Origin of the sequence: Vibrio sp. D431a (genome assembly GCF_030248655.1) — a bacterium.
GTDB classification, from domain to species: domain Bacteria; phylum Pseudomonadota; class Gammaproteobacteria; order Enterobacterales; family Vibrionaceae; genus Vibrio; species Vibrio alginolyticus.
Genome location: NZ_JAHGAP010000015.1, coordinates 286710 through 344380, shown reverse-complemented (window position 1 = coordinate 344380; position 57671 = coordinate 286710). Strand labels below are relative to the sequence as shown.

General features: G+C 43.9%; 56 protein-coding genes and 1 riboswitch (1 of these 57 only partly in view). Of the genes, 33 read left to right on the top strand and 23 right to left on the bottom strand.

The features are described from left to right. The 3 genes from secD to KJB35_RS14580 form a co-directional block, all read right to left on the bottom strand. Positions 1-1738: the 5' portion of a protein translocase subunit SecD gene (secD, locus tag KJB35_RS14590; protein ID WP_213907779.1), read on the bottom strand. The gene continues 101 nt to the left of window position 1, outside the view; 1738 of the gene's 1839 nt are visible here — the first part of the coding sequence; its start codon is at positions 1736-1738; its stop codon lies off the left edge, out of view. A gap of 164 nt (positions 1739-1902) precedes the next feature. After that, positions 1903-2382 carry a hypothetical protein gene (locus KJB35_RS14585; RefSeq protein WP_213907778.1) on the bottom strand — a complete coding sequence of 160 codons (480 nt, stop codon included), beginning with the start codon at positions 2380-2382 and terminating at the stop codon, positions 1903-1905. 168 nt (positions 2383-2550) lie between these two features. After that, positions 2551-3219: an SH3 domain-containing protein gene (locus tag KJB35_RS14580; RefSeq protein ID WP_213901431.1), complete on the bottom strand. Its 669-nt coding sequence runs from the start codon at positions 3217-3219 to the stop codon at positions 2551-2553. Between the two features lie 103 nt (positions 3220-3322). Between KJB35_RS14580 and KJB35_RS14575 the strand changes: the two genes are divergently transcribed. Continuing rightward, positions 3323-3871: a hypothetical protein gene (locus KJB35_RS14575; RefSeq protein ID WP_017635183.1), complete on the top strand. Its 549-nt coding sequence runs from the start codon at positions 3323-3325 to the stop codon at positions 3869-3871. 526 nt (positions 3872-4397) lie between these two features. On the opposite strand, the gene KJB35_RS14570 is transcribed toward KJB35_RS14575, so the two are convergent. Continuing rightward, positions 4398-5021 (bottom strand): class I SAM-dependent methyltransferase, encoded by a 624-nt coding sequence (locus tag KJB35_RS14570; protein ID WP_017635182.1) that lies wholly within the window; start codon positions 5019-5021, stop codon positions 4398-4400. A 5-nt stretch (positions 5022-5026) separates the two neighbouring features. Next, positions 5027-5482, bottom strand: a complete 456-nt coding sequence (locus KJB35_RS14565) for an Lrp/AsnC family transcriptional regulator (RefSeq protein WP_005373581.1) — start codon at positions 5480-5482, stop codon at positions 5027-5029. Between the two features lie 148 nt (positions 5483-5630). On the opposite strand from KJB35_RS14565, the gene KJB35_RS14560 reads away from it, so the two are divergent. Then, complete coding sequence (locus KJB35_RS14560; protein WP_064354860.1) at positions 5631-6557, top strand: DMT family transporter; 927 nt, start codon at positions 5631-5633, stop codon at positions 6555-6557. A 94-nt stretch (positions 6558-6651) separates the two neighbouring features. Next, positions 6652-7314 (top strand): flagellar brake protein, encoded by a 663-nt coding sequence (locus KJB35_RS14555; RefSeq protein WP_054576118.1) that lies wholly within the window; start codon positions 6652-6654, stop codon positions 7312-7314. A 2-nt stretch (positions 7315-7316) separates the two neighbouring features. Here KJB35_RS14555 and KJB35_RS14550 read toward each other — a convergent pair whose 3' ends face one another. The 8 genes from KJB35_RS14550 to KJB35_RS14515 form a co-directional block, all read right to left on the bottom strand. Continuing rightward, entirely contained in the window at positions 7317-8354 is a 1038-nt protein-coding gene (locus KJB35_RS14550) for a DUF2955 domain-containing protein (RefSeq protein WP_017635179.1), read from the bottom strand. 12 nt (positions 8355-8366) lie between these two features. Beyond that, positions 8367-9425 carry an HlyD family secretion protein gene (locus KJB35_RS14545; RefSeq protein ID WP_213907776.1) on the bottom strand — a complete coding sequence of 353 codons (1059 nt, stop codon included), beginning with the start codon at positions 9423-9425 and terminating at the stop codon, positions 8367-8369. Positions 9426-9460: 35 nt separating this feature from the next. Next, the gene (gene slyA / locus KJB35_RS14540) at positions 9461-9916 is read right to left on the bottom strand and encodes a transcriptional regulator SlyA (RefSeq protein ID WP_005373589.1); all 456 of its coding nucleotides are present in this window, start codon (positions 9914-9916) and stop codon (positions 9461-9463) included. A gap of 295 nt (positions 9917-10211) precedes the next feature. Beyond that, the gene (luxQ, locus tag KJB35_RS14535) at positions 10212-12788 is read right to left on the bottom strand and encodes a quorum-sensing autoinducer 2 sensor kinase/phosphatase LuxQ (protein WP_017635176.1); all 2577 of its coding nucleotides are present in this window, start codon (positions 12786-12788) and stop codon (positions 10212-10214) included. Then, entirely contained in the window at positions 12788-13885 is a 1098-nt protein-coding gene (locus tag KJB35_RS14530) for an autoinducer 2-binding periplasmic protein LuxP (RefSeq protein ID WP_213907774.1), read from the bottom strand. Before KJB35_RS14530 ends, luxQ begins: the two co-directional genes overlap by 1 nt. Before the next feature lie 330 nt (positions 13886-14215). Next, entirely contained in the window at positions 14216-14533 is a 318-nt protein-coding gene (locus KJB35_RS14525) for a GIY-YIG nuclease family protein (RefSeq protein WP_053304534.1), read from the bottom strand. After that, positions 14530-15180 (bottom strand): YceH family protein, encoded by a 651-nt coding sequence (locus KJB35_RS14520; RefSeq protein WP_054576121.1) that lies wholly within the window; start codon positions 15178-15180, stop codon positions 14530-14532. The genes KJB35_RS14525 and KJB35_RS14520 overlap by 4 nt, the downstream gene beginning before the upstream one ends. Positions 15181-15345: 165 nt before the next feature. Further along, positions 15346-15570 carry a hypothetical protein gene (locus KJB35_RS14515; protein ID WP_005385630.1) on the bottom strand — a complete coding sequence of 75 codons (225 nt, stop codon included), beginning with the start codon at positions 15568-15570 and terminating at the stop codon, positions 15346-15348. 220 nt (positions 15571-15790) lie between these two features. On the opposite strand from KJB35_RS14515, the gene KJB35_RS14510 reads away from it, so the two are divergent. Together KJB35_RS14510 and KJB35_RS14505 are read left to right on the top strand one after the other, a co-directional pair. After that, positions 15791-16105, top strand: coding sequence for a DUF496 family protein (locus KJB35_RS14510; RefSeq protein WP_005373603.1), 315 nt, complete (start codon positions 15791-15793; stop codon positions 16103-16105). Between the two features lie 121 nt (positions 16106-16226). Next, the gene (locus tag KJB35_RS14505; protein ID WP_054576122.1) at positions 16227-17570 is read left to right on the top strand and encodes an MATE family efflux transporter; all 1344 of its coding nucleotides are present in this window, start codon (positions 16227-16229) and stop codon (positions 17568-17570) included. 68 nt (positions 17571-17638) lie between these two features. Here the strand turns inward: KJB35_RS14505 and KJB35_RS14500 are convergent, their stop codons facing one another. Then, positions 17639-20266: an ATP-binding protein gene (locus tag KJB35_RS14500; protein WP_213907773.1), complete on the bottom strand. Its 2628-nt coding sequence runs from the start codon at positions 20264-20266 to the stop codon at positions 17639-17641. A gap of 615 nt (positions 20267-20881) precedes the next feature. On the opposite strand from KJB35_RS14500, the gene KJB35_RS14495 reads away from it, so the two are divergent. After that, positions 20882-22315, top strand: a complete 1434-nt coding sequence (locus KJB35_RS14495; RefSeq protein ID WP_017635170.1) for a glyceraldehyde-3-phosphate dehydrogenase — start codon at positions 20882-20884, stop codon at positions 22313-22315. Between the two features lie 240 nt (positions 22316-22555). After that, positions 22556-22777: a hypothetical protein gene (locus KJB35_RS14490; RefSeq protein ID WP_005373607.1), complete on the top strand. Its 222-nt coding sequence runs from the start codon at positions 22556-22558 to the stop codon at positions 22775-22777. 142 nt (positions 22778-22919) lie between these two features. Here KJB35_RS14490 and KJB35_RS14485 read toward each other — a convergent pair whose 3' ends face one another. The 3 genes from KJB35_RS14485 to KJB35_RS14475 all read right to left on the bottom strand — a co-directional run bounded on the left by KJB35_RS14485 (position 22920) and on the right by KJB35_RS14475 (position 25054). Then, a complete protein-coding gene (locus tag KJB35_RS14485) occupies positions 22920-23534 on the bottom strand; it encodes a LysE family translocator (RefSeq protein ID WP_005373611.1) in 615 nt (204 codons plus the stop codon). Between the two features lie 109 nt (positions 23535-23643). Further along, positions 23644-24558, bottom strand: coding sequence for a LysR family transcriptional regulator (locus tag KJB35_RS14480; protein ID WP_238975695.1), 915 nt, complete (start codon positions 24556-24558; stop codon positions 23644-23646). A 40-nt stretch (positions 24559-24598) separates the two neighbouring features. Next, positions 24599-25054 carry an Lrp/AsnC family transcriptional regulator gene (locus KJB35_RS14475; RefSeq protein ID WP_005373615.1) on the bottom strand — a complete coding sequence of 152 codons (456 nt, stop codon included), beginning with the start codon at positions 25052-25054 and terminating at the stop codon, positions 24599-24601. Between the two features lie 327 nt (positions 25055-25381). On the opposite strand from KJB35_RS14475, the gene yjeH reads away from it, so the two are divergent. Continuing rightward, positions 25382-26644 carry an L-methionine/branched-chain amino acid transporter gene (yjeH, locus tag KJB35_RS14470; RefSeq protein WP_017819874.1) on the top strand — a complete coding sequence of 421 codons (1263 nt, stop codon included), beginning with the start codon at positions 25382-25384 and terminating at the stop codon, positions 26642-26644. On the opposite strand, the gene KJB35_RS14465 is transcribed toward yjeH, so the two are convergent. After that, positions 26645-28090: a PLP-dependent aminotransferase family protein gene (locus KJB35_RS14465; RefSeq protein ID WP_234499181.1), complete on the bottom strand. Its 1446-nt coding sequence runs from the start codon at positions 28088-28090 to the stop codon at positions 26645-26647. 100 nt (positions 28091-28190) lie between these two features. On the opposite strand from KJB35_RS14465, the gene KJB35_RS14460 reads away from it, so the two are divergent. Then, the gene (locus tag KJB35_RS14460) at positions 28191-28847 is read left to right on the top strand and encodes a pyridoxamine 5'-phosphate oxidase family protein (RefSeq protein ID WP_005373620.1); all 657 of its coding nucleotides are present in this window, start codon (positions 28191-28193) and stop codon (positions 28845-28847) included. Here KJB35_RS14460 and KJB35_RS14455 read toward each other — a convergent pair. Next, positions 28828-30150, bottom strand: coding sequence for an ATP-binding protein (locus tag KJB35_RS14455; RefSeq protein ID WP_017819871.1), 1323 nt, complete (start codon positions 30148-30150; stop codon positions 28828-28830). The two genes, KJB35_RS14460 and KJB35_RS14455, sit on opposite strands and share 20 nt — an antisense overlap. 3 nt (positions 30151-30153) lie before the next feature. Continuing rightward, complete coding sequence (locus KJB35_RS14450) at positions 30154-30846, bottom strand: response regulator transcription factor (protein ID WP_005373624.1); 693 nt, start codon at positions 30844-30846, stop codon at positions 30154-30156. A gap of 366 nt (positions 30847-31212) precedes the next feature. On the opposite strand from KJB35_RS14450, the gene KJB35_RS14445 reads away from it, so the two are divergent. Together KJB35_RS14445 and KJB35_RS14440 are read left to right on the top strand one after the other, a co-directional pair. Then, a complete protein-coding gene (locus tag KJB35_RS14445) occupies positions 31213-32754 on the top strand; it encodes a hypothetical protein (RefSeq protein WP_262593117.1) in 1542 nt (513 codons plus the stop codon). A 12-nt stretch (positions 32755-32766) separates the two neighbouring features. Then, the gene (locus KJB35_RS14440; protein ID WP_186585458.1) at positions 32767-33456 is read left to right on the top strand and encodes a hypothetical protein; all 690 of its coding nucleotides are present in this window, start codon (positions 32767-32769) and stop codon (positions 33454-33456) included. 86 nt (positions 33457-33542) lie between these two features. Here the strand turns inward: KJB35_RS14440 and KJB35_RS14435 are convergent, their stop codons facing one another. Next, a complete protein-coding gene (locus KJB35_RS14435; RefSeq protein ID WP_005373633.1) occupies positions 33543-34544 on the bottom strand; it encodes an AraC family transcriptional regulator in 1002 nt (333 codons plus the stop codon). A gap of 107 nt (positions 34545-34651) precedes the next feature. Here KJB35_RS14435 and KJB35_RS14430 point away from each other — a divergent pair, with 107 nt between their 5' ends. The 14 genes from KJB35_RS14430 to KJB35_RS14365 all read left to right on the top strand — a co-directional run bounded on the left by KJB35_RS14430 (position 34652) and on the right by KJB35_RS14365 (position 49312). Next, positions 34652-34978, top strand: a complete 327-nt coding sequence (locus KJB35_RS14430; RefSeq protein ID WP_017635162.1) for an MFS transporter — start codon at positions 34652-34654, stop codon at positions 34976-34978. Continuing rightward, positions 34978-36201, top strand: a complete 1224-nt coding sequence (locus KJB35_RS14425; RefSeq protein WP_213907770.1) for an HlyD family secretion protein — start codon at positions 34978-34980, stop codon at positions 36199-36201. The genes KJB35_RS14430 and KJB35_RS14425 overlap by 1 nt, the downstream gene beginning before the upstream one ends. Positions 36202-36302: 101 nt before the next feature. Further along, on the top strand, positions 36303-37625 hold the full coding sequence (locus KJB35_RS14420; RefSeq protein WP_186585460.1) for an AarF/ABC1/UbiB kinase family protein: 1323 nt from the start codon (positions 36303-36305) through the stop codon (positions 37623-37625). 112 nt (positions 37626-37737) lie between these two features. After that, on the top strand, positions 37738-39084 hold the full coding sequence (locus KJB35_RS14415) for a magnesium transporter (protein WP_186585461.1): 1347 nt from the start codon (positions 37738-37740) through the stop codon (positions 39082-39084). Between the two features lie 804 nt (positions 39085-39888). Then, entirely contained in the window at positions 39889-41127 is a 1239-nt protein-coding gene (codB, locus tag KJB35_RS14410) for a cytosine permease (protein ID WP_047101164.1), read from the top strand. Positions 41128-41136: 9 nt separating this feature from the next. Beyond that, positions 41137-42414, top strand: coding sequence for a cytosine deaminase (locus KJB35_RS14405; RefSeq protein WP_025767946.1), 1278 nt, complete (start codon positions 41137-41139; stop codon positions 42412-42414). Between the two features lie 248 nt (positions 42415-42662). Then, positions 42663-43301, top strand: coding sequence for an HD domain-containing protein (locus KJB35_RS14400; protein ID WP_115386528.1), 639 nt, complete (start codon positions 42663-42665; stop codon positions 43299-43301). Beyond that, the gene (locus KJB35_RS14395; protein WP_213907769.1) at positions 43302-44060 is read left to right on the top strand and encodes a helix-turn-helix transcriptional regulator; all 759 of its coding nucleotides are present in this window, start codon (positions 43302-43304) and stop codon (positions 44058-44060) included. 146 nt (positions 44061-44206) lie between these two features. Next, a complete protein-coding gene (locus KJB35_RS14390) occupies positions 44207-46060 on the top strand; it encodes an MFS transporter (protein WP_213907767.1) in 1854 nt (617 codons plus the stop codon). Between the two features lie 117 nt (positions 46061-46177). Next, a complete protein-coding gene (locus KJB35_RS14385) occupies positions 46178-46795 on the top strand; it encodes a hypothetical protein (protein WP_005373653.1) in 618 nt (205 codons plus the stop codon). A 104-nt stretch (positions 46796-46899) separates the two neighbouring features. After that, positions 46900-47040, top strand: a riboswitch (FMN riboswitch). A gap of 113 nt (positions 47041-47153) precedes the next feature. Then, positions 47154-47810: a 3,4-dihydroxy-2-butanone-4-phosphate synthase gene (ribB, locus tag KJB35_RS14380; RefSeq protein ID WP_005373655.1), complete on the top strand. Its 657-nt coding sequence runs from the start codon at positions 47154-47156 to the stop codon at positions 47808-47810. 104 nt (positions 47811-47914) lie between these two features. Next, complete coding sequence (locus KJB35_RS14375) at positions 47915-48460, top strand: glutathione peroxidase (RefSeq protein WP_033906358.1); 546 nt, start codon at positions 47915-47917, stop codon at positions 48458-48460. A gap of 10 nt (positions 48461-48470) precedes the next feature. Continuing rightward, a complete protein-coding gene (locus tag KJB35_RS14370) occupies positions 48471-48914 on the top strand; it encodes a DUF3429 domain-containing protein (protein WP_017819861.1) in 444 nt (147 codons plus the stop codon). A 152-nt stretch (positions 48915-49066) separates the two neighbouring features. Further along, a complete protein-coding gene (locus KJB35_RS14365; RefSeq protein WP_005373664.1) occupies positions 49067-49312 on the top strand; it encodes a hypothetical protein in 246 nt (81 codons plus the stop codon). Positions 49313-49382: 70 nt separating this feature from the next. Here the strand turns inward: KJB35_RS14365 and KJB35_RS14360 are convergent, their stop codons facing one another. Next, positions 49383-49982, bottom strand: coding sequence for a thiol:disulfide interchange protein DsbA/DsbL (locus tag KJB35_RS14360; RefSeq protein WP_171344212.1), 600 nt, complete (start codon positions 49980-49982; stop codon positions 49383-49385). An 83-nt stretch (positions 49983-50065) separates the two neighbouring features. Beyond that, a complete protein-coding gene (locus KJB35_RS14355; RefSeq protein WP_005373669.1) occupies positions 50066-50446 on the bottom strand; it encodes a hypothetical protein in 381 nt (126 codons plus the stop codon). A 278-nt stretch (positions 50447-50724) separates the two neighbouring features. On the opposite strand from KJB35_RS14355, the gene KJB35_RS14350 reads away from it, so the two are divergent. The 8 genes from KJB35_RS14350 (at position 50725) to KJB35_RS14315 (ending at position 57625) form a co-directional block, all read left to right on the top strand. After that, positions 50725-51021, top strand: a complete 297-nt coding sequence (locus KJB35_RS14350) for an isoamylase early set domain-containing protein (protein WP_017635151.1) — start codon at positions 50725-50727, stop codon at positions 51019-51021. A 213-nt stretch (positions 51022-51234) separates the two neighbouring features. Further along, positions 51235-51948 (top strand): response regulator, encoded by a 714-nt coding sequence (locus tag KJB35_RS14345; RefSeq protein ID WP_005373673.1) that lies wholly within the window; start codon positions 51235-51237, stop codon positions 51946-51948. Next, entirely contained in the window at positions 51948-53246 is a 1299-nt protein-coding gene (locus KJB35_RS14340) for an ATP-binding protein (RefSeq protein ID WP_005373675.1), read from the top strand. Before KJB35_RS14345 ends, KJB35_RS14340 begins: the two co-directional genes overlap by 1 nt. Before the next feature lie 119 nt (positions 53247-53365). Further along, on the top strand, positions 53366-53758 hold the full coding sequence (locus KJB35_RS14335) for a glycine zipper family protein (RefSeq protein WP_137282780.1): 393 nt from the start codon (positions 53366-53368) through the stop codon (positions 53756-53758). Between the two features lie 127 nt (positions 53759-53885). Next, entirely contained in the window at positions 53886-54242 is a 357-nt protein-coding gene (locus KJB35_RS14330) for a diacylglycerol kinase (RefSeq protein WP_017635149.1), read from the top strand. 21 nt (positions 54243-54263) lie between these two features. Continuing rightward, on the top strand, positions 54264-55919 hold the full coding sequence (locus KJB35_RS14325; protein WP_171344213.1) for a phosphoethanolamine transferase: 1656 nt from the start codon (positions 54264-54266) through the stop codon (positions 55917-55919). 123 nt (positions 55920-56042) lie between these two features. Further along, complete coding sequence (locus tag KJB35_RS14320; protein ID WP_213907766.1) at positions 56043-56975, top strand: Gfo/Idh/MocA family protein; 933 nt, start codon at positions 56043-56045, stop codon at positions 56973-56975. A 218-nt stretch (positions 56976-57193) separates the two neighbouring features. Further along, complete coding sequence (locus KJB35_RS14315; RefSeq protein ID WP_005373685.1) at positions 57194-57625, top strand: YccF domain-containing protein; 432 nt, start codon at positions 57194-57196, stop codon at positions 57623-57625. Positions 57626-57671 lie beyond the last annotated feature (46 nt).

Here is a 57671-nt window from a genome sequence, read left to right as displayed (position 1 = left end):
CGAGTGTTAAGGCAAAGCCTTGGATTGGGCCATTACCGATGGCGTACAAAATCACGGCGGTGATCATGGTAGTAATGTTGGCATCAAGGATGGTCGAGAATGCGCTTTCAAAGCCAAGATCAATCGCTTGAGCGAAGCTGCGGCCTTCACGCATTTTGTCCTTAATACGTTCAAAGATAATAACGTTGGTGTCTACTGCCATACCGACGGTTAACACTAAACCGGCAATACCTGGAAGCGTTAGAACCGCTCCTGGTAACAAGGCGATTAAGCCAAGTAAACAAAGCATGTTGGCACAAAGCGCCACATTTGCTACCCAACCTAAGCGGCGGTACCAAAGTGCCATAAAGGTCAGTGTTAGTCCCATACCTAAAGCCAGTGCTGCAAAACCGTTTTCAATGTTTTCTGCACCCAGAGAAGCACCGATTGTTCGCTCTTCCACAATAGTAACTGGCGCGGTCAGTGACCCCGCGCGAAGCAATAGCGCCAACTGCTGCGCATCGTCCATGCTACCTGCCCCAGTAATACGGAACTGGCTACCAAGTTGAGATTGAATAGTTGCGACGCTGATAACGCGCTCACTACGCTCGGTTACACCGCGATCGTTTGTCTTGTACTCTCGGTAAACGGTCGCCATTGGCTTGCCGATGTGAGTTGCTGAGAAGTCGCTCATTTTCTTACCACCAGCGTGGTCAAGAGAAATATTGACTTCTGACATGCCCATTTTGTCGACACCAGCACGAGCGTTCACGATGTGCTCGCCCGTTAGAACTGGTCGTTTTGACAAAATCACAGTACGACCATCATTATCTTGAAGAACAAGATCTTGGCTGCTGTGTGCTTGGCTCGCATCTTTCACTTCATAAAACGCCAAGCTTGCTGTTGCACCAATAACGTTTTTCGCTTGAGCAGGATCTTGTACACCAGGGAGTTCAATTCGAATGCTCTCTTTACCTTGGCGTTGCACTAGTGCTTCTGTGATACCAAGTTCTTCAATACGACCACGCATGATCTTCAGGTTTTGTTGAAGAGTCGACGATTGAAATTCTTGGATATTTTGTTCACTCGGTTCAAGCACAAAGCCACGAGATGAACTTTTTGAAATCCAGCCCGGGTAGTTTTGACGCAAGAACTTGTTCACTTCCGACAATGCTTGCTCGCTGTCACTGTTTACCGTAATTCGGTTGCCGCTCTCTGCTCGAACTTGCACACCACGAACACGTTGATCACGTAGGTTCGCTTTGATTTCATCAATCAACGCATCACGTTGTTCTTCAAACGCTTTATTCACATCAACATTCAACAAGAACTGAACGCCACCACGAAGGTCAAGACCGAGCTTTATTGGGCTAAAGCCCATCTCATTTAACCATTCTGGCGCAACCGATACGTATGAGAAAGTGATGCTGTCGTCTTTATTTAGCTCTTTGTTTAACAACGCACGAGCTTTACTTTGCGCATCTTCACCATCGAATACAATGGTTGTTTTGCCGTCTTTTTCGATGATTTTGTCGGCTGAAATATGGTTGGTTTTTAGCAGTTGATTCAGATGAACAACCGACATTTCGCTGTTGTTTTGATCCGCAAACGTCAACTGGATAGAAGGCTGTTCACCAAACCAAGTTGGTATAGCACTTAGGGTTAAAATAATGACTGTCGTGATTAATACGACATATTTCCAAGCTGAGTAGTGATTCATCAGCTTTCTGTTCTTTTGCTGCTTTGGTGTTTTTTTCATGTAAACATCATCCCTTCACAATGAAGTGAAGCTTTTAATAACAAGGCTTAACACACGACAGATGCTCCCAGAATAAATTCAGGGTATGAAATGCTCAGAACGCTCACGTCCTGTCGAATACAATCGTCGTGCTAAGAGTGCACAATGGTGCAAATAGATGGTGTTTAGGCAGAAAACTGACTATTGAGTGCGACGTACATGGCATTGGTCTCTTTCCAACCAGAAATGCGATGATCGCTTGTGAAATGATAAAATGTGGACTGGTTGTGACGCCAGTTAATGTCCATCAAGCTGTATGCGTAACCCGCATCAGCGTAAAACGGAGTAGTGAGATCGCCGACAAAATCTACGTGCTCGTCATCAAGCCCTTCCCGTAAGTAAGACGTCCAGCGCTGAGAGTTAAACAAAGCAACGGAATCGAGACTTGCATGGCCTTCAGATACTGGAGATTGAGAGCTTTCTTCTGAAACTTCAGAAAAATCGACGGAAGAGTTTGGCGACACACTTACGGCTACAAAAGGTTGTAGCTTAGAAAAGTGCGGTACGTGAGCCTTGTGGTCGATTTGCGCCGCAGATACATGCACTGGTAGCAATACAATTGCAAATAGCAGCAAAATCAACTTTCTAAGGTAAATCCAAGGCATAGGAACTCACTAAAAACACAAAGAGCCAAGTTAGGTCACTTGACTCGTTGATAGTATTCCTATTGATTATGGTTCACAACTAAAAAGTTATAAATCTCTGATTTCAGGTTTGCATCGTTATTGCATTTATCAAAACGTCTTTAGAAAACTAGTGTAATTGGTGGTGAGTTATCGATAAAAAATATCGCCCTTATCAACATCTAAGTAGATCTTGTTCTCTTGCTCCAAACCGCCACAATAGATGAAGTAAACGTTGCGCTTTTTGAACGTCACAGAACGCACCCAACCCCCGAGCTCCTCAAAATCACTCGGATCACAGGTTTCATCGTCTAACAATTGCTGTGTTTTCTTACGGAAAATATCCAAGTGAACTTTTAAATCATCCGACTTCTGTAGGTATTCATCCAATATCTCTAAGCGCTCTTGCTCTTTAATAACTGGCTCTGCATCCGATAACCCTTCAGCATTCAACCATTCGGCTTTTTCTTCTCCACCCTCTTCATAGACAAGATAGCCGGAGATTCGGTACCACCCATCTACTTTTTCTAACACCGATACTTTTTCTCCCTTATAGAGCGTATCGACAACTAAAGCATTAAGGTTAGGCTTGTTGTAAACATTGACACGACGCTCAATAACGTAGTACTCGGTAACTTCCGGGGGAACGGCTTCTAAATCCAGAATCGGTTTGGATGTTTCTTTTTGCAGTGACGATTGCTCGACTTGTGTAGCCTTTGGTGCTTCAGGTTCATCTTTCTGCATAAAGAAGAAATAGTATCCAGCCCCCGCTCCGCCGAGCAACAGCATGACAATCAATGCGACGAGAATTTTCTTCATGCCCTTTTCCTTTTCATTCTTTATTCTTATCCCACCAGCAGCACGCATGTCGTAGAAATTTGGGTATATACTCAAAAGAGCAGGTCAACTAACGCGAGCAATAATGATCAACAGACTCAATTGGATACTACTATTTCTTCTGTTCCCGATAACGGGGCACGCCAATATTCAATGTAACCCATCGTCGTGGAATGACAATCTTACCCAGTTCAATCGTTTAGAGTCCAATTACAATCAGCATGTTGAGGTATTCAATACACTTTTGACCGAACATAAACAGCGTCAGTTATTGTCCGAAACCTTTTCACTGCATGAGCTCGTGCTACTTTGGCGTGCCAAGTCGAACCAAAATGTGTTCAAAGCGCAATTAAAAGCATCGATTCAATACAAAGAAGAGCTCACAACTAAAGCGAATCAGCTGCTTAAATTGAGCACACAATCCCAATGGTCAGCAAATGGGTGGGAGATACTGGCCCAGAAGTGCCGCGAGTCAAACAAAACAGCCAATCAAATAACTGCGGAATGGTATAACACCAACGCTTTGGAACTTGCTGAAGATTACAAGCGCCTCTCTTCACAATATCAAACTCTGTCACAAGTCTATGATAAAGAAGCTCGAGCGCTTCAATACGCTCAAGATGTTTCGAAGTAAAAACAGAGCCAGTTTTGAATAGACGATGTTGGTTTTTCACTCCAATATTGGACGTTATTCGTGCTTTTTATCTTTCCTTAGTCGTGAATGATATCAAATGTAAATAATGGGATTGTTCCCTTTGACAAACTTGACTAAACCATGACCAAGACAATCAATTTATAGAGACATACGTCACATTAATGCTTTACTTATGGACATTTTTTGGTTAGTTTAGCCATTAATAAAATTTAATAAAAAGTCACATTTGGCTGGAGATGATGCTACAAACATGGTTATCAATCGATTAAGTAACAGGGAATGTCCTAATGCTACCAAAGCCAAGTTTTTGTCAGTAGTTAGGCACGTAAAAGAGTTCGGTTCAATCAGTGATTTGGATCTTTGTAAAATCTTCGGAGAAACAATATGGAGTGATGGGAGGGAATACCATTCAGCCGCGTTCTCATTCAAGGTTGATAGATACACAGGTAACTGTGAAATCTCACAATACAAAAACCAATAAGGCTTAAGAATTTATAAAGCGGAGTCAGGAAACGGACCCCGCTTTTTTGATCATGGCAATCGTAAAGTCGTGCTCGGAGTACCCCTCAATCAATCGTGTATTCGGACACAGCAACCGACAATAGCGAAAGACACCTTCTTTATTGTGCGACGCTAACATTTTCATGCTGGGTAGTTTGGATTCATCCAACAAGTTAAACACACAACCTTTCTCTGTCGCTCGGTACATTTTATCAATCATTTCAATGGTATGATTTGGGTTGGTGGATTGATAGTTCAATGATCCGGAAGCAAAAACAAAGTCGCAACGAGGCAATACCAACGTTGAAAAGTCGCCACATATAAACTTACTTTGCGTACGAAAATCTCGTTTTCTGGCTTCAGAGATAAACTGTTTTTGCTGATCAATGCCAATATAGCTTTGAGGAAGCCCCCCCGTAAGTTCGATAAACGCTAACAAGTCTCCGTAGCCGCACCCAATATCTAAAATACTTGAACCGTCTAACGTTAACCCTCGGCACAACGCCTCAAAACGGCTGATCTGACTATACTTATCTGCCCATCCCAGAGTTCGGGCTCTGTCTTTACCAAACTGTCTATATCGCTTTCGATGATAGTGGGCAATCTTAAGTCTATCGAAAAATTTCATCTTTCTTATGCATAAATCGGCAAACTGCCATTTCCTTTCACTTGTCTAATCGCCAGGTGGGTATGAATATCTTTCACATTTTCTAATCGCTGTAACTTTCTAGTAAATGTTTCATAACCAGCGAGATCTTTACTGACCACCTCTAACAGGTAATCATAGGCCCCTGATACGACATGGCATGAGATCACTTCATCCATCTCAACAACGGCATGTTCAAACTCATCAATCGAAGAAGCTTGGTGGTTATTTAAACTCACTTCAACAAATACAGTCATCGCGATGCCTACAGTGTCTCTGGACACAATAGCTCGATAACCACTTATTACACCTTCCTGCTCCAAACGCTTAATGCGTCTTGCACAAGGTGATGCCGATAGCCCTACTTGGTCAGCAAGTTCTGCCGTTGTCAGAGTGGCATCCTTCTGCATTAGGTTGATAAGTTGCCTGTCAATTTTATCCATTTATTCTTCTGTGCCTTTAATCACTAATAATTAACATTTATACGCAATTTATCACCAACATCAAGCCTAATTACGTCAAACTTTGCCTCCCTTTGGCAAGAGTTTTATTCAACAATTAACACATCATTTACAAATGGATATGTCGATAATGATCTTGGGATACGCAGCTATATTAACGACCTTACTGCTTTGGTCTGGTTTCTTTATTTCTTTAAAAGGGGGCGCAATTTCTGCCTTGCAGCCAGCCGATATCGCGTTAGTTCGCTTTCTAATCCCAAGTATAATTTTATTACCATTTGTGATTAAGCATAAACAGTCGCTACGCGTAGTGCCTAAACGCTACCTGGTTGGTGTTGTGGTTGGAAGCGGCCTTCCCTATCTTCTGGTCGTCGGAACGGCTATGCATTTCGCTCCCGTGGCGCACGGCAGTGCATTAGTACCTGGCACTTTGCCATTGTTTGTTTCTGCTATCGCGGTACTTTGTTATCAACAGTCGCTGAGTGCTCACCGCTTAATCGGGCTTTCTACGGTGTTGTTAGGGATTTTCGTATTCCTTCTTTCTAATAGCGGCGCAGAGTACAACTGGTCTCAGTTGCAAGGGCATATCCTGTTTCTAACTGGCAGCATCATGTGGGCTGCTTTCACCATCAGCGCTCGTGTCGCTAATCTTAATGCACACGTCTGTGCAGGATTCGTTGCAATCGCGTCTTTGGCTCTACTCATCATCGCCGTTGGTTTCGGGTGGGTAGACAGTTATTTGGTGGTAACACCGTTCAGCCAGTGGCCATGGAAGGAGTTATTTGGCCACGCGATGCTACAAGGTGTTGGCGCAGGTTTAATCGCTTCTTTCACTTTCATTTATGCAATTAGGATCATCGGTGCCGAAGCCAGCGCAGCTTTTGGTTCATTAACTCCAGTCGTCGCGACACTTCTTGCCGTTCCAATTTTTGGTGAACAACCAGATTCTCTCACTTGGTTAGCGCTGATGTTGGTCACATGCGGCAGTATTGTGGCAAGCCAAATCTTTATGAAAGGTGGAATGAGCCAAACTTATCGCCCACCACTTCACAGATAGCGATGATTTTACAAAAACTTATGCCTTACTATCTTGAATAACAAAATGGCGTTTTGATAGCCTCAGCTTAACTAAAAATTAAAACGCCAATGTGATGCCAGCCACTCATACTAAAGATGAACTGCATAGGTTTCTCAAACCGGGAATGAAACTTTCTACTAATTTCGAATTTGGGCCTAAGGATCAATATACGTATTCCACCACTTATCTTGGGATGAAAGAAAATGCTTATTTGATTCTTGATATACCAATGCGTTTGCTTGAAGAGCAAGTGATGAGAAAACTCCCCAACGCCGATATCATCGTGCGTGGAGTATCAGATACGGAGTTAGGCCATGTCATTGCGTTTAAGTCCAGCGTGCTGACGACGACCGTTCGACCATCCCCCCTTTTGTTTATCCGCATTCCAGGAACATTTGCAACCAAACCAGTTCGGGAACATGAGCGTTACAAGTTGCAAATGGACTGTAACGTTATTCATGCAGGGAATGTCTACGACGGTAGCCTTATCGATTTTTCTCTAGCAGGTGTTGGTATATCAACCTTGATTGAGCCCGAATTCAACGTGGGTGAGAGTGTTACCATCGAATGCCCGTTAAGCCACTATATCGGAGAAGAAAATCGATGTGTCATTGCCAACATTAAGAAATTGGTGAAGGGATGGGTAGTTGGAATTAAGTTTGCCAGTCCCATTGCGATGACTCACGAACTAAAAACAGAGTTACTGGAGCAATCCTTTCTAACCAGTAACGTCTGAACTTACTGCTCGCTAAAGCGCGTCGCCTCAAAGCTGTTGAGTATTCTGTGAACCGTATAGGTCACAAGCAGCGTCGCAACAATAGCAAACAAAATACTGCTCACGCGATACAGCGCACTGAACATTAAGTCACCATCCGGAGTAAGATATTGGCCGAACAAAATGCCTAATGTGGTTAAGCCGCCAAATCCGGCTCCCGAACCGCTAGACTCTTTCACGTGCATATAGCTGAACATCATAGCCCCAATCCAAAGCAATGGGACGATAAACAATAAGGTATCCGACCAATCGTATAATACAAGTTGTCCGACGATACCAAAGGTCACCCCCATCAAGGTCCCCATTGCTCTTTTTCGCGCATACCCTAAAGCACCGTTCCAATGCATAGGAAACAATAAAAGCAAGGTTGTCGCCTGAGCAGACATAGAGTCACTGAGGTCAAATAGCTGGAATACAAGGAAAGACATTGTAGCGATACTCGCCCCCATAAGGGCTTCATGACGCATGCGATGACTCTGTTTAGGCTGCGACGGTTTCGCTGGTGGCTGACGAGGTTCCGCATCGGGAATCAAAAATGTCACCACATAAGCAACGATCACTGAAATAACATTCGCTTGCAGATTGCTAAATATTAGGTCATTTAAGTCAGTGGTTGGATAACTCGCAAAATGCAGCATGATGCTTAAGCTCAGTACGCTGTTCGCTCCAAATAAGAATAAGCTCCCTTTTGACATACAGGCGAATTTATACAGAAACAACCCGAATGCAATGATTGTCATCATGCCAGGGTGCCCACCAAATAACCCACCAAGAACACCAACTTCTAATCCACACACAACCGCTGAAAAAATCAGTTGTCGTGCGGCATGTAGACTCATGACTGGCACCATTCCAAGTAACAGCATCGGGGTTACAGTAAAGAATACGCCATAGTTCCAACCAAATACTTTACATAAAGTGAAACCAATGGTCGCACCAGTTGCAATGCGCAAACACTGACGGAAGTCGTTTTCCGACATGGGGTGGTCCCATAACTTCATATCGCCTCCTCGTTAATAAATATAATGAAGAAGACTCAAGAATTGGATCTGGCACCTCGCTAACCAACCAGATAATGAGTTTTCTGGCAACAACTGCACGGTTGCTCGTGCCCCTGCTGGAAATGCGCGCTGCTGAGGTTCATCGATAGCTAAATGTAAACGTAAGCGCTGCGCGTCTCTCACCCAACGGTTTGAGTCAGTTGGTGTTGCTAAGCGACCGTCCGCATCGAATTGACCCGAGCTGACCCCGGCATCCACACTCGTAATACGAGCTTCAAATACATCACCAGGTAAGCTATCAAAAGCCACTAACGCACGGCTGTTCTGATTAAAGTGTCGTAAACTCTTTTCACGAAAGTCGGCAATGATATCCACGTCATCGGAGACTAAAGCGACAAGAGGTGTACCAGCTGCCGCATAGGCCCCCGTCTCCAGCTGCAAGTTAGCGACAACGCCATCATGTTCCGCCGAGACTTGAGTGTAAGACAGATTAAGCTCCGCTTGTTTTAGCTGGTTTTGCGCTACGCGGATATTCACATTCGTCGCGCCTAAATCACCGCGGTTTACTTCCAACTCTTTTAAACGAGCACGTGCGGCCAGTAAGTTCGCTTTAGCTGCCGTTGCACTGCTCTGTGCGTCATCGCGCTGTTGTTGCGAAGTACCATTACGGTGAAACAGGGTATTAAGACGTTTTGCTTCGCGAACTTTTTGTTCCGCCACGATTTTGCTCGCTTCAACGTCTGCTTTTGCCGCAGCAATAGAAGCATCAAGTTGTTCGTTGTTTTGAATCACACGCTCAAGGTTAAGTTGAGCCTTTTCTACGGCGAGCTGATAAGGCTGGGGATCAATCTGAAATAGTAGATCGCCTTGGCTTATTTCTTGGTTGTTGGCAACATAAAGATGTGTAATCTGCCCACTCACACGGGGGGCCACTTTAGTTACCACACGCGTTGCCATTGCCTGAGGCGTCAACGGCATGACGAGATCTGCAACTAGAAAATAGGCAAAGACAAGGACAAACGCGACGCAAGAATATTTGATCCAACGTGCGAATTTTTGATCTGGAGTCATAGGCGTTTACTTCTCTTTTTATTCGGTTTTCTGACTTATTCGCTAAGTGAATCAAGCGCATTGTGAGCAATCTGATCAAGAATCAATGAAAGCTGCTGAAGTTCCTGGTCGTTGATGTCCGTTAGGAGCTTGCTTCGAACTTGAAGAATCCGAGCCTCCATTTGCTTTAGTAGGGTTTTCCCCTCTTCTGTGAGGCTAACAATACGTGCTCGCTTATCGTGTTCACAGCAATGGCGAGTGATCAGAGATTGCTCTTCTAATAATTTTAATGTTCGCATCAACGACGCTAACTCGATCTCAAGCGCTTCAGCCAAATGCTTCTGACTGATGTTGTCACCCATTCGATAAAGCTTCCATAACGCAGTCCAACGCGGATACGTCAGGTTTAAAGGCTCTAACTCGCGATCTGCAACCATTTTCCACAAACGAGCAACACGAGATAATTTTTCAGCCAGAGAAAGGTCTCGCAAACTGTTGATGTCTTGAATCATAAGATCTACTCAATTACTTAGCGTGCTAAGCAATATAAAATAGTTAGCACGCTAAGTAAATATCTTTTTGTGATTGAAATCACGCTGGGTGTGTCAGTGAAGGGGCAGAAATCTAAGTAACACAACACTATGTTTGAATTTGAAATGCAGCGATGTACACAACAAACGTCGAGACCAATAAAGTCTGATTTGTATAAGAGTAAAAGGGTCAGATACAAAAAAGCACAACCCACAGTCATGGTGTTGTGCTTTTCAGATAATGAATAATTGGGTTATCCCGTAGTGAGCCAATTATTCATGTTCGCTCGACTAAGAACCGCTGCTTAAAATCCACAAATGCTTCATGGAGCGCATTTTCTTTAATCGGCTTGAGAAGCACGTAATTCGCACCCGATTCCATAAAGGCGTCACTGGTTTCTTTCGCGGTGTCAGCAGTACACGCATAAATTGGCGTGCCTAGTTTTAGCTTTTGTCGGATCTCTTTGGTCGTTTCAATTCCACCAAGATGCGGAAGTTGGTTGTCCATCAGTATCAAATCGTAAGTATGATCTTTTAAGAATTCCATTGCTTCTAACCCATCTTTCGCCCAATCAACCTGCATTTTGTACTTGTTACAAAACGCTTTTAGAATGAATGCGTTAGTATGGTTATCCTCTACCAACAACACTTTGAGACTCTCTGCAAATAGTTCACCTGGCTTAACTCGCAAACTCGAATCAAGAGGGGTGAGTACTCGCTCACGATCTTTCACTGGCATTGTAATGACAAAAGTCGTTCCTAAGCCTTTCTGACTGCGGACTTGAACATCACCTTCCAGCATGTCGACAAGGCTCTTCACAATGGTCAGCCCTAAGCCACTGCCACCGTATTCTCGAGTCGTTGTTGCTTCTTCTTGAACAAAAGGTTCGAACATTTGGTCGAGTTTGTCAGACTCGATGCCGATACCTGTATCCGTAATTTCCACGACCAGCACGCTATTGTCAGCGCCATAGAACTGCTCCAGTTCCGCATGCAAGCGCACGCTACCCGAGGGCGTAAACTTTACTGAGTTACTGACTAGGTTGAATAAAATTTGGTTCAGACGAACTTGGTCAGTAAAAATTTCAACATTGGGATCTATTTTGTTTTCAATGACAAGGTTGACGCCTTTACTTTCACAAATAGGACGATAAATGTTTTCTAACGTTCGAATTGTATCAGTGAAAGAAAACGGGTGCTTTTGGATATTAAACTTACCCTGCTCAATCTTCGAAAAGTCCAAAATATCATTCAAAACAGCAAGTAAGTGCTCACCACTATGCCGAAGTACGTCAATTTGGTTATTCTGCTCTTCTGTTTCCACAGAGTCTTTTAGCAATTGAGCAACCCCTAAAATTCCATTGATTGGCGTTCGGATCTCATGGCTCATTTTAGCCAGAAAGTCGGCACGGGCTTGAGCAGATTTTTCTGCTTCTTTGCGCGCCAAGTTACTCTGTTTTTCCGCCTCAATAAGCGTGGTTATATCCTGACCTTGAACAATAATACCGCTAATATCTCCATCAACTCGAATCGGCGATAAGTTCCAGCGATATACTTTGTCTCCAATTGGCACATTAACGCCTGTCAACGTAGCTCCCTGAGCCGCCATGCGAAGGTGTGGCATCAACTTTTCTTTGAAACCTTTGAACACTGGGTGCATGGTTTCAACATCGTTTTCCATGACTAACTCTTTGCGTGCTGCCGGATTGATTTGGACAAGTACACCCGATTCAGACCACACCATAATAGGTGATAACGCAAAGTTAAACAGGTCGCGGAAAGAGCGCTTTTGTGCTTCAAGCTCTTCAAAAGTGTTTTCTAGTGTCGAACCAATATGATCGAATTCCTCAATATCTGACCCCTCAAAACGCTCAAATCCTTTTTCTTCACGAGCCGAGCGGGTATATGCCATCAGGGATCCTAACTCTTCAACTACTCGATTCTCGATCCATTCTTTAGTCATTAGCGCAATCATAACCATACCGATAACTGAGGCTAGCATTGCTAGCAGGTGTTGGATTTGCAATGTCACCACGCTCTGATTGTCTTGCACAGTAAGCAAGCACAAGTCAGTCTCGGCGGCATTTACCTCAATAGGGGTTTTGATGATCAATAATTGGTCAAGCTTGTGCTGGGACTCTCGTCGTTTGAGTACGTCAAATATTTGATAAGCCTCATCTCCTACTAATGAGCTTGCCAATGGTGTGTTGTTAGCGACCAACACAACATTGTCGACGTTGCCTTCATTTTTTAACCTTTCCATCAACCCAAAGTTATTATCTAAAACAACAACATTGTAAGAGTACCCCATCACTTCACCGGTTTTAGGTTGTAAAACGGGTACGCGACGAAGTAACAGATGGCGAGTTCCCATCGGGGTCTGTGAGGGTAGATAATACCAGTTGTTGCTAAAGGTCACCTGACTGGCAAGTCGGCTAAGTATCAGATTGTTGATGCCATAGAAATGCGCGTTGCCATCGTCCCAAATAATACCTTGATGATCGGTTAGGAAACGAAACTCTGGTGTATGGGAAGGATCACTCTGGTCAATACTCATGAAAAAGTAATTGAGTGCCTCTTCATCACGTTCTGTATAAAAATCCAATACAACATCACTTTTCGAATTGCTGTTGTGATGAATCTGAATCGCTGCAAAATGGCTATCAAAAATGTTCAGGATCAGGGCAGAGGTCTGCTGCTTGGTTCGGTCGACTTCCTGCCAAATAATCTGCTTCGAGAAGTAATAACTCTGAACAAAGATGCCTAGAATGATCGGAGCAAGTACGAGAATAATTATTTTGGTAATAAGCGTCGACAGTGAGCGACGCTTTCTTGTTTTTGATGTAGTTGTCATCAATTATCTGAGTATCTAAATGCACGTTTTCTTAATGCTTCAATTCTTTCTGGAGAGTCCGATTTGGTAACGACTTCAAAATCACCAGAGTAAACGATGGGAACTGGCTTTCCTTCTAAATCCCACTTAATGGCCTCAGCCATTGCAATACCTGTATCATCGTTCATACGCATAACGGTAACGTCTAACTCCCCTTTAGAAAGCGCCTCTAACTCTGCTGAACCGCCGCCCCAACCATTGATCATGACATCATCACGACCTAACTCTTTAAGAGCGTCAACAGCACCTAATGCTACATCGGTAGAACACGCGTAAATGAAGTCAACGTCCGGATACTTCTCCAAACTGGCTTTTGCAGCTTCATACCCAGATTGCTTTGTTGCTTTGGTGTAGTAAGCAGATTGTAGTTCAAATTGATTATCGCGGTTCACTTGGTTGATAAAAGTGTTGCCTCTGATGTCACTAATGTAGCCCTCTGAGAAGTAGAGAACACTATAGTGGCTATGTTTAGGGAAACGCTTGCCAAACTCAACGGCCAATTCACGACTTCCTTCTGCGTGGTCGAAACCAACATAAAGAAACGGCTGATGATGTTCCCAATCCCTAACAGGTGTGGTGATATTTTGTAAAATTAACTTGGTTTTCTTTGAATCTAAGACATGCTCAACAAACTTACGATGTCTTGTGGTATCTAGAGTAAAGATCAAGTAATCGGAGTTGCTTTTCAGCGCCTCCATTAAAGACAAACTTTGCTGCTTTATATCTGCATTAGGACGAGTAAACACTTGATTTAGTTGATAGTCGATATCAAGCTTATCTAGGCGTTTTTCAAACGCATCGATGTTTCGAATCCAATAATCAGAGATCTGCTGCCCTGGATAAACAACAGAAATTTTCAGTGGACGCTTTTTGTCTTTTGCTACGGGTACAGGGGTTTCTCTTACCACTTCAGCCAACGCACTAGTTAGCTGCTTCTGTTGTGGAAACTGGTCTAAAAATTCTTGATATGCCCAATACCCATTAAGAACTTGGGTGGCCTGCACATTCGGCGCAAAAGCGGCCATTGAAATCAGGGAGAATACTAACGCTTTTTTCATCTACTGCTCTTTTAGCTTTTTTATGAGCCTAATTCAGCTCTATTCATTACCTAGCCGAGTCATCCTATACTCTTGTAATCTACCTTCCTCTTAGTGCCTGTTTCAATAGTAAATTGGTTCTTGGTCTGAGTGGATGCAAATAAAGTAGATTGAGTCGCTTCCTTTGTCTCGATGACGTAGAGACATTTCGCGCTTTTCATACTCAGGACCTGTAAACAGAACACCAGCCCATTATGCGTCAGTTTATTCCTACATGGTACTCCAAAAACAAAAAGAAACCGCCAATGTGACATAGGCGGTTTCCGTGTATCTTTGCGTAGCAAGGGCTTATCAGAGTGCCACTATCTCTAACATCATTTGTTGATGTTCGTCGACGACAATATTTGCTTTTGACATAACGAGCAGCTCTTTTTTCGCTTTAGTTAGTTGCTTAATATAGTACTCTGCTCGCATGGCAAGCGTCTTTGACTCAAAATCCGATGACCATTCCAATACCAAAGGGCCTTTTCCCTTCAAAGCTTTCGCTCCTTTTCCGGTTTGGTGCTGATTGAATCTTCGTTCAACATCATTGGTAACACCACAATACAACGCGTTGCGGTTATTTCGTATCAGGTAGACACTCCAACGCTGCGTTGTATTTTCCATCATGAAAGCAGTGACTCAACCTTAGCTTTTAATTCATCCAGCTCTTCTTTCAGCTGAGCGACTTCGAGCTCTAGCTGACTTACTCGATCGGAGCTCGAGATTGCAGCAGACACAGGCGCTGCAAGTTCGGACGCATCAACATCACCACAGAACAAATGCATATAACGCGACTCCCGCTTACCAGCCTCACGTGGTAATTTGACCACTAATGGTCCTTTCTCTTCGCTTGCTAAATGCTCAAGGACCGTTTCCACTTCTTTTACATCATGAAATGTCGCGAGACGATTAGTACGAGTACGAATTTCCCCAGGTGTTTGAGCACCGCGCAAAAGCATACAGCATACAATGCCCTTCTCCTGCTCTGTCAGCTTTAAATCACCAAATTCCGTATTACAGAAACGGTGTTGATACTTGCTGACGCGGCTGTTGAACGCACTTTCGTCACTGACGAGCCTGCGCTCAATAAGAGCATCAACGGCATCGAGTACGTCTGACTCAGAGAGTGACATCACGGGATCACGGTTGCTTTTTTGATTACACGCGTTGGTTAATGCGTTCAGGCTGAGGGGGTAAAGATCTGGGGTAGTGACTTCTTTTTCGATCAAGCAACCAATAACTCGTGCTTCAATTGCCGTTAGCTCAACTTTCATAATGCATTTCCTTATTATTTTTGCATTTGACTTTGTACCTAAATCGCTTCGAAATCATACGCCATAAATTCACACAGCAGTGCAAGAAGCGTTAGCGGTTCAGGTGTTGGTGTCAGGCTAAAGCATAGCGTAAGACCTGACACCCCTTACGAATAGGGTCAGGTATCAATGCTCCGAGAGAATCGGCACTCTCGTCAAATTGCCATCTTGGTCGACCATCATTATTTTTGAACGATTAAGCTCAACTTCGATGATTTCGAGTTGCTCGCGTGCGTTGATATACGCCGTTTTTAACTTTTCAGCCACAGAGCGAGTGACTTGCTCATTATCTTGACTATTTACTTGCTCCGCAGTGTTACCAGAGTCCATATCAAGTTCATCATTTTGCATTCAATAGTGTTGATAATATAGTGAAGGCCACGTTATGACAATGAATCGATGGATTCTACGATGTTGGCCAAAACTCGAAGAAAGCAGCACGATTATATGGACACAGCGCAATTGGTTGAGAAATGTTCAACTCTGCATTGCTATTGATCTAAAGACTGTTATGCCACTGGATGTTGTGCTTTAATCGAGGAAGATATTCATAAAATTAGGAAAGAGAACTATGAGTAGCGTATTTGAAATCGTTAACCAAGCTCGTCGTAAAAACAAACTAAAACGTGAGCTTCTTGATAACGAGAAGAAAGTTCGTGATAACCGTAAACGTGTTGATCTTCTAGAAAACCTTCTAGACTACATCAAACCAGAAATGACTCACGATGAAATCGTCGCAATCATCAAAAATATGAAAGCAGACTATGAAGATCGTGTTGATGACCACATCATTAAAAGCGCTGAGATCTCTAAAGCACGTCGTGACATCAGCCGTCGCATTCGTGAGCTGACTGAAGAAGACAAGCAAACTAGCGGCAAAAAATAAACGCGTAAGCTAGATTTTCGAACCCCGAGCAAGAATATCTTCCTCGGGGTTTATTTTTGTCTCTAAACTAACCGCCGTGTACAATCAATCTAACTCTTATTCCTAACGCATTCAGCTTTCTATGTCTTCAACTACGACAAGTACACAACCAACGCTTGCAAAACAATTATTTACAATGACCTGGCCAATGCTTTTTGGCGTTCTGTCTTTAATGAGCTTTCAGCTTGTGGATAGCGCGTTTATCGGTCAGCTCGGCGTTTTACCGTTAGCCGCTCAAGGTTTCACTCTGCCTTTGCAAATGGTCATTATCGGCATTCAAGTCGGTCTAGGGATCGCAACGACAGCGGTCATTTCTAAAGCTCTTGGGGCGAATGAAAGTCGGTATGCCAAACAACTTGGCGGATTGGTATTGATGATCGGCTCAATTGGTGTCGCGATTTTTGGCGGGCTAATTTGGCTTTTGCGCTACCCCATTTTAGCTCTATTAAGCGCTCCAGAATCTGTTATGCCGATAATCGACAGTTACTGGCCTTGGTGGTTATTAAGCTCATGGACTGGTGCGGTTTTGTATTTTTACTACAGTATCTGCCGAGCTAATGGCAATACAATGTTACCTGGCACAATGATGATGATAACCAGCGGCGTGAACCTTGTACTCGATCCGCTATTTATTTTCACGTTTGACTTGGGTATTAACGGAGCGGCAATAGCAACCATCGTCGCTTTTGGGTTTGGTATTTTAGTCGTAGCTCCTCGCGTGAAGAAGAATCACTGGGCAACGACACAATGGCAAGATCTTAACGTAGCCAAAAGTGTTGCATCTATCGGTAACATTATGGGCCCTGCGATGATTAGCCAACTGCTGCCACCGTTGTCTTCCATGCTAGCAACAAAATTATTGGCAAGCTTTGGAACCGCAGCAGTCGCCGCTTGGGCGCTTGGTTCACGCTATGAGTTCTTTGCTATCGTTTCGGTCTTGGCGCTGACAATGTCTATGCCTCCAATGGTTGGACGCTTACTTGGAGCAAAGAACTATGAAGATATCCAAAGGCTCGTCAGCATTGCCGTAAAATTCATTCTAGGTTTCCAACTTTTGATTGCTGCCATTACATTTGCCGTCGCAAACCCACTCGCATTATTGATGACAAGTGATGTGCAAGTGGAGCAAGTCTTGGAAATGCATTTACTGATAGTGCCGATCAGTTTGGGTTCATTAGGGGTTTGTATGCTAATGGTTTCTCTTTGTAATGCATTAGGCAAATCTTACACCGCGCTCACCATTTCAGCGCTGCGCTTGTTTGTCTTTTTCCTACCGTGCTTGTGGGTTGGCGCTCAAATGGATGGAATCCGAGGTTTACTCTTAGGCGCTTGTATCGGCAACCTGTTAGCTGGTGTTTCCGCATACCTAACCTATCGCCAAACCATACGCAAACTCGCAGGCGGTCAAGCCAACGCACAACAATGAATAATCAGAACTAAGCCCCTGAAGTGGGGCTTTATCGTTTTGACACCTTGTCTAAGTTGAAATGTTAGCTAGGCGAGTTTTAATTCACTAAAGAGCTCAAATAACTGGTTCGATTTATACGGCTTAGGTAAATAAGCATCCATGCCTGCCGCAAAACAGTTGTGGATGTCTTCTTCCAAAACACTCGCAGTGAGTGCGATAATCATCGTTTTTTCGCGTCCTGCTTTCTTTTCCCAACGACGAATTTCTTTCGTCGCGGTCAGTCCATCCATCACGGGCATCATGCAGTCCATTAAAATTGCATCGAATTCTTCTCCCTTTGTGATGGCTTCTAACGCTTCTTGACCGTTGCTTGTTATCAAATAGTCATAACCTGCTTTATCCAGAAAAAAACTCGCTATTTTCTGGTTCATCAAATTATCCTCCGCAATTAAGATCCTCCGATGAGAGCGCGACACTCGATATTCAGAGCTGACAACATTATTGGTGACATTGTCACTTGATATAGTCTTTTCAACCTTAGCTAAATCATCAATGACATGCTTAAATCGATTGCCAAGGAAAGGTAATGTGAGTACGGCATGTACTTTTTCTGCATTTTCGTAGGGAGTGGATAAATGATGCTGGCAAATAATCACACGGCGAAGATCGTAATTAAATGATAGATTATCCAAGATTTCATCGGTATTAGCGTCGTTACTGTGGCACAGAAATATGACATCAAAGTCATCATTTATCGCTTGCACTTCATTCACATTATTAACACCAAAGAGATTGATTTTCGCTAAGCGACACTCTTTTAATACTTGGTCGGCGTAGTCGTAATTTGAGCAGATCAAAAGCCCTTTATTAATCACCTCAGAACGCCAGCCAAACACCGGAATTGCTTCAACCTCAATCGAGAATTCAAAGCATGTGCCCACTCCTTTTGTAGATGTTGCTACGAGCTTGCCCCCCATCATCGACACAAGCTGACAACAAATTGCCAAACCCAACCCTGTGCCGCCAAATTGCCTCGACACTCCTTCATCTTCCTGAGTAAAGGGTTCAAAAATCGTGGTTAACTTATCTTGATCAATGCCTATTCCGGTATCTTCTACTTTAAACGTCAGCACTCCACGTTCTTTCTCAGGTAACTCCTCATAACTAACATCAACGCATACATGCCCACTTTCGGTAAACTTAACCGCATTCGATACCAGATTCGTAACTACCTGTTTGACACGATGATCATCGACCATCACGCGAATGGGGATATTTTCAGCTAAATTAATACCTAACTTTAGCTGTTTAGATGTTGCTTTGGATTGGAATAAAATCATCGACTGATACACGACTTCTCGGATATCCGCTTCTACTAGTGACAGATCCAATCGTCCAGACTCGATTTTAGAGAGATCCAATATATCGTTAAGTAAAGTAAGCAGTGTTTGAGATGAGGAGTCAATGTCATCAACAACTTCTTGTTGATGCGAAGACAACTCACTTTGAGAGAGTATTTCTGTCATGCCCATGATCCCGTTAAGGGGCGTGCGTATTTCATGTGACATGTTGGCAAGAAACACAGATTTTGCACGATTAGCCGATACTGCTGACTCTTTTGCATGCAGTATTTCTTCAGTTTGTCTCTGCATTTCTTCAACCACTCGATTCACTTGCTGAGCAAAAATGGTCAGTTCATCACTTCCATCAACTTTGACTTTTGTTTGCTTCTCTTCGGAGTTGATCAACGCGTTTAAAGTATGAATGATCGCATCGAGTTTGCTGTTAACTCGGAACCAAGTACTAAATCCGAGCCAACAAAGCAGGATAACCACTAAGGCAACGCCAAAACTGATCATCGCTATATTGGCCTTTTGTTCATGAACCTGCGTGAGAAGCGACTGCTCAGTTTGTTTGGTGAACCCATCAATGAGCACTTGTAAGCGCTGCACACGAAAATCGAGTTCTTTTAAATACGCGGCATAGTCACTTTGTGACATGTCTCCTGACATTAATTGTCCGCGAGACGCCAAGTTTCTCTGATATCTCGGCGAAGTAAACAAGCCAAGCAATTTATCCACTTGCTCGTATGACCCACCTAAGTTTAAAAACGCATCCAAATTTTGCTGCTGTCGGTCAATCGCCTGATAAAACATACTTTGACTTAGCCGACTCTCAGGGTCTTGGACTAAACGGTTCGTCAGCCAAGCTTCTTTCTGTGTCCAAAAAGAGAGCTGAGCAAGGTAGGCAATAAAATTTTGCATGCGAATGCCGTCGTCACTGCCATACCATTGATGATTTTGCAACAAAGAGCGCGACATATTTTGGAGCTGTTGAAATGCCCAATCACCCATCTCACTCAATCTACCTGACAATACCCCCAGCATGGCTTCTTTCAGGTCATCAGCATACTCAGCAGTATTAGGGTTACTCACAAACTTTTGATGCAAAGAAGAAATAACTTCACCTTGTTCTTCAATATTAATGGCTGCAGAGACTTGAAGATCAGGCTGTCGGCGTACTTTCTCTATGGAGTAAATAAAGTGGGAGGCCTTGGATATCAATTGGAAACCTTGAATATTGCTAACCGTTTGATTGAGACGGCTCACGCGCAACGCATTATCAGAAAACTGCTGAACTGCAAACACCACTATTACCACAGCGGGTAATAGTGCGAGGAGTGCTAAGCGTGTTTTTATTGATAATCTCAACATCCATCAGCCTAATGGTTGATTTCATCCGTTTATTTAATATTAGACTAGTTTCCCGCATTGAAAGGCATATACGACATTGTTACTTTCAAACAACATTCACCTACCTAGACTATGGTTATTGTGAGTGTTTTATCATCGGCTAATGAAGTGGCAATTGTGATTCAAGTCATATTTTTTGATCTTAAAGTTGGATGCAAACAATAAAGTTTCACTCACAACTAAGAGTCGCCTCACTTTTCAGGAAATCATCTATTGTATGTTTACCTATTGAGTTGCCTTATCGAGGAAAATCACACAAAAATGCAAAATATCCATTTTTGTCAACAAAACTAATTTGAAAGCAAACGTTATCATCGCAAAAAAAGTAAGTTACTTTCTAAATGTCAATACGTGAAAACCACTGCTTTAGTCACATTAATCCACCACTAACGTCCCCTTAAGTAGTGTTTTACACTGGATTTAATTTTCCTAGCAGAATAAGGACTCCGACCTTAGAATCCGCACACATAACTATTACAACCCGATTACATAACCCACCACACTCTTGCACGCTGCCGAAGAGGCAACAGCAGAGAGTATGGTTAGCCCCCAAAACGTGAAAGGTCTAATACAACAATGAGTCCAGAGAAATATCTCCAAGACTGGCAAACTAGCCAAACGATTGCTGAATCTATTTCCCCTCTAATTGGTAAGCTATATCGTCAAAAAGGAATCGAAGTGGTTCTGTTTGGTAAAACGCTTATTAATGCTACTACTATAGACATTCTCAAAACTCATCGCGTTGCAAGACGTTATACCGGTAACCCACTTTCGCTTGAGCACACGATGCCTATTATTCAAGCGCTTTGTGAAATGAGCATTTCTTCATGCCGTGTCGATGTTGGCCAATTGGCAACTATGTACTGGAATGAACATGACGATACAAGCTCTCTAAACGATTTCCTTATCACTGCACTTGATGGCGCTCGCGACGCAGATTCTTCACTGAAAGCGCGTGATGTGGTTCTTTACGGGTTCGGTCGCATTGGTCGACTACTTACTCGCCTTCTCATTGAGAAAAGTGGTCCAGGTTACCCACTAAGACTACGTGCGATTGTGGTTCGTGGCGGTAAAAAAGGCGATTTGGAGAAGCGTGCTAGCTTGCTGCGTCGTGACTCAGTTCACGGTCAGTTCAACGGTAGTATTGTTATCGATGAAGAGCGCAAAGCACTGATCGTTAACGGCAACTACATCCAAATCATCTACGCAAATAATCCAAGCGAAGTGGATTACTCAGCTTTCGGTATCAATAACGCGCTAGTTGTTGATAACACAGGTGTTTGGCGTGATTCTGAGGGTCTGAGCCAGCACTTAGCGTGTCAAGGCGCAGAGAAAGTACTGCTAACAGCACCAGGTAAAGGTGACATCAAAAACGTTGTATTCGGTGTAAATGAGTCTGTAATTCAAGAAGATGACACCATCATCTCTGCGGCAAGCTGTACAACAAATGCAATCACGCCAGTCCTTAAGGCTCTGAACGATAAATATGGTGTTCTTTCTGGCCATATTGAAACCGTGCACTCATACACAAACGACCAAAATTTGATCGACAACTTCCACTCTGGTGACCGTCGCGGACGTAGTGCTTCACTAAACATGGTTCTGACTTCAACAGGTGCGGCAAAAGCAGTTGCTAAAGCATTGCCAGAGCTTGCAGGCAAGCTAACAGGCAACGCGATTCGCGTACCGACACCAAACGTATCTATGGCAGTCGCTAATCTAAACTTAGGTGAAGACGTAGACCGTGATTCACTGAACGATTACTTGCGTGAAATGGCGTTGAACTCTGAGCTTTCGGCACAGATTGACTACACCGATTCAACAGAAATTGTATCAACTGACTTAGTTGGTTCTCGTCATGCAGGCGTCGTAGATGGTCAAGCGACTATCGCACAAGACAAGCGTTGTGTACTTTACATCTGGTACGACAACGAATTCGGTTACAGCTGCCAAGTTGTGCACTGTATGGAACAAATGATGGGTGTTCGTTACCAAACATTCCCTCGATAGGTGAACTTTGCTCCACAACGTTAACCACATAGCGTAGCGGACAATATCTCATATTTGTTCTAAATAATAAGCGCCATGCGCATTACTAATATTTTTCCCCGTTTATACGCCTGATCACCCTCAGGCGTTTTTTCGTTTCATTCATTTGACACTCTCCGGACAAAGTGAACGTCAGCATTCATGTTTTGTTCATGTTCACAGCATTAATCTGAGCACATAAATTACAGAGAGGTCATGATTATGAATCGGATTATTGTAACTGCACTAGCACTGATTACCGGCTTTTTTACGTTAGTATTTAGCTTGATCATTGCGATTCCGTTGACCATCGCAGCATTAATTACCGGTAAACGTATTGAAAAGCGCGTCAAGAAAATGCAGAGAGAAATGCACGAAGAGTATGAGTTTAATACAGGTAAAGCAGATGCGATTGAAGGTGAATTTGAAGAGGTTCGCCGGTAAGTAAATAAGATTTAGATGAGTTTCTCTCCCCCGACCGCTCCTGAGAAACTTCTTGCTTTCACCCTGTCCTTAAAATGGCAGGGTGCTTTTTTGAAAAGCAGCCACACGGGCTGCTTTTAGTATTTCTGTCTTGCGAGCTTGTCTATACCGTTACGACCACTCTAAGAGCCAGCAGCATGAGTACTACCCCTGACAAACGATCAATCAACACTGCCTTAGAGCGAATTCTGTCAACGACTTTAGAGCTCGATAGCACTAGGGTAATAAAGGTGTACCAAAGCCCATCCACAACAAACGGCGTGGCAACAATGATCATCTGATTACTCAAATCATTACCGAGCGCGACAAACTGACTGAATAATGCGATAAAAAACAAAGCAATTTTGGGACTTAAAATCGAGATAAAAAAGCCTTCTCGCGCAGACTGGATTACCGTTGTTTCCTCACCTGACTCCAACTTCGCAGCCACACCACCTTTTGAACGCAAAGCATTAAACCCTAAATACGCAAGATATGCCGCACCCACAAGGCTAATCGTCTTGAACAGCATCGGGCTTTGCTGCAAAACAACAGCGAGCCCAATCAAGGTAATAAACGCATATATACCAATGCCAAACGCATGAGCCCAAGCCGTAGCTAATCCATTGATACGTCCACCAGCCAACGAGTGCTTAGCGACAATAGCTAAGCTGGGACCTGGTGACATAGCCCCTAATAAACACACGGTAAAAAGTGATAACCAAACTGTTAGTGTCATAAGAATCTCCCCTCTTTGAAGCTCACTCTATCAACGGAAGAGGTATAATTAGAAATCAAAGTTATTCATACTAATCATGACTTCAAGTCATAGCTAAACGGTGTACGTATTAGCGAATGGAATACTCAGAGATTTGCATTACTGAGCGAATCTCTTCTCGCACCCATTTATGCGCAGGATCCGTGTCGTATTTGGGGTGCCACATTAACCAATATTGATGAATAGGTGTTTCGAGTGGTAATGCTTTATGGGTTACGTCCCAATGTTTAGCGAGGTTAACGGCAATATGTTCAGGAGCCACCATCAGGTGCTCACTTGCAACTAAGCGATTGATCGCAGCAGAGAAGAATGGAACCTTAAAGGTAACGTGGCGGGTGTGCCCTAGCTCTTTCAATGCTAAATCAGTGTAGGAATCTTTGTCTCCGCCGCCAGTCACTTTAATGTGTGAATATGAAATCAAGTCTTCAATACTGATCTGGTCCTGCTTTGCTAACGGATGAGAAGATTTCATCAAACAAACTGATGAATCCTCACCAATTTTAACGCTCGACACACTCTGTGGTTTTTCTGGATACATAGAAGACGCGATATGGATGCCCGTCTCATGAAGTTTATCAAGAAAGTTGGGTTGCCACAGTCGGTACGCCATATCTAACTGTGGCGCTTGTTCACCCAAGTGAGAGGCAATATCGGGCAATACGTATTGCGCCACGTAGTCACTAGAAGCAATAACAAGCTCACCTTGCCACTGCCGCGGCTCAAAAGGTTGGTCATCGAGTAAATGGTCAAACTCAGCCAGTAATGCATCAAGCTTTGATTTTAACGCTATTGCTCGTGGCGTTGGTATCAGTTGATTACCTTGACGAATAAGCAGTGGGTCACCACACAGATCGCGCAATTGTGCAAGCTGTCGACTGACGGCAGACTGCGTAATGTGCAAACGGTCTGCGGTCCGGCTGACATGACACTCCTCTAAAAGTACATGCAAGGATCTAAGTAGATTCAAATTAATGTTGTTTAACATATTCGCTCAGAAGGGTTTTCAACATGGCATCCATTCATGGTCACTTCACAAACAGGTTCCCAGTCGTGTTAAAGAATTCAGCTAAGACGGTATGAGTCATCAGGTTTCGAAGCTCTGGATATCGTTGAATTTGATCTCTGATTTCGTTCAAGCGAGCCATCGTAGGCACTTCGACAAAAACCATCATGTCCGTCTCACCGCTGATCGCATGACACCATTTTACGCCATCAATTTTGTATAACTCGTCCGCGTATGATTCGCAATAATACGTAGAGGTTGATTTATCGAACTTTAAGGCAAAATAGGCGCAAATCGAATCCCCACCCGAAGGTGCAATTTCAGCGTGATACCCTAGAATCACTTTGTCATGCTCTAGCTTACGAATACGGGCCGTTACCGCAGAACGAGAAAGGTTTACTTTATCCGCAATTTCAGTCACCGACAGCCGAGCGTTGTGCCTGAGCAGATCCACAATCTTATGATCAAACTTGTCCATACCGTTACCAAGCTTTCCTTATTTTTCTCATTCTATACCGATTCTAACTGCATAAGAAACCAACATTTTGTTGGAATTATTTAAAACAACCGTCATATTGACGGTTTAGTAAATCATTTTGTTATTAACATTTTGGATATGCTATTTGGCGGGCATGAGATGAGTGCTGTTATCCATTTCAACAGAAAATAGATAACACATTGAAATCAAATTCCCAACTTAAGTGCTCAGCACATAAATAGCATCGCTTAAACACATAAAACGAAATAACCAGAAGCCACAAGCTTTTTCGTAATAAGCCTCATAACATTGGATGAATCAATTCGCATGGAAGAGCTCAAAAAAGACATTTCACTCACATCAGGTATCGCACAGTTATCCACCACATTAATGGGAACTGGGCTGTTTATGATCCCGGCTATCGCAGCAGGTATAGCTGGCCATTTTTCACTATGGGCTTGGATTTTATTGTTCATCGCGATTTGTCCTATTGCGCTGACTTTTGCTCAACTGGGTAAACGATACCCCAACGCGGGCGGAACAGCCTTTTTTGTACGCAAAGCCTTTAACGCCAAACTGGAAAGTAGTGTCGCTTGGCTATTTGTTAGTGTCATTCCGGTAGGGGTTCCGGCCGCGATTGCACTCGCCGCAGGCTTCCTACAACAAATATTGCCAGAGCCTATTAGCAACAATCTGTTTGCACAAATTCTGACGGTAGTACTACTTGTGTTCGTCAACTTGATGGGCACAAAATCATCAGGTCATTTACAAACTCTTATTGCTTTGAGTGTCTTCGCACTTGTTGGCGCATTTTTATGGAAAGGCGACGTTAACAGCGCCGATCTTGTGATGCCCGCCATCACACAAGAGTCAATTTGGCCTATTACCGCAGCGTTAGGCGTGATGTTCTGGTGTTTTGTTGGCATAGAGGCTTTTGCCCATATGGGGGAAGAGTTCAAAAACCCTCAAAGAGATTTCCCTATTGCCATTGTGGTCGGTTGTTTTGTAGCAGGGGCTACCTATTGGGCATGCTCTGTCGTTATTTTAAAATTTGGCGCGTATGGTAACGCTCAATTTGATAACGCATCCATCCCCTGGCTTAGTGCCCAACTACTAGGCGATGGAGCCAAATGGATAATCAGCTTGATAGGTTTCTCCGCTTGTTTCGCGAGCGTTAACTTATACACACAGAGTCTAGCGCGAATGGTCTGGGCTCAAGCTCGTGAACATCGTCCTTCTAGTCCACTAGCCAAGATTTCACGTCGTGGTGTCCCTTTCTCAGCCACCATATTAGTTGGCGGTATATTATTGATATCTTGTGTGATAGGAACCCTATCACAGCTCGATCTGGAGTTTTTCCTAAAACTCGCAAACAGTGTATTCGTTCTGGTTTACATGTTGGCGATGTTAGCCGCTTTCAAATTGCTTCGAGGATTTGGTAAAACACTTGCGGGACTGTCCCTACTGCTTTGTACCGGTGTTTTTATATGTTTAGGCTGGTCAATGTTTTATGCACTTGGCATTTTTACTCTACTTTTACTGCCTTGGAAACAGTGGCGACATAAGCGACAAACACGTGTAGTTGAATAGTCATCGCTTCCCATTTCGAAATATGTGAGCTAAACGTTGGATACCAGCGTCTATGTTCTCTAACGCGATATTGCCGTAACCAAGCACGGCACCATGCCAGTGACGTGCTTGAAAATCTGGGGGTTCATAATAGCTCAAAGGTCGCAAGATGATCCCTTCATGCTCTGCCATTTTTGTAAAACGCTGCTCATCCATACCGTCTTGCCATTTCAACGTAATATGAAGCCCCGCCGCTTGGCTAACGACGCAAACACGGTCGCCAAAATACTGTTGAATGGATAAATGCATCTGTTCATGCTTAGTTTTGTACAGTCGACGCATTTTTCGAATATGACGTAATAACCCACCTTCAGTAATAAAATCTGCCAATGCTTCTTGTGTATGCGTCGGCGAATCACCACTTAACGCGTCCTTAACCACTAAGCATTGCTCTACTAAACGTTCAGGAACTACAAGGTAGCCAAGCCGCAATCCGTTAAACATCACTTTACTGAAGGAACCCACATACAACACGCGATCATCTCGACCCATTTGAGCTGCTAGCCCCTGTAAACTGGTATAGGGACGATGAGCAAACTGAAATTCGCTGTCATAATCGTCCTCGATGATCCAACTTGATTGTTCGACCGCCCAGTTGATGATCTTTCCTCTTTGCTCGGTATTGAGTGTGGTGCCCATCGGATATTGATTACTTGGTGTAATATACAGCGCATCGGCATCGCTTGAGGTCACCGCTTCCACATCAAAACCTAATTTCTCTCTTACGAACAAAGGCTCAAATTGATAGTTTTGGAACTGAATCAACTTCCGCATTTGCGCGTAACCTGGTTGCTCCATCAGAACCTTATCACCTTGTTTGAGCACTACCATCGTCGCAATCGACAACGCTTGCTGCGCCCCAGAGGTAATAATAATGCGCTCTGGAGAACAATTCACTGAACGGCTTGATGCGAGGTAGCCAGCTAAAGCACAGCGCAATGCCCAACTACCCTGAATATCTTGATTCCCCAACAAGCAAGTACGAGACATATGGCGAGTGAGTAACTTTTGCCATTGCGCCATCGGAAATGCGTCCAAATCCGGCACACCCGGTGCAAATGCGCGGTTGATATCAAAGTGAGCTTTCGGTGATGAGTCTCTCTGAACTGAACTAGGTTCAGGCAAGTACTGCTCTGGCAGTTCTACGGCAACATAAAAGCCAGAACCTTTTTGGCTGTTCAAGTACCCTTCCGCCACTAACTGTTCGTAGGCAGAAATCACGGTATTCCTACTTAGATTAAGCTCTTGTGAAAGCTTCCGCGTAGAAGGCAGCTTCCCATTCTTCACCCACAGTCCTTGAACAATTTTCTTGCGAATAGCCAAAAACAACGCTTGCTGACGCGTTCCTTCACTGTCTTTTAAATGTAGGTCACCGATATCAATCAAAGACAAACTGGATCCATCCATTAGTTAAAACTGGCTCTCTTTAAGCTACCAGTTAAACGCTACATTGCAATCAAAGAATGAGGATAAATCGCTCGTAATCGTGAGCAAGCAAGGAGAGAAAATGCTATCCAACACCAATAGAACGGAAATTAAGAAAGGCGCACATAAAGCCGTCTCTGATGTTAGCAAACTGCACGCCATCATAGATGAAAGCCTAATCGCTCATATTGCGATAACCAACGAGTCAGGCCCTGTGGTCATCCCTATGCTGGCATGGCGTGTCGATGATTACGTGTATATCCATGGTGCCAACAACAGTCGACTATTACGCTCACTCAAACAAGGAGTGCAAACGTGCTTAACCTTTACTTTGTTTGATGGTTGGGTATTGGCTCGAAGTGCGTTTCACCACAGTGCGCATTATCGCAGTGTTGTGGTCTTTGGCCAGTTTGAGATGGTGGAAGATAACCAAGAGAAAGACAGGTTGCTGAATCACTTTATTGAACAGATCGCTCCGGGGAGAACAGAACAAGTCCGTTTGAGTAATGAAAAAGAACTCAAAGCCACCATGCTGCTGCGTATTCCACTCCTAGAAGCATCAGTGAAAATCAGCAATTTTGGCGTCAACGACGATGCGGAAGACATGGACATCCCTGTTTGGGCAGGTGTCCTACCCTACCGAACCGTCGTAGGTCCGCTGCAAGCTTGTGACGATTTGTATGAAGGTATCGCAGAGCCAGACTACCGCAGTGCCTACTCTAACCGTTGGCAGGAATAAGCACCGTAAAACGTGCGCCGCCTAAGTGACTCTCGCCGACAGAAAGCTCCCACCCCAGTTGCCGCGCTGCACTGGTAGCGATGGCAAGCCCTAAACCAAAGCCTTTCATGTCGGCGTTGCGGCTTTTGTCTAAGCGCGAAAATGGCATAAATACTTCTTCTCGCATCGCCTCAGGGATGCCCGGACCATCGTCCTCAATATCGATGCTCCAGCAATCCGCTACCGTTCGAATCGTCACCTCAACGCAGGACTCACCGTAACGCTTGGCGTTTTGCAGTAAATTATCGAGGACGAGGTTACCCAAAGTAGGCTGAAAGTGAATCAATTGGTTCGCGAGTTCATTTTCTGCTCTCAACATGGCGGACTCTAAGCCTAGGTAATTCATGCGGCTTTTACACCAAAGTGGCAGTTCCATGGTTTCAACAGAATCGATCCATGAGTGGTTTTTCACACTCAAGCGAGACAGCATGACGATGTCGGATGTTAAATCCGTCACTACATCAACGTATCGTTCAATATCGTCATGTAACTCTGCCTGCATTTCACCACTCGTGCGTCGAGCTAAATCCGTCGCTAGCTGAATACGACTCAGCGGAGTGCGCACTTCATGAGGAATAGCTTGAGTAAAGATGTGTGTTTGGCGCACTCGTCTCTCAATCTCTTCAGACATGCAGTTGAAGCCTTGGGCGAGCTCTTTCACGGGTTGCGAAAATTGCTTTAGCTCGACTCGCGTATTCAACTCACCAGAACCAAATTGTTGTTGCGCAGCCGTTAGTTGCCGAATTTGGCGGTCAAGACGTCGTACAGGTATGTAAACCATAATGCCTAAACTGCATACAACAACCAAAAGTAGAGTAAGTATAAATACAATCTCAGAATCTTCATTCCAATCAACGTGTGGGCTAAAGAAATCCGTTTTTTCTTTGAAAACTAAACTCTTCGAAGTGTTAGGCAAAGGGAATACCGCAGCATAGGTACTGCCATCAATAAGATAAACAGGTATCCCTTGCATACGGTACAGCAGATTACAATCTCGACAAGGCGGTGATCCGTCCCAGTTTTCAACCAATGTTAAATCAAAGATAAAGAAATCTTGCTTGCCGTTTTCGGTTAACTTCTTGTAGAGAGAATCCGGAGTGCCTCGTTGCTCAATGTATTGATCGACAAAATAAGCACCGTCACTCAAAAAAACACCGACTTCTGTTTTGCGCATGTACTCTTCCCCCATAAAGAGAAACAAAGCAACAGTCAGCGCAAGGCCAGTTACTAACCCCACATATAGACGAGTAAACAGGGAAAACATGCGTCATTTACCTGTCAGCATGTAGCCGTGGTGACGTATGGTTTTAATGGTAGCCGTATGGATATGAGCCTTAGAGAATTTCTTCCTTAGTGAGGATATACGCATATCAATCGAACGATCAGTAATACAGTATTCAATGCCTCGGGCAAGACGGCAACATGATTCACGAGATACTGGCTTATCGACATTCAGCATCAGGAGCTCTAAAATTTCAAACTCAGAACTCGTTAAACCAATATCTTTTTGCAAATAAAATGCTTGGGAGCGACGAAGACAAAGACTAATGCCATATCGGCTCAGCTTTTCTTCTTCAACGATATCAACTTGACGACAATAGCGACGCAACGCTGCTTCAATACGGGCGAGAAGGATATTGCCTTTTATCGGTTTGGTAAGGTAATCATCAGCACCAAACTTAAATAAGCTCACCTCGCTCATTTCATCATCGGTCGCAGTCAAAACAATGATAATACCATGATAAAACTTACGCGCCTCTTGACATATTTCTGCGCCATTTTTTCCTGGTAACATCAAATCTAACAGCACTAGGTCCGGCTTGAGCCCCTTAATCGTTTCTAATGCATTTTGACCGTTATCGATGACAGTTACCGTATATCCTTCGGCTTCGAGGTACATTTTGGTTAATCGAGCAATCTCTGAGTCGTCTTCTACCAGTAAGATTGTATTACCCACCATGAATCATTTACTCCACCAATATGATGGAGGGAGTATATCGCTCGTCCTATACTGCGCAACCTACTTAAATGATAATTTTAATAAAACGCAGGCTTACATACGCTTACAAACCATACATATACGATAATCCTAATCATTCTATACCCCTAAAACCATGCAATAACCTGAGGTTTTATTCATTACCAGAATATAGCTTCACATAGAAAATAAAATTCGGAATAAAAATCCACTATATTTTTAAATATATCGAATAATAGGTCTTACCAAAAAACAATATCAACATATATGACTTAGTTTGCTTATATAGACAGGACTTTATGTTGCTTCTAAGTTTCCTGCTCTAATAAAGTCTACGAGTAACATGAAATGAGATATTCCAAATTAACACCTTTAGCCATATTTTGCGCGATAAGTCTAACTGCTTGTGGCGGCAGTGAATCTAATTCGAAACCATCGACAACGACACCTCCAACACCACCAATGCCTACATTGAGCACTGTCACAATCCCAACTGTCGTTTCTACAGAGTTTCCGGCCAAGTTAAAAGTGGCTGCTGATTCGGGCTTCACCCACTATGTGAAAATCTCCCTTTCCGAAGCAAACAACAACGATACATTTCACATTGTGGCTGTTGATGACGGTGCGAATAATGAAAAAATCTTTCGTGCAGCCAAAATCATCCAACACCTTCTCACAAACCAACCAGACTCTAAGTACGGTGCTGACAAGTCTCGTATCGCTAAGACATTAGCCGAGCGTGATGCCACACTAATGCTGACCGAAAACGACGAACAGAATGATGAGATGTTAACCAAAATCTTTATCAACGAACTGATTCGCCAAGGCAAATTGAACGATGCAGTTACAAGCTCGGGCTTAGCACACTCTTTTGATACTAGTTCTCTAGAAAAGTTTGTTGTAAGCATGATGGTACTTAACGAAGATGATATGGATACACTTGTCACATCTATCGCGTCAACATTAGTAACTAGTAAAGAAACACCAAACTGGCTAAGGAATAGCCAATCTTTAATGTATCGAGAACTGACAGTTGAAGGCGATTGCCATTACATGAGTAATTTTGCCGATTACTGCGCCAATCTTGGTAAAAAAGCCGAACGAGACGCCGCTTTTGAAGAAATTTTACACTTGGTCCAAGCGCAAGGTATTGCACCTAACACGGCGACTGCGGCACTGCAAAATGACATTCAAGCTCATGCGTTAAGCATCTATAACGATATTCAATCGGGCAAACCGACGGTGTGGCGCCCTACTCAGTATGACTGGGACGATTGGAAATCGGACGACTTCGATCCTGAAAGTGTGAAACAAACGGGCCCTTCATATTCTCACGAATATTTTGCTGCCGCTTTTGAAGCTTACATGGGTGTAGCAAAAGCAAACGGACATGGTTTAGATGGCTACCAAGCGTTAACGCGTGAAGAAATGCAAACCCAAGATCCACAAGCCGTTGATTGGATCAGTGGCTTATTCCACGGATACTTGCAATATACCGCGAATATCGACTCTGCGGGCGTCAAGCTCTACACAGAAAAGACAAATCCAGGCACAGTACCTACCTTCCGTATGGCTCCCAACAAAGACGGTTTGATAGAAGCGTACACCTACAAATCTCAGTGGTTAACAAAAGTGAAGATCATTGGCGACGACGCGATGAATGTGATCGGTAATGATCAAAACAATACTTTTGAAGGCAACAGCAAAGACAACAGCATTTATGGTGAAGGCGGTATCAACACCTATATCGTGCCACACAAACTGGCGGAATGTACTGTTATCAAAGCAAAGAGCGTTTCTGTTGAGTGCCCAAATACAGGCACTGACGAGTTGTACGACATTCAGAACATCCAATTCACCGACCAAACCCTAGATGTAACCAAGCTATAAACAATGAAAAACATGAAGAAACTTATTTTATTCGCTCCCTTGCTCCTTGTTGGTTGTGGTGGCCTAGCCGTCATGGATCGTACTGATGCCGTAAAAGCACAACCAGAAATGCTGATCAAAACCGACGGTGATTTTTGGGGATTCGGTGCGGATGGCCATTTTGATTTTGCTGGTAAGTACAAAGGCAAGTATTCACGCAGTGCTTCTAACTCAAGTTGGTTTAACCGTATCTCTTTCAAAGAAGGTTCAATGGGCGCAGAAGTGACTCGTATCGACAGCGGGGAAACTTGGCTTTTGAACTGCACTGGAGGCGGTATGTCGGTTAACTACATGGGCGTCGATTTTGGTGGGAATGATCCTTACACCTGTGACATTACTCAAGATGGTAAAAAAGTCGGTGAGTTTGCGATGGAGCCAAAATCCGCTCTCATCGACATCAGCTTTGAGAAAAAAGAGACAGGCGTAGTGCGTATTGGTAGCACCCAATTTAATGTAAAAACTGTACATACTAGTCCTGACGCCATGATGGCGGTAGACATTCCATTGGGTTATAGCTTTAAGGAAGGCACACAAGAAATTGCCGCTGTGCAGACGAACGGTACCATTGCGGTACAGATGCTCCCTGAACTTAGCGAACAAAAAAAGGATGTAATTGCCATCGGCGCTGTTGCAAGTGCACTAAGTTGGCGTCCTAAGAAATAGCCACCACATAAAACGACACAAAAAAATAACAAAGCCCTCAACTTTGAGGGCTTTTATTGCTTGTACTCATAGAGATAAGTGGAGCACTACTTCTCTAATCTTCCCGTATACTGCTTGGGCGTTAATCCACGATGTTTCTTAAACATACGATTGAAGCTCGCCACATTGGTGTAACCAAGGCGCGTGGCAATGTCATCAATACTCACGCGCTTACTCAACAAACCAGCTGCAATATTACTCAATACATAGCCAGAAACCGTCGAAAAATTGAGCCCTAATTTATGCAAACGACGTTGAAACTGCTGTTCAGATAAATCAAGCAGAGAAGACACGCGCTCTAACGTTGGCAATCCATAATGGCTGCTGTAGTTCACTACTTCATAAATCACTTTCAACTCGTCTTCTGGATCGGGCATATTAAGCAAATCATCCAAGTCGGAAAAACTCATCGCTAGACGGCTGTCTTCTCGATGGCTCACTTGGCGGGAGGCTAATCGGTCATCTCCCGGGATCCATATCTCTGTTTTTGGCTGACTCCATTCCACCTCGCAGCCGAAATATTCCCGGTATCGCTCAGTATTTTTTCTCGAGCCTGAAACCTTGACACGTAAAGGCTGGTAATCTTTGCCAAGAAATTCGCGTAACACCTTAATCATAAATACCGCACAGCGGATACTATCGTGCACCTTTACTGACGTTTCTATAAACGGGTTGTGGTAAGTCCATTTGATGATTTTACCCGACTGTTCGCCAGCAAAAAACGCCCCTGATTGTAGATTGCTCACACCATAATTCACTCGCCGAATGGTACTGGCTAAATCATTGCCGGAGAATAACCAGCGTCCCACTGGCCCTAGCTTTTGCAGTTCAATACCCCGGCTGAGACTCAACACCACATCCGGGTCAGCACTGGCTTGTTCAACACAACGATACCATTCCGCAACGGCTTTTAGCGGGATCAGTGTCATTGGGTTACGAAACACCGATACTGGGATTCCTAACTCATCCGAGTCCAAATTGTATTTAGATAACGCGAGGTTATGCATGTTTAGAATGCCCATCGCGCGAATAAACCGAACCGTTTTCATAACCAATTACATCAAATTTAATCCTATAGTGATTGAATCTGTCACAAAGAAAGCCGCAAATCAAATTCAGATCACAATACGCCAACAGTTTGATAGAGGAGTGTTTAATGAGTTTACTGAGTGTCCCATTTGTCGGTACAGGCGCAGATACGGCGTTACATGTTGTCGCTGCTGTCGTTTTAATTGCGAGTGTCGCGGGCGCGTGTTACGGCTTTTGGAAAATCCATGAATTGCCTATCAATAAAGCACACAGCAAAGACCATCATCAGATAGGGCTCATCACTGCGCTGACCTGGATAGGGTTTGTCTGGCACTGGGTTTGGGTGCTAGCCGTGATCTTTGCATTTGTTGATATGGAAAAAGCCATCATCAATCTGCGTGATACATGGAAAAGTAAACCGCAAACAGAAACACAGCCAAAAGAGGAAGCATAATGTTAGAAGGTTTAGCGGTATGGGCTCTCTTCATCTATCTGCTGCGTTTGGTTGGCATGCCTTGGAACAAAGCAACCAAATCGTTCGCTTATCTTGGCGGTTTGAGTTGGCTGATGTTCGTCTGGGTAGGTTTGATTAACTTCACCCCGATGGATTTATCCGGCGGTTCTGTCGTGCAGTCACCACACATCCAATTGCGTCCAGATTCAACCAATGTAAAAGGTAAAGTTGACCACATTTACATTGAGCCGAATCAGCAAGTTAAAGAAGGTCAGCTCATTTATGAACTTGACCCAACGCAATACAAAATCGCATTAAATCAAGCGAACGTATCCGCTGATTCTGCTCGCGTTGCATTAGCTACAGCAAAAGGCGACATCGAGATTGAAGAAGCTAACCACGAAGCGCTAGTGCAAGATCTAGAAACATCAAAGAGCCAGTTGGAAGCGGCGAAAGTTGACTACAAATTGCAGAAAAAAATGCTAGATCGTTATGTTGAGCAAAACCGAGTGGTGCACAACACCATCACGGAAAGCGATATCGACAAACAATCGAGTGCGGTTGATATGGCACGTCACAACGTGTTGACCCTTGAGTCTCAAATCAAGAAGAAACAAGTCGATATTTCCCGTGCAAAACTGGCGATTCATAAAGCGGAACTTGCAGTTGAAACCAAACAAGCCGAACTGCGCCAAGCGAAAGAGCAAATTGCAAAAGCGCAATGGGATTTGAATAGCACAAAAGTTCATGCCCCAACAGATGGCTTTGTCACCAACTTTATCCTGCGTGAAGGTCAGCGTGTATCAACGATGCCGCGTATCAACATGTACACCAACGAAAAGTACGTACTAATGCGAGTGAACCACCAGGCGATTCGTAACATCAAACCGGGTCAGCCAGCGGAATTCTCTTCGTCCGTTTACCCAGGTAAGATCTTCTCAGCGACCGTCGAAGGCATTGTTGAAGCAACAGGTGAGTCACAAGGTAATCTACTGGGTTTCGATGATTCCGTACGTGTCACCACTGGAAAGAACTTACAGAACAAACACCACTTTGTTCGTCTTAAGATTGATGAGCCAGAAGGCTACGACATCCCTGTTGGCTCTGTTGGCCTCGCATGGATCAGCGGTGAAAAACCGATAGGCTTCATGGCCTTCTTAGATGTGATTCGCGGGATCATCATCCGAATGAAGTCTCAACTGTACTTCTTCTACTCTATCTAAACTCGCAAACCGCCAGTTACGCTGGCGGTTTTCTTTTCATTTGTATCCAAACATATCCTTTTCCCGTATAACAATTAGTTAGTAAATAGCGGAGAAGATTCATGTCGGCAAAGGAAAGAAGCCTACCTACCCATCGCATCTCAAGATTCAGCAAGTTCGCTTCACTTGCTACCCGTGTCGCAGGCAATGTGATTGCAGAAGGCACGAAGCAGATAGCCAAAGGCAACAAACCAAAAGCGAAAGACCTCTTGCTGACGCCACAGAACATCGCGCGCTTAACTGACCAACTTGCTCACCTGCGTGGCGCTGCAATGAAGCTTGGTCAAATGCTATCAATGGATGCTGGTGATGTTTTAGAACCTGAACTTGCCGATATTCTTTCCCGTCTTCGTTCCAACGCAGACCCAATGCCTGCAAAACAACTCAACGCAGTAATGGAAAGTTCGCTGGGAACGAATTGGAAAGCTGAGTTTCTGTCATTTAACTTCAAACCAATCGCCAGTGCATCAATAGGACAAGTGCACCAAGCCTACAGCGATGCGGGCGATAACCTAGCCGTCAAAGTGCAATATCCGGGCATACGGAAAAGTATCGATAGCGACGTCGATAATGTCGGTACACTGCTCAAGGTCGTTGGGTTGATTCCCGAGTCTGTCGACTACAAAGGATTACTCGAAGAAGCGAAAAAGCAGCTACATGACGAGGCCGATTACGCACGAGAGGCACAATTTGCCATTCGTTATCATGACGCTTTGAAGGAGCACCCTCATTTTGTGGTGCCCAAGGTTCATACTGAAAGTTGCTCAGACTCCGTTCTCGCGATGGAATTCATTGATGGTAGCCCGATTGAGCAAATCGAACATTATGATCAGAGTACGCGAGATTTTGTCATGCACAGCCTACTCGAATTACTGTTTCGAGAGCTGTTCGAATTTAAGATGGTACAAACCGACCCAAATTTCGCCAACTACTTATATATCGAAAACACTCGTCAAATCGGCTTGCTAGATTTCGGGGCCACTCGAGAGTACAGCGAGCGGTTCAGCACTGGTTATCGCCAAGCTTTCGCATCTGTCGTTAACAATGACGAACAAGGCTTGAATAATGCGCTTGAACAAATAGGCTTCTTCAGCCAAACCATCCTTCCAGACCAACGCCAAGCGATTCTCGATCTAGTGAAAATGGCATGTGAACCGATGTTAGTTGATGAGCCTTATGACTTTAAAGCCAGCGGCTTAGCACAAAAGCTTCGCGAGGCTGGCACCATTCTAAGCATGGAGCAAGAATACTGGCATACTCCACCAGCAGATGCCCTATTTTTACACAGAAAAATCGGCGGAATGTACTTGCTGGCAGCCCGTATTGGCGCAAAAGTGAACATTCGCCAATTGGTACAGCCATATCTCACCATCAACAGCGAATAGCCTATTGTTTTTCTGTTACTTTCAAGTACCTTGAGCAAGGTTAAGGTGCATAGTTGTGCATCTCAATAACATGCCATACTTCCATAAAACGAATTAACTATCGGGGTACTCGGTGAGCAAGTTTCAAGATCTCTCCACTCTAATCCAGCAAATTGGCCAAGCCGAAGAAGCGGATCAAGTCGCAACGCTCAATGAATCTATTGAAGCGGGCCTCGAGCCCGGCGCGGTTGCCCTGATTCTAGAAGCCTTTCCAATCGACGATCGTGTTCGCTTATGGCGAGCTTTACCACTAGAGCTACATATCGACGTGTTAACGGAAATGCGTGCGGACGTACGTTTCTCTATCATCAATGCGTTATCTGAAGTCGAGCTAAAGCTAACTCTCGCTAAACTCGACAACTTGTCGCTCATCGAATGGGCCGATTCGTTGCCAGAGTCGATCATCAGCGAAGCGCTCTCGTTGATAGAAAAAGATGAGTTGGAACTTTACGATCAAGCAAACGAGTATGCTGATGAAGAACTCGGCCACTGGGCTGAACGTAAGATCATCACCCTGCCCTTCAACATTACGATTGGGACAGCTAAGCAGTTAATGGAGCGCTATAGCTACGACACGCCTCAACAGGTGTATCTGATTAATCGTAATAAACAGTATCGTGGAACGGTCAACTACTTCGATATCTTACGTGGTGACCCCGATACTCGCTTAAAAACACTCATTATTGAGGCTGTGACGGTGCTAGACAGTAAAATGATGCTTCCTGAAGCGGTAGAGGCATTAGAACACAGCACACTGCCCGCTCTCCCTGTAACTGATGCAGACCAAACACTGATCGGTGAAGTCGATTGGCAGTTTGCATTGAGTACACAGCGTGAAATCTACGAAGCACGTTTGATGGCGGGTACAGGTATGGATGAAGGCGATGACTTGTTTGCGCCAGTATTAAAAAGCTCGCAAAAGCGCGGTGTTTGGTTAGGCATCAATTTGCTTACTGCGATTTTGGCTTCTGTCACTATCGGACTATTTGAAGATGTAATTGCGCAGGTGGTGGCTTTGGCGGTGCTCATGCCAATTGTTGCATCCATGGGGGGCATTGCTGGCAGCCAAACGCTCACTCTAATGATTCGTGCGATGGCGCTTAATCAGATCACCCCAGGTAACCGCTTCAAGCTTTTGAAAAATGAGTTGGGTATTGGCTCTCTGAACGGCATTGCTTGGGCGTTAATCATCGGCGGGCTCGCCGGATTGTGGTTTCAATCTCCGGTTCTTGGGGGAACCATCGCGCTGGCCATTATCGTCAATATTATTACCGCAGCTTTATTTGGTGTGCTGATTCCCATTATTCTGGATAAGTTTAAATTGGACCCCGCTTTGGCTGGCTCGGTGATTCTAACAACAGTGACAGATGTAGTTGGTTTTTTCGCCTTTTTAGGAACGGCGAGTTTAGTCATGCTTTAAAAGGTTCATTGTTTATTAATCAATCATTAGCATAATAGAGTCAAATTGCATAACGCAGTTGCAAATTGCAAACATACTCAAACTTTAAGCAACGCATGTCACAGAAACTACGTATTTTAGGGCATATTAAAGTTGGCACAGTAACTGCATTATATAAATCGACCCTTCTTAAGCCGAGGGTCACCTAGCCAACTGACGTTGTTAGTGAACTTGATTTTGTTCACATGTATATAAGCCAATCGCACTCTTTGCGGTTGGCTATTTTTTTATGTGGCTATTGCCCTCTTATCCTCTGACCGAGCTCGGTTGTACTTTTCTTGCCCACAACAGATTGTTTACTGTTTATAAAATTCAAATATTCGCCCAACAAACCATTAGAAATGTCAGCTTCAACAAAAATAAATCACCTACATAAAATAAAACCAAGAAAACATACCCAAGAAAAGAACAAATACCGTCCAAACCAAAAACCTCATCATGAAAACGTTTTCTTTTCATAGAAATCGACTGAACAATTCAGAGTTATAGATAAATTTAATCCATAAAAACAAATAGCAATTCAAAACATTAACTTCACATAGAAAATCTGTCTATAAATCATAGAAAACACGTAAAACCAAACTTTTCACTTTTAGAATTTAAAAATCAAACTATTGTTATTAAAAGAAAAAATACAAAACAAAAATCAAGCAAACGTTTAAATTGCAATTTTATCATTGACTATTAAATTTACATCACGATAATACGCGCCGTTTGCCTGAAATCAGGTGCTATAATTTAATGTTTCAATGTGCGGAGGTAATAATGGCTGGAGACAATAATTACAGTCTTGGACCAGTTCCCAACACGGCCAGAAAAGGCGTGGCATCACTTACAATGGTGATGTTAGGACTCACTTTTTTCTCCGCAAGTATGTGGACTGGGGGTTCTCTCGGTACTGGGCTCTCCTTCAATGATTTTTTCCTCGCTGTTCTCATCGGTAACCTAATCCTCGGTATTTACACTTCTTTCCTCGGTTACATCGGCGCTTCTACTGGTCTCTCTACTCACCTTCTTGCTCGTTTCTCTTTTGGTTCTAAAGGCTCTTGGCTTCCTTCTGCTCTTCTTGGCGGTACTCAAGTTGGGTGGTTTGGAGTTGGTGTCGCGATGTTTGCGATTCCGGTGCACAAAGCAACGGGCATCGATACCAATACTTTGATCCTCGTCTCCGGTTTGCTCATGACCGCGACCGTTTACTTTGGCATCTCCGCACTGATGGTGTTGTCAGCAATCGCCGTTCCTGCCATTGCACTACTTGGCGGCTACTCTGTCATCGAGGCAGTAAATAGCGTTGGTGGTATTGGCGAACTACAACAAGTTCAACCAACCGAGCCACTCGATTTTTCAATAGCTCTCGCGATGGTTGTCGGCTCTTTTGTCAGTGCTGGTACATTAACGGCGGATTTCGTACGCTTTGGTAAAAAGCCGCGCAGCGCCGTGATGATCACCATGGTGGCGTTTTTCATCGGTAACTCGTTAATGTTTATCTTTGGCGCGGCAGGTGCGTCGGTGACGGGTCAATCAGACATTTCTGAAGTGATGATCGCGCAAGGTCTTCTTATTCCAGCTATCATCGTTCTTGGCTTGAACATCTGGACGACCAACGACAACGCGCTCTACGCATCGGGTCTTGGATTTTCCAACATCACAGGCTTACCAAGTAAATACATCTCAATGGCGAACGGTCTTGTTGGCACACTTTGCGCTCTCTGGCTCTACAATAACTTTGTTGGCTGGCTGACCTTCTTATCTTTGGCAATTCCACCGATTGGCGGTGTGATCATCGCTGACTTCTTCACGAACCGTAAACGCTACGCAAACTTTGAAGCCGCCCAATTCCAAAACGTTAACTGGGCTGGCATTATCGCTGTCGTGATTGGCGTTGGTGCGGGACACTTCCTGCCTGGCGTAGTGCCGATTAACGCTGTACTTGGCGGCGCAATTAGCTTCCTGATTCTTAATCCTATTCTTAACAAAAAAGCACTGGCTACACAGCCAGCGTAAGGAACCATCATGACAACACTACTGATCAAAAACGTAACGCTAAAAGGACAAGAAGGTCTGCAGCAAATTTTGATTGAAGATGGTCAATTCAAGCGCATTGAAAGCAACGATGTGGAGCTTAGTCATAACGGTGACATCATCGATGCTGAAGGCGGTATGGCGGTTGCGCCTTTCTGCGAGCCACACATTCACTTAGATACAACTCAAACCGCAGGCGAGCCTAGCTGGAACATCTCTGGCACATTGTTTGAGGGTATTGAACGTTGGGCTGAGCGCAAAGAAATGCTGTCGATTGAAGACGTGAAAGCGCGCGCAAAACAAACCTTAAAATGGCAGATAGCAAACGGCGTACAACACGTTCGTACCCACGTCGATGTTTCAGACCCTACCCTAATTGCCCTAAAAGCGATGGTAGAAGTGCGTGAAGAGATGAAAGAATGGGTAGATATCCAAATCGTCGCCTTCCCGCAGGAAGGAATTCTCTCTTACCCAAATGGCAAAGAGCTGCTAGAAGAAGCCGTCAAATTAGGTGCGGACGTGATTGGCGCTATTCCACACTTTGAATTCACACGCGAATATGGCATTGAATCGCTGCACTACGTATTCGAGTTAGCGCAAAAATACGACCGCCTGATCGACGTGCATTGTGATGAAATCGATGACGAGCAATCTCGCTTTGTTGAAACACTGGCAGCATTAGCGCACAAGTTTGATATGGGGAATAAAGTCACGGCCAGTCACACCACAGCGATGGGTTCCTACAACGGTGCATACGCATCTCGCCTGTTCCGTTTATTACGCATGTCCGGTATCAACTTCGTGGCAAATCCATTGGTGAACATTCACTTACAAGGCCGTTTTGATGATTACCCAAAACGTCGCGGCGTAACACGAGTGAAAGAGATGCTGAATGCCAACATCAACGTCTGCTTTGGACACGATGATGTATTTGACCCTTGGTACCCACTAGGCACTGCAAACATGCTGCAAGTGCTGCATATGGGTCTGCACGTGTGTCAGGTGATGGGTTACGACCAAATCAACAACTCACTGGATCTGATCAGCACCAATTCAGCACGTACACTGAACATTCAAGACAAGCACGGCATTGAAGAAGGCAAACCAGGTAGTTTACTGATTCTTCCCGCAGAAAATGGTTTTGACGCAGTACGTCGCCAAGTGCCGGTTCGCTACTCTGTTCGTCACGGTAAAGTGATCGCAGAAACACAGCCTGCGACAACTCATATTCATCTTGAACAAGCAGAGCAAGTAACGTTCAAACGCTAAAAAGATCGGCGAAAAGAAAAAGGCCTGACGACATCGTCAGGCCTTTTTTCTACTGGTAAACATCACAGCTCGCTCTGTCTATTCTTGTCTCATAAACCGCTGAACACATTGAAAGGCCATATAAAACGGCTCAGTACCAAACGTTGCACAAGGTTCTGGTGGCTGAATCTCAATTACACCATCGCACTTGGAAATTATTCTAAGCGTTGGGCATACTTCTGACTTCATTTTAGTTGTAGATATGAACCATGACGTCATTAAGCCAGATAGAACCGCAATTTTTGGAATTTATGCAGCAAGAGATGCAAGTGGATGCAGCTCATGATCTTAAACACGTAAAACGCGTGGTCAAAACAGCGAAACAGCTCTGCAAAGAAGAAAGTGCAGACATCGCGATTGTATTACCGGCTGCCTATTTGCATGATTGCTTTACTTATCCGAAAGATCACCCAAATCGCAAAGAGAGCTCAATCATCGCAGCCAAAAAAGCGGTCGCATTTTTAGAGAGTATCGATTATCCGCAGCAATATCATGATGCCATTGCTCATGCGATAGAGGCACACAGCTTTAGCGCAAACATCAGGCCAAATACGTTGGAAGCTAAAATCGTCCAAGATGCCGACCGTCTGGACGCTTTAGGCGCAATTGGCGTGACGCGATGCATTCAAGTCAGCACTCAATTTAACGCGCAACTTTACAACGACAGCGATATATTTGCCGAAGAACGTGAACTTAACGATAAACAATTCACTCTGGATCACTTTCAAACCAAGTTATTCAAAATCGCTGAAACCATGAACACAGAGTCAGCAAGACGCGAAGCGCAAAAACGCAAAACCTTTATGCAAACGTACCTAGAGCAGTTACACGACGAGGTAACAGCGTAAATGTCAGAAAGCTATACGTTAATTAAAGAGCTTAAACGCCAACTAAAGTTAGCTGGGCTGCATTATGCCGATGTTGCACAACACCTTGATTTAAGTGAAGGAAGCGTCAAACGTTTACTCGCTGAAGGTCAACACATTAGTCTTGAACGCTTAGAACGCATTTGCCAATTGATTGGTTTAGAAATGGCGGAACTGTTTAAGATCGCGGCTGCGCACAATAAAGGTCTAGAGTCGCTAACGTTAGAGCAAGAAAAGCAGTTGGTTGATGATAAAGCCCTGCTACTCGTGGCAATCTGTGTTGTAAATGGCTATCAGTTTGAGCAAATCGTTCAGCAATACACCTTCAATGAGTTTGAACTGGTGCAAAAGCTTGCTCATTTGGATCGGCTGAACATCATCGACTTGCAGCCAAATAACAAAATTCGTTTGCGTATATCTCCGACATTTAAGTGGCAGATGGGCGGCCCTATTCAACGGTTCTTCCAGCAGCAAGTTCAAGACGCCTTTTTTCAAAGCTACTTTTCTGGTGAAGATGAAAAGTTCTCCATGGCAACAGGATTGATGAGTGTACCAACCAACAAGAAGCTACAACAGAAACTGCAAAAGGTCATCGATGAGTTTTATCAGGCTTGCCAAAGTGATAGCTCTCTCGATATGGACGAAAAGCACGGCACCTCTCTGATTATTGCGATGCGTCGCTGGACGTTCCCTCTGTTTGAACCATGGGAAAGAAAACCTGCTCAGAAGTCTCGGAATTAGTAACTCAATAAACGAATGGAAATGAAAGTAACGAATTTCGTTACTTTTGGTGGCATACAACGTCACTTGAAAGAGAAAGCTGGTTTAATCGTTCATTGAGCATAAAGTGCTCCCATCTCATTCGACTTTGTTTAATCGGAGCCAGCATGTTTTTCTCAAAACGCTTTTTTCCTTACTTTGTGACGCAATGCCTTGGCGCACTCAATGACAACATCTACAAAAACGTTCTGTTATTGATGGTGACATACAGCCAAATTGATAACCTACCAATATCTGTCAATCTATTCGTTAATTTGGCGGCAGGCTTATTCATCCTACCTTTCTTTCTATTCTCAGCGCATGCTGGTGCCGTCGCTGACAGCATGGACAAAGCCAAATTAATCCGACGTCTAAAGCTCATCGAACTAGCTATCATGTCTTGCGCAGCAACCGCTATTGCCACCCAAAGTGCCATGCTGATGCTGGTTCTGCTGTTTATGACAGGCACTCAATCGGCCTATTTTGGTCCCGTGAAATACGCCTTGTTACCACAAGCGCTCAAACCAAATGAGCTTGTTAAAGGAAATGCTTGGGTTGAAATGGGCACGTTTCTTTCGATTCTTATAGGTACGCTTAGCGCAGGCCTGCTGCTAGCCATTCCTAATGGTACCTTGATTGCTTCTTGTACCGTGATTGCCTTGTCTTTGCTTGGGTTCATGAGCAGCGTGAATATTCCAACGATGCCTAGCCAATCGAATGACAAAGCGAAATTTGAACCGATTTCTGGTTTAAAGAACACGTTAAAAGTGGCAAAAAAACAGAGAGGCATCTGGATGTCTATTCTTGCCATCAGTTGGTTCTGGTTCATGGGTGCGACTTACCTAACTCAATTCCCTAACTTCGCACGCGAACATTTGTTCGCAGATAGCACTGTCGTTTCTTTACTGTTGGCATTGTTTTCGATTGGTATCGCGACAGGCTCTTGGTTGTGTGAAAAACTTTCTTTCAACCACGTTGAGCTTGGTATTTTGCCATTCGGTATCCTTGGTCTGACAGTCTTTGGCGTCGACTTGCTATGGGCAGTCCCAAGTTATCTATCACTTCCGGTGCACTTTTATGATGTGCAAAGCTTCGTTGCTGAATCCAAACATCTGCGCGTCATGATTGACCTGTTCCTTGTTGGTGTAAGCGGCGGTGTCTTTATTGTTCCTCTTTATGCGTTCATCCAATCGCGTTCAAACAAAGGGGAGTGTGCACGTGCCATTGCTGCTAACAACATCATGAATGCGTTGTTTATGGTGGTGTCTGCTTTGGTTTCGATCGTTGTACTCAGCGTACTAGAGCTTTCTATTGTGGAACTGTTTACCATGATGGCAATAAGTAATTTTTTCGTGGCGATCTATGTCTATCGCCAAGTACCGGAATTTACACAACGCTTTATCAGTTATTTACTCAGCCATTGTATGTATCGTGTGTCCGTAAAGGGGCGCCAACATATCCCTGAACAAGGTGCTGCGTTAATCGTGGCTAACCATGTTAGCTATGTCGATGCATTGATTTTGATGGGAACCTCTACTCGCCCGGTTCGTTTTGTGATGGACAAGTCCATCAGCGAGCTACCTGTTCTTAAATATGTATTCCGTCATGCCGGTGTTATCCCGATCTGTTCTCCACGTAAGTGTGCCGAAACTTACCGACGAGCATTTGAACAGATTGAACAAGCACTTAACGACGGTGAGGTTGTCTGTATCTTCCCTGAGGGTCGTTTAACGTCTAACGGTCAATTGGGTGAGTTTCGCCCTGGTGTAGAAAAAATCCTTGAACGTAACCCTGTTCCTGTCATCCCTATGGCGTTAAAAGGGCTTTGGGGTTCTTTTTTCAGCCACAAAGGCGGACATGCTCTCACAAAACGACCGACTCGTTTTTGGTCAAAAGTGGATGTTGTTATCGGTGAAGTGTTAAGTCCTGCGTCTTTAAATCGTCATCAATTGCAACAACAAGTACAGGATTTACTGGGCTGAGTCGCTTGCTATACCGATCAAACTTTGCAGCAAAACGTAAATATGCACCACAAAGGGCAAGTAGTTCTTTGTTAATTAGAGTAGGATATCTACAACGTCATAAATCTGGGAGGTATTATGAAAATCATCATCTTACATGGTCTTTATATGCATGGGCTGGTCATGCAGCCTCTTAGCCAAAAGCTGAGAAAACTCGGATACGAAACGCAAGTACTCAGCTATAACACTGTTGCTATCGATGAGTCTTCACTGTTTGATTCTATTGATCATTCGCTTAATCCACTGACCACAAACGTGCTCGTGGGACACAGCTTGGGAGGCTTGATGATTAAGCGCTATCTCGCCAACAGAAAACCGAGCACTAACTTAATCTCTCATGTTGTCGCTATCGGTTCGCCTCTTAAAGGCGCGTCCATTGTAGGCCGAATTCAAGATCTCGGATTGGGTGCAATTTTAGGCAATTCGCCACACCACGGATTAAACAAACATGATGACGCCTGGGATTTCCCTCAAAAACTCGGCAGTATCGCAGGAACGATGCCGATTGGCGCTCGCCCATTGTTGATCCGTAATGACAACACCATGTCGGACGGTACCGTTACCGTAGAAGAGACAAGACTGGACGGTATGCAAGATCATATCGAAGTGAAGCAAACGCATACGAGCCTGATTTACAACACCTTCGTGCCGCAGCAGATTGATCACTTTATTCGCACAGATTATTTCCGTCGATAGCACACTTTTCCATCATACAGATGGAATCGACTTTCCAAGCGATTCAGTTCGCAGTACTATCCTAGCTCCACTTCTTCACAACTTGGATGAAGTGGTACATTTTTAATTGTTCTCAGGGCGGGGCGAAATTCCCCACCGGCGGTATACTTTTTCAAGTGAGCCCGCGAGCGCTCGATTCGTCGAGGTCAGCAGATCTGGTGAGATGCCAGAGCCGACGGTTATAGTCCGGATGAAAGAGAATAAGAATACACCAGCATAGCGAGTCAGATCGCTAAGAATGCTGGTGCACTTCTTTTTGATCGTATTTTACGGCGATCTCTCATACCGCCCTGATTCTGGTGAAATTTAGGAGTTAACCATGAATCAGTCATCACTACTTGCCGAATTCGGCGACCCAATTACTCGCGTTGAAAACGCACTTATCGCTTTAAAAGAAGGCCGTGGCGTACTGCTTCTTGATGATGAAGATCGCGAAAACGAAGGCGATATCATTTATTCAGTCGAGCACCTCACTAACGAGCAAATGGCATTGATGATCCGCGAATGTAGCGGCATCGTTTGTTTGTGCTTAACAGATGCTCAAGCAGACAAACTGGAACTGCCTCCTATGGTGGTAAACAACAACAGCGCAAACCAAACCGCATTTACGGTTTCTATTGAAGCGAAAGTTGGTGTAACAACGGGTGTTTCAGCAGCAGACCGCGTAACGACCATTAAAACGGCGGCAAACCCGCACGCAAAACCGGAAGATCTTGCTCGCCCGGGTCACGTATTCCCTCTGCGCGCACGTCCAGGTGGTGTAATGACTCGCCGTGGTCACACAGAAGGTACGATTGATCTGATGCAAATGGCAGGGCTTCAGCCCGCTGGCGTACTGTGTGAAGTGACCAATCCAGATGGCACGATGGCAAAGGCACCGGAGATCGTAGCATTCGGTCGCCTGCACAACATGCCAGTACTGACGATTGAAGACATGGTAATGTACCTGAACCAGTTCGAGTTGAAACTGGCATAGTCAGATCTCAGCTCTTGAAAAAGCCGCGCATTTGTGCGGCTTTTTTGATCGATCCTCTTTGCACTTGAGTAGTTATACTTATTGAAAACAAGGGGAACAACACCATGAAAGGATTACTGAAACTCGCCGCTCTCGTTAGCTTTCTCTCCATGAATTCGCTTGCTCTTGCATCTGAGTGCCCTGATATTCTTCAAGGTAAGCAACGGTTGTTAAACTCAACGGAAGAAGTCGATCTATGCGAAAGCTTTAAGGGAAAGACACTACTAGTCGTCAATACAGCAAGCCAGTGCGGCTTCACTCCTCAGTTCGAACAGTTAGAAACCCTCTATCAAACTTACAAAGACCAAAACTTCACCGTTATCGGTTTCCCGAGTAATGACTTTCGACAAGATAGAGGAAGCGAAACAAACACAGCGAAAGTCTGTTATCTCGATTACGGGGTAACCTTTCCAATGATGGCTCGCTCTTCAGTATTAGGTGTAGATGCGAACCCAGTCTTCAACCAGATTACTAACCAAGCAGGCATAAAACCAAAATGGAACTTCTACAAGTTTCTAATTAGCTCTGAAGGTAAAGTTATTGCTACTTTTCCAAGCTCCACATCACCGACAAGTACTACGCTTACCAATATGATAGAGCAACAATTATAAGGTGACGACCATGACAACACGCTCAACCATGCTACAACTCGGTTACTTAGGCCTGGTTCCATTTGTGTTTAGTTTAGGGCTGATTTTCACTGACATCTCACTCTTCAATTTAAGTGGTCAGCAATTTTTCATCGCATATAGCGCCGTTATATTAAGTTTTTTATCCGGCATCCTTTGGGGTAATGGCATTGAGCATTACTACCATCGCCTTAGCCGAAATGTATTAATTCTCAGCAACCTTTTTGTCTTACTGGCTTGGGGCGCATTACTGCAGGGCCACAAACATTACGCAGTCGCAACCCTACTCTTAGCAATTGGGTACCTTGCTGTTTGGTATGCAGAAAAGCTCGTGAGGAAAGTCGAACAAGACGCCGAGCCCAAGGGATATCAAGGAATGAGGAGCAAACTGACCTTCGGCGTAATCGTAATGCACGGATTGGCTTTAGTTTCATAACCTGGTATGTCCAGTACTAAGATCACAAAAAAACGTCTTTTTATAAAACAATGTTCATTTCGTGAATGCACACATATTTTGAACACTGTTTTGTTTCATTTATGAATCAACCCACATATAAGTAATTCAAAGCATTCACAAAGGATATGAATATGTTTTTTCGCAAACTTTTGTTTAGCACTGCGATGATCAATGCAACGACAGGTTGCGTGTCTTACCAGGCACAACAAGCCGCCGCTCAAACAGTAAATAATACAGGCGCTGTGCTTACCAATGTGATTAAAACCACGATTGCTCAGCCATGTAATGTTGCAATCACTGCTGCTAGCTTGTTTTATCCGCATGCCATATTTATGACTAGTGTTCCGACTCAAGCATGTACAAGCGTTCTTAGATAATACGAAAGTGATAAGCATAAAAAATGGCGACTCTACCGTCGCCATTTTTAAGCTTCAATGCTATTTATAGTTACAGCGTCAATAAGTAATTAACTAATTGATTGTACTCGTCGTAAGTACGAATTTCGTTGGCCAAAACAATGTATTTATTGTTCACAACCACACCCGGAACCCCTCTTAACGTGCTAGCAGAGAATTGCTTATCAAAACCTTTCTGCATTGAGTTTACGGCGAAACTATTGTACGCCGCATCAAACTTCTTACCTTCGACGCCATTATCAACGAACAGCTGTTTCAGCTCAGCTTCGTCTTTTGGCGCTTGTCGCTTTTGATGAATTTGGGCAAACATGGCAGGAATCATTGTATCTTCAACTCCTAGCGACACCATCGTCGCGTAGGACTTGGCCATCGGAATCGCCATATCTCCGCCCATGAACCCCACATGTACCTTTTCAAACTTTGCCTCTTTTGGCAGAGCAGGTTTTAAACGCTCAATAAGCGACTCAAACTTGTAGCAATGTGGGCAATAAAAAGAAAAGAATTCCGTCACAACAGATTTCGATGCTTTCTTAACATCCAGAACTTTGTAGTGCTTCCCTTCTTCAAATTGCGCTGCATGAGCGGTAAAAGTCAGTAAAAGTGCACTACATAAGGCAAGTAGTTTTTTCATTGTTTATTTCCTTGTGGCATTCAAATGCCAAATCATTTCATTTGGTAAAAAGGGGTAAAACCCAAGTAATTTGAGATGAGGAATTAAACAATCGGAGGACGATAAAGCTTGGTGATCACTGTCACTACTTTTTCGACTAGAGGCCTATCAATCAAGGCAAGGCTATAAGGAAGAAGCAGTAAGTCGTTTTGAGATAAGTTGGCGGGAATTTTGACCATGCAGGAAGAGCTACAACTCGTGTGAGATTGTTGTGCCTTATTGATGGCTGACTCATCGTGATGTGATTCTACGCAGTCGTCATTGACGCCAAGTTGTTTGTGTAGAGCAGCCTGTTGAACAATAAGATCGCGTACTTCAATTGTTTTCATCGGAGCGGAAGCCTGCGCCACAGGAGCGACACTACTCAAAAGCATAGCAACTAAGCAAACTATCGCAGTCAACAATGTACGGTTAAACTTCAACATAGCTACATCAAGGAAAATGGTGATTTAAGATAATACATGATAACGGTTTGACTTCAAGATACGGACTCTCGGCTCGCTAACAAACTCTGTTCTTTGACTATTTTAGGCTAGTGAATTTTCTCTCTAACGCTCCCTCAGTACACGAAACCAGCACAACGAGCTATTCACCGTTCGGATACTCCCCTCATCAGATACCAGCAACAATTCTATAAAACTTGAAATCATTATGAAACACGAGTAATAGTTAGAACAGTTTTTGTACGAACAAGGAAAGATCAATGCTTAAAAAAAGATTCTTTAAGACAAAAGATGAAGTCGAAGTCACGTTCGAGCTAGATAAAGATCAGTGGGACTCTGTCCAAATTGCTGGAGACTTCAACAACTGGCAGCCAGAACCGATGAAATTAGTGAAGAAAAGTCGTCAGTTTAAATTTAAAACCCGCTTACCTAAAGCGCAGAATGTTCAGTTCCGTTACTTGCTCGATGATGCGAAGTGGGAAAATGACCCACAAGCTGATGCTTACGTTCCAAATGTTTTTGGCAGCGACAACAGCGTCGTGTGTACCACCGAATAAGCGGTAATTTCGCTTTAAGATTCCATACCTAGGCGCAAACGTTGCGCCTTTTTACATCTCCCGAAATGTGATTGGTGATTAGATTTAAATCATTAATTGGCAATTTTATCCAATTAACTCATCCGATAACCTTATTCTGAGAAAGCTTTATTTGAAATAATTCGTAAATTTGTTTAAGTTCCATTGATATTAAATATTGTATACATCACTTAAATGAACGCACAACAAATCAAACCATCTCTAATCATTGTGGAAGACGATCCCAAATTACAAACTATGTTGGGTGAGTATTTTGTTGAACAAGGTTTTCAGGTCAAATGTATCGACAATGGGACGGACGCACCCAATGCGATTATTGACACACAACCAGACGTGGTGCTGTTAGATTTGATGCTACCCGGGCAAGATGGTCTGAGTGTATGTCGTCAAATCCGAGAATGCTACAAAGGCAAAGTGTTGATGCTGACAGCAAGTGATGATGACTTCGATCATGTCGCCGCATTAGAAATAGGCGCAGATGACTTTGTTACTAAACCCATCAAACCTCGCGTATTGCTGGCTCGTATTCGCATGCTATTAAGAAGAAAAGAGGCGGCGCCTACCGAGTCCGAAAACGGCCTACAAATTGGTGTTCTGTGTTTAAACCGATTGCGTAAATCGTGCGTAATGAACCAAGAAGAAATTGCGCTGACAGACGGCGAGTTCGATTTGTTGTGGGTTCTTGCTACGCATGCTGAAAAAACACTATCACGTGAGTGGCTGACCAAAACACTACGTGGTATTGAATACGATGGAACAGACCGCACCATTGATAATCGCATAGTGACACTGAGAAAGAAGCTAGGCGATGCTTCTTGCTCACCACAAAAAATCATTACCGTTCGCGGCAAAGGCTACCTATTTATGCCTGATGCATGGAATGAATAATGAGACGGATTTATCTGGAAAGCTTTGTTGGCCTTATCATTCTGTTTATGGCTAGCTTGTGGGGATACGAGTTCTTAGTTTATGAGATCAACACAGATTATGACTACCTATTACAAGAGCATGAGGGTCAAGCTTTTCACGATCTGATCTACCCTATCTATAAAGAACACGGATTAGAATATACTCAACAACAGTTGGAACAATTTGCCACATCAAGCCATCGTTTGTTGGTGCCTCATACGCTTGAAGAGCTTCCAACAGACATCAAAAAGGCGTTTGAAAGTGATACCTCCGTTAACGTCGCTTACGATGAAGAAAGGGATATCTGGTTCCGCCTAGATGCGAGCACGCCTATCTTTAAAATGAGCGATAATCCGAATAGTCCTGTGGTTAAAGCAGCCAACTTTGATGACAATATCGTTTGGTTGTTCTTTTTAGCTGGATTTGCTCTGTATTGCATATTGTTGATCTGGTTCTTAAGCCGTCGGATTCGAGAGCTAGAGAGAGTGACCGTTGAGTTTGCCTCAGGTAACTTCAAGGCTCGAGCTAGTACCTCAAGCGCTAAGTCTGTTGGGACGTTAAACAAAAGCTTTAACACGATGGCCGATAAAGTATCTCGCTTGATCACTAGCAATAAAATGCTAACTAACGCCGTTGCACATGAATTGCGTACCCCAATCTTCCGCTTACAATGGCAAGCAGATTTGTTATCGGATTCAACCTTAACTGAACAACAGAAAAAGTATGTTTACAGTATCGTCGAAGACATTGACGAGATGGAAGAAATGGTTGAAGAATTGCTTTACTACGCAAAGATGGAGCGTCCTGACACAGCATTACAAACTCAAGAAGAAGTCGTCCTATTCAACTTAGTCAAAGAATTACGACAGAGATGGCAAAAAGAGACTACGCTCGCTATCTCGCTTCAAGAAGTAAACTCAGAAAACGTTCTCGCGTTTGCTGACCCAAAATTGTTAAAGCGAGCCTTAGATAACTTGCTGCGCAATGCAATGCGGTACGCAGATAAGCAGATTTTAGTGGAGATAAAACACGATCAGCACCGCTGCTTCATCAATGTTCATGATGATGGCATAGGTATTGAAGAAAAGCATTGGCCTCATCTATTCGAACCATTTTACAGCGCGGATGAATCTCGCAACAAAAAGACGAGCGGGTTTGGGCTCGGTTTGGCGATTGTCAGACAGATAATGGAGCTTCAACGTGGAGAAGTTTCGATTTGCCATAGCCCACTTGGAGGAGCTTGCTTCACACTTAGCCTCAAAAAATCAGACAGTTAACTTAACCTTCCTACCCCATTTACAGAAGACGACACTTCAATACACTCAAGCGACAGAGCCCAACAATAAAACAGTGTACATTTAATCCATAAGATTCACACACTAAATGGATAGTACTCATGTATAAATCTTTTATCCTGATTATGGCGCTTACTCCTACGCTTACAGCTTGCGCCTACAATCAAAAACCTGTCGTCGACATGACCAATGTTGACCCTAGTACATATGAACAAGACTTTCTTTACTGCCAAGGCTATGCAGAAAATGTCGACAAATCAGAGGCAGCGAAATCTGAAGCCACTAATGGGGCAGTTACAGGCGCATTGATCGGCGCAGCTGCTGGTGCGCTAGAAGACGGATTAGGTGGAGCGGCTGTCGGTGCTGCTGCCGGCGGAGCTGTAGGAGCTGGAGCTGGTGCTTTGAGTGGAACAAATGATTCAACCAAAACCCAATCTCTCGTATTGCGTAAATGTCTCCAACACAAAGGCTATACCGTCTACGATCTTGATTAAATAAGCACTTTTCTTAAATTATCGCGCGATGGATTCTATTCACAAATGTTTCACGCTGTAACGATTAATCTCGTTACCTCTCTGGGATATGTGTTCCATCCCAATGCTTAAATAGTAAGGTCATATTTTGAAGCCAGGTAAAACAGGTATACGCCGTGTCATGGATGCGACCGGCTATTCATTTCAAGGATTGAAAGCCGCATGGACACACGAAGCCGCTTTTAGACAAGAATTGATTCTCGCCTTGGTACTTTCCGTCTGTGCTTTTTTCCTTCCTGTCACCACATACGAAAGAGTGCTGATGATCAGTAGCCTGTTCTTGGTATTGATCGTCGAACTCATTAATTCCGCCGTAGAAGCGGTTGTCGACCGTGTTAGCGATGACTGGCACGAGCTCAGTGGTAGAGCCAAAGATATTGGCTCAGCGGCAGTATTTGTTGCGTTAACTCTTGCCCTTTTTATTTGGGCTTCGTTCTTGCTCTAATTTTTATTCAAGACACTCATTATGAAGACACATGATTTACAACAGAGAGGTATCTCTTACGTTACCTTTACTTTCCTGTTGGCGCTGTATTTCGCTCTCGTCGTAAATATCCCTATTTATAAAGAACTGATCGGCATCTTTACACACTTAGATAATGTCAAGATTGGATTTATTATCACAATACCAATTTTCTTTCTTGCCGCGCTCAATTTCCTTTTTAATTTATTTAGTTGGCCTTGGATCGGCAAGCCGTTCTTTATAATTTTAATCATTGTTTCAAGTATGGTGAGCTACGCAAGCTATAACTATGGCACACTTTTCGATTCTGGAATGATTGCCAATATTGTTGAAACCGATTCGAGCGAGGCGAGTTCTTACCTGAGTGCTCACTCTGTAATTTGGACGCTGATTATGGGAGTTATCCCAGCGATAATTGTCTTTAAGGTCAAGCTGCAATCTCAACGTCACCAATTACTGTACTTCTCTGTTACCAAATTAGTATCGATGCTGTCGTCGCTAGCTGTCATCGCCGTCATTGCCAGCGTGTACTATCAAGACTACGCATCTGTAGGGCGCAACAATAGCCACCTAAAAAAAATCATCATACCCACCCAGTTCGTTTACAGCGCGACCGGGTATGTGAAGGAGAAATATTTCACCACGCCAGAGCCATATCGAGAAATCGGCACAGATGCAAAGCAGTCAAATAGCGCCGTACAGCAAGCACAGAGCAAACCAACACTACTGGTTTTTGTCGTAGGAGAAACCGCTCGAACTCAGAACTACCAACTCAATGGCTATACACGAGAGACAAACCCTTATACTAGTAAATTGGATGTTATCTCATTTCAAGACGTCGCATCTTGTGGCACCGCGACTGCTGTATCTGTGCCTTGTATGTTTTCACAGCTCACGCGAAACGAGTTTGAACGCACCAAAGCGGATAACCAGGATAATGCTCTCGATATAATGCAGCGCGCTGGGGTTGACCTCATTTGGAAAGAAAATGACGGTGGGGATAAAGAAGTAGCCCACAAGATCAAGAAGATTGAAGTGGATCGAAAGCAAGTAAGCCCTATGTGTAATGGCCAAACTTGTTACGACATGGCGCTATTAGATCATTTTGATCAGGAAGTCGCGGATATGCACGGTAACCGAGTGGTCGCCATGCACCTTATAGGAAGCCACGGTCCGACCTACTTTCAGCGTTACCCAAGAGACAACGCCTTCTTTAAACCAGACTGCCCACGTGCAGACATCGAAAACTGTAGCATCGAACAAATAGTGAACACATATGACAATACAATACGCTACACTGATCTTGTATTGGCAGAAACCATCAAAAAACTTAAAGCGTTAGAGTCTGAGTATAATACCGCGCTAATTTACATATCGGATCACGGTGAGTCACTAGGCGAAAACGGATTGTTCTTACATGGTATGCCTTATGGCCTTGCACCAGATTTCCAAAAACGCGTTCCTTTGATCATGTGGCTGTCTTCGGGCTTTAAACAAGCGAAGCAGATCAATACCGACTGTTTGTATAAACAAGCACAGAATGCAGGCCAATACTCACATGATAACGTATTCCACTCTTTATTAGGCATTATGGATGTACAAACTCAAGCCTACGATAGCAAGTTAGATATATTCAAAGCCTGCCGAGCCGTTTCCTAAATCATTCAATAAAGCCTGGCTCAAAGTGTGAACCAGGCTTTTTCTAACAAGGTATTTAAACTCATCGCCACGCCAAGCGTTATACTGACAGTCCGCGATCCATACATCGAGATAAGGACTAGGATGAAAATTGGTATTATTGGTCTAGGGGATATCGCTCAGAAAGCATACCTTCCTGTTATCACTCAGCTTCCAAATATCGAACTTGTATTTTGTACCCGCAACCCAAACACACTTGAGAGCCTGGCTAAGCAGTATCGAGTCTCAGAGATCTGCCAAGACTACCAGCAACTTCTACACTTTGGCGTCGATGCCGTCATGATTCATGCGGCAACAAGCGTACACCCTCAAATAGCGGCATTTTTTCTGCAGCATGGAATTCCAACCTTTGTCGACAAACCATTAGCGAATAGTGCTGATGACGTGGAAAAGCTGTACGACATTGCCGAAAAAGAGAGACAGCCACTCTATGTGGGCTTTAACCGTCGTCACATTCCACTTTACAACCAACATATGCCACAAGTGCAGCAAGGCAACATATATGACTTAAAGTCGCTACGCTGGGAAAAGAACCGTCACCAACTACCGGGGGATGTTCGTACCTTTATATTTGATGATTTTATTCACCCATTAGACAGCGTTAACGTCACAGCCAAAGCCGATCTAAAAGATGCTTATGTAACTCATCAACTTGAAGGTGGTCAGTTGGCGCGTTTAGATATTCAGTGGCAACATGGAGATACTCTGCTCCACGCCTCGATGAATCGCCACTTCGGTATCACTACAGAGCGCGTTCAAGCTTGTTATGCAAACAAGGCAGTTGAGTTCGACTCCTTCGTTGAAGGCAAACTATGGCAATCTAACCAAGAGCAAAAAATCAATTTGAAAGACTGGACGCCAATGCTGACGAGTAAAGGTTTCCATTCGATGTTGCTCGATTGGTTTGGCGTCGTTGAGTCTGGAAATATTGCTGATGAAGTAGTAACACGCAACATTGCCAGCCATCGATTGGCAGAGCAAATTTGTCAATATCTCGAGAAAGTTGTCTCTAGATAATGCGATTCTTGGCTATATGCTTGATTGAGTATTACGCTCTATACTAAAAAGACTTGCCTTAGGGAAGGCATTCATTCTCTGTTAAGACTACGGCGATTATTCTATCAATCAGGTCAATGAGGGCACGAAAGCACACATCGACAAAACAGACGGTTTAGATTTTTTTTACGGTGCCCTCAGGTATCTGAATCATCACATTCAAGAATAAAGGAAATAGAATGAGAACACTTGGTAACATCATTTGGTTTGTATTTGGTGGCGTATTTATGGGGTTGCTATGGTGGTTTTTTGGTATTTTGGCCTTTATTAGCATCATCGGAATACCTTGGGGGCGTGCGTGTATCGTTATGGGTAATTTTTCCTTTTTCCCATTCGGTAAAGAGGCCATCTCACGCGATGAATTGACCAATGAAATGGACATTGGCACGAGTCCGCTCGGCGTTATTGGTAACGTCCTTTGGTTTGTATTTGCAGGCCTTTGGTTAGCTATCGGTCACGTACTTTCTGCCGCAGCATGCTTTGTCACCATAATCGGCATTCCGTTTGCGCTCCAACACCTCAAGCTAGCGGTTATTTCACTCGCACCAATTGGTAAAACGGTTGTATCGTCAGAAGAAGCTGCAATGGCTCGATACAACATCAATCGTTAGCAAAAAGCTAATGCGCTTTCTATCCTCTGGGCAGTCATGCTCAGAG

Bases quoted from the DNA above. Each gene is read 5' to 3' on its own strand.
- KJB35_RS14425 (WP_213907770.1), top strand. From the start codon at position 34,978: ATGTTAGAAGGTTTAGCGGTATGGGCTCTCTTCATCTATCTGCTGCGT.
- KJB35_RS14525 (WP_053304534.1), bottom strand. From the start codon at position 14,533: ATGATGGAAAATACAACGCAGCGTTGGAGTGTCTACCTGATACGAAAT.
- KJB35_RS14315 (WP_005373685.1), top strand. From the start codon at position 57,194: ATGAGAACACTTGGTAACATCATTTGGTTTGTATTTGGTGGCGTATTT.
- KJB35_RS14565 (WP_005373581.1), bottom strand. From the start codon at position 5,482: ATGGATAAAATTGACAGGCAACTTATCAACCTAATGCAGAAGGATGCC.
- KJB35_RS14480 (WP_238975695.1), bottom strand. From the start codon at position 24,558: ATGTTAAACAACATTAATTTGAATCTACTTAGATCCTTGCATGTACTT.
- KJB35_RS14585 (WP_213907778.1), bottom strand. From the start codon at position 2,382: ATGCCTTGGATTTACCTTAGAAAGTTGATTTTGCTGCTATTTGCAATT.
- KJB35_RS14555 (WP_054576118.1), top strand. From the start codon at position 6,652: ATGCCAGCCACTCATACTAAAGATGAACTGCATAGGTTTCTCAAACCG.
- KJB35_RS14335 (WP_137282780.1), top strand. From the start codon at position 53,366: ATGTATAAATCTTTTATCCTGATTATGGCGCTTACTCCTACGCTTACA.
- KJB35_RS14520 (WP_054576121.1), bottom strand. From the start codon at position 15,180: ATGAAAGTTGAGCTAACGGCAATTGAAGCACGAGTTATTGGTTGCTTG.
- KJB35_RS14510 (WP_005373603.1), top strand. From the start codon at position 15,791: ATGAGTAGCGTATTTGAAATCGTTAACCAAGCTCGTCGTAAAAACAAA.
- KJB35_RS14420 (WP_186585460.1), top strand. From the start codon at position 36,303: ATGTCGGCAAAGGAAAGAAGCCTACCTACCCATCGCATCTCAAGATTC.
- KJB35_RS14440 (WP_186585458.1), top strand. From the start codon at position 32,767: ATGAAGAAACTTATTTTATTCGCTCCCTTGCTCCTTGTTGGTTGTGGT.
- KJB35_RS14340 (WP_005373675.1), top strand. From the start codon at position 51,948: ATGAGACGGATTTATCTGGAAAGCTTTGTTGGCCTTATCATTCTGTTT.
- KJB35_RS14320 (WP_213907766.1), top strand. From the start codon at position 56,043: ATGAAAATTGGTATTATTGGTCTAGGGGATATCGCTCAGAAAGCATAC.
- KJB35_RS14385 (WP_005373653.1), top strand. From the start codon at position 46,178: ATGAAAATCATCATCTTACATGGTCTTTATATGCATGGGCTGGTCATG.
- KJB35_RS14575 (WP_017635183.1), top strand. From the start codon at position 3,323: ATGATCAACAGACTCAATTGGATACTACTATTTCTTCTGTTCCCGATA.
- KJB35_RS14475 (WP_005373615.1), bottom strand. From the start codon at position 25,054: ATGGACAAGTTTGATCATAAGATTGTGGATCTGCTCAGGCACAACGCT.
- KJB35_RS14370 (WP_017819861.1), top strand. From the start codon at position 48,471: ATGACAACACGCTCAACCATGCTACAACTCGGTTACTTAGGCCTGGTT.
- KJB35_RS14395 (WP_213907769.1), top strand. From the start codon at position 43,302: ATGTCAGAAAGCTATACGTTAATTAAAGAGCTTAAACGCCAACTAAAG.
- KJB35_RS14365 (WP_005373664.1), top strand. From the start codon at position 49,067: ATGTTTTTTCGCAAACTTTTGTTTAGCACTGCGATGATCAATGCAACG.
- KJB35_RS14530 (WP_213907774.1), bottom strand. From the start codon at position 13,885: ATGAAAAAAGCGTTAGTATTCTCCCTGATTTCAATGGCCGCTTTTGCG.
- KJB35_RS14400 (WP_115386528.1), top strand. From the start codon at position 42,663: ATGACGTCATTAAGCCAGATAGAACCGCAATTTTTGGAATTTATGCAG.
- KJB35_RS14345 (WP_005373673.1), top strand. From the start codon at position 51,235: ATGAACGCACAACAAATCAAACCATCTCTAATCATTGTGGAAGACGAT.
- KJB35_RS14550 (WP_017635179.1), bottom strand. From the start codon at position 8,354: ATGAAGTTATGGGACCACCCCATGTCGGAAAACGACTTCCGTCAGTGT.
- KJB35_RS14430 (WP_017635162.1), top strand. From the start codon at position 34,652: ATGAGTTTACTGAGTGTCCCATTTGTCGGTACAGGCGCAGATACGGCG.
- ribB (WP_005373655.1), top strand. From the start codon at position 47,154: ATGAATCAGTCATCACTACTTGCCGAATTCGGCGACCCAATTACTCGC.
- yjeH (WP_017819874.1), top strand. From the start codon at position 25,382: ATGGAAGAGCTCAAAAAAGACATTTCACTCACATCAGGTATCGCACAG.
- KJB35_RS14460 (WP_005373620.1), top strand. From the start codon at position 28,191: ATGCTATCCAACACCAATAGAACGGAAATTAAGAAAGGCGCACATAAA.
- KJB35_RS14450 (WP_005373624.1), bottom strand. From the start codon at position 30,846: ATGGTGGGTAATACAATCTTACTGGTAGAAGACGACTCAGAGATTGCT.
- KJB35_RS14580 (WP_213901431.1), bottom strand. From the start codon at position 3,219: ATGAAGAAAATTCTCGTCGCATTGATTGTCATGCTGTTGCTCGGCGGA.
- KJB35_RS14465 (WP_234499181.1), bottom strand. From the start codon at position 28,090: ATGGATGGATCCAGTTTGTCTTTGATTGATATCGGTGACCTACATTTA.
- KJB35_RS14435 (WP_005373633.1), bottom strand. From the start codon at position 34,544: ATGAAAACGGTTCGGTTTATTCGCGCGATGGGCATTCTAAACATGCAT.
- KJB35_RS14495 (WP_017635170.1), top strand. From the start codon at position 20,882: ATGAGTCCAGAGAAATATCTCCAAGACTGGCAAACTAGCCAAACGATT.
- KJB35_RS14445 (WP_262593117.1), top strand. From the start codon at position 31,213: ATGAGATATTCCAAATTAACACCTTTAGCCATATTTTGCGCGATAAGT.
- KJB35_RS14505 (WP_054576122.1), top strand. From the start codon at position 16,227: ATGTCTTCAACTACGACAAGTACACAACCAACGCTTGCAAAACAATTA.
- KJB35_RS14405 (WP_025767946.1), top strand. From the start codon at position 41,137: ATGACAACACTACTGATCAAAAACGTAACGCTAAAAGGACAAGAAGGT.
- codB (WP_047101164.1), top strand. From the start codon at position 39,889: ATGGCTGGAGACAATAATTACAGTCTTGGACCAGTTCCCAACACGGCC.
- KJB35_RS14375 (WP_033906358.1), top strand. From the start codon at position 47,915: ATGAAAGGATTACTGAAACTCGCCGCTCTCGTTAGCTTTCTCTCCATG.
- KJB35_RS14545 (WP_213907776.1), bottom strand. From the start codon at position 9,425: ATGACTCCAGATCAAAAATTCGCACGTTGGATCAAATATTCTTGCGTC.
- slyA (WP_005373589.1), bottom strand. From the start codon at position 9,916: ATGATTCAAGACATCAACAGTTTGCGAGACCTTTCTCTGGCTGAAAAA.
- KJB35_RS14570 (WP_017635182.1), bottom strand. From the start codon at position 5,021: ATGAAATTTTTCGATAGACTTAAGATTGCCCACTATCATCGAAAGCGA.
- KJB35_RS14500 (WP_213907773.1), bottom strand. From the start codon at position 20,266: ATGTTGAGATTATCAATAAAAACACGCTTAGCACTCCTCGCACTATTA.
- KJB35_RS14325 (WP_171344213.1), top strand. From the start codon at position 54,264: ATGAAGACACATGATTTACAACAGAGAGGTATCTCTTACGTTACCTTT.
- KJB35_RS14455 (WP_017819871.1), bottom strand. From the start codon at position 30,150: ATGTTTTCCCTGTTTACTCGTCTATATGTGGGGTTAGTAACTGGCCTT.
- KJB35_RS14560 (WP_064354860.1), top strand. From the start codon at position 5,631: ATGATCTTGGGATACGCAGCTATATTAACGACCTTACTGCTTTGGTCT.
- KJB35_RS14355 (WP_005373669.1), bottom strand. From the start codon at position 50,446: ATGTTGAAGTTTAACCGTACATTGTTGACTGCGATAGTTTGCTTAGTT.
- KJB35_RS14515 (WP_005385630.1), bottom strand. From the start codon at position 15,570: ATGCAAAATGATGAACTTGATATGGACTCTGGTAACACTGCGGAGCAA.
- KJB35_RS14490 (WP_005373607.1), top strand. From the start codon at position 22,556: ATGAATCGGATTATTGTAACTGCACTAGCACTGATTACCGGCTTTTTT.
- KJB35_RS14485 (WP_005373611.1), bottom strand. From the start codon at position 23,534: ATGACACTAACAGTTTGGTTATCACTTTTTACCGTGTGTTTATTAGGG.
- KJB35_RS14350 (WP_017635151.1), top strand. From the start codon at position 50,725: ATGCTTAAAAAAAGATTCTTTAAGACAAAAGATGAAGTCGAAGTCACG.
- KJB35_RS14390 (WP_213907767.1), top strand. From the start codon at position 44,207: ATGTTTTTCTCAAAACGCTTTTTTCCTTACTTTGTGACGCAATGCCTT.
- luxQ (WP_017635176.1), bottom strand. From the start codon at position 12,788: ATGACAACTACATCAAAAACAAGAAAGCGTCGCTCACTGTCGACGCTT.
- KJB35_RS14360 (WP_171344212.1), bottom strand. From the start codon at position 49,982: ATGAAAAAACTACTTGCCTTATGTAGTGCACTTTTACTGACTTTTACC.